Annotated in this window: 49 protein-coding genes, 1 pseudogene and 2 riboswitches (1 of these 52 running past the window's edge); of the genes and pseudogenes, 12 read left to right on the forward strand and 38 right to left on the reverse strand. The window is 42.3% G+C overall.

The genetic code is table 11. The features are described 5' to 3' along the window. From ELQ35_RS04290 to ELQ35_RS04350, 13 genes are all read right to left on the reverse strand, one after another. Window positions 1-218: the start of an ECF transporter S component gene (locus ELQ35_RS04290; RefSeq protein WP_126863597.1), read on the reverse strand. 277 nt of this gene lie to the left of the window's left edge; only the first 218 of its 495 coding nucleotides appear in the window; its start codon is at window positions 216-218; its stop codon lies beyond the left edge, outside the window. 2 nt (window positions 219-220) lie between these two features. Beyond that, window positions 221-802 (reverse strand): cob(I)yrinic acid a,c-diamide adenosyltransferase, encoded by a 582-nt coding sequence (locus ELQ35_RS04295; protein ID WP_126863598.1) that lies wholly within the window; start codon window positions 800-802, stop codon window positions 221-223. Window positions 803-814: 12 nt separating this feature from the next. Continuing rightward, complete coding sequence (locus tag ELQ35_RS04300) at window positions 815-1,255, reverse strand: bifunctional adenosylcobinamide kinase/adenosylcobinamide-phosphate guanylyltransferase (RefSeq protein WP_126863599.1); 441 nt, start codon at window positions 1,253-1,255, stop codon at window positions 815-817. Next, the gene (locus ELQ35_RS04305; RefSeq protein ID WP_126863600.1) at window positions 1,207-1,824 is read right to left on the reverse strand and encodes a histidine phosphatase family protein; all 618 of its coding nucleotides are present in this window, start codon (window positions 1,822-1,824) and stop codon (window positions 1,207-1,209) included. The genes ELQ35_RS04300 and ELQ35_RS04305 overlap by 49 nt, the downstream gene beginning before the upstream one ends. Next, window positions 1,782-2,573, reverse strand: a complete 792-nt coding sequence (cobS, locus tag ELQ35_RS04310; protein WP_246025964.1) for an adenosylcobinamide-GDP ribazoletransferase — start codon at window positions 2,571-2,573, stop codon at window positions 1,782-1,784. The genes ELQ35_RS04305 and cobS overlap by 43 nt, the downstream gene beginning before the upstream one ends. After that, window positions 2,570-4,084, reverse strand: coding sequence for a cobyric acid synthase (locus ELQ35_RS04315; protein ID WP_126863601.1), 1,515 nt, complete (start codon window positions 4,082-4,084; stop codon window positions 2,570-2,572). The genes cobS and ELQ35_RS04315 overlap by 4 nt, the downstream gene beginning before the upstream one ends. Beyond that, window positions 4,081-4,665 (reverse strand): bifunctional adenosylcobinamide kinase/adenosylcobinamide-phosphate guanylyltransferase, encoded by a 585-nt coding sequence (locus ELQ35_RS04320; protein ID WP_126863602.1) that lies wholly within the window; start codon window positions 4,663-4,665, stop codon window positions 4,081-4,083. Before ELQ35_RS04320 ends, ELQ35_RS04315 begins: the two co-directional genes overlap by 4 nt. Next, window positions 4,647-5,723: a threonine-phosphate decarboxylase CobD gene (cobD, locus tag ELQ35_RS04325; RefSeq protein WP_126863603.1), complete on the reverse strand. Its 1,077-nt coding sequence runs from the start codon at window positions 5,721-5,723 to the stop codon at window positions 4,647-4,649. The genes ELQ35_RS04320 and cobD overlap by 19 nt, the downstream gene beginning before the upstream one ends. Further along, entirely contained in the window at window positions 5,698-6,663 is a 966-nt protein-coding gene (cbiB, locus tag ELQ35_RS04330) for an adenosylcobinamide-phosphate synthase CbiB (RefSeq protein WP_126863649.1), read from the reverse strand. Before cbiB ends, cobD begins: the two co-directional genes overlap by 26 nt. Continuing rightward, window positions 6,663-8,072 (reverse strand): adenosylcobinamide amidohydrolase, encoded by a 1,410-nt coding sequence (locus tag ELQ35_RS04335; RefSeq protein ID WP_126863650.1) that lies wholly within the window; start codon window positions 8,070-8,072, stop codon window positions 6,663-6,665. The genes cbiB and ELQ35_RS04335 overlap by 1 nt, the downstream gene beginning before the upstream one ends. A 65-nt stretch (window positions 8,073-8,137) precedes the next feature. Then, the gene (locus ELQ35_RS04340; protein ID WP_126863604.1) at window positions 8,138-9,196 is read right to left on the reverse strand and encodes a FecCD family ABC transporter permease; all 1,059 of its coding nucleotides are present in this window, start codon (window positions 9,194-9,196) and stop codon (window positions 8,138-8,140) included. Next, a complete protein-coding gene (locus ELQ35_RS04345; protein WP_126863605.1) occupies window positions 9,159-10,130 on the reverse strand; it encodes an ABC transporter substrate-binding protein in 972 nt (323 codons plus the stop codon). Before ELQ35_RS04345 ends, ELQ35_RS04340 begins: the two co-directional genes overlap by 38 nt. Window positions 10,131-10,294: 164 nt before the next feature. After that, window positions 10,295-10,474: riboswitch (cobalamin riboswitch) on the reverse strand. A 202-nt stretch (window positions 10,475-10,676) separates the two neighbouring features. Next, on the reverse strand, window positions 10,677-12,869 hold the full coding sequence (locus ELQ35_RS04350) for a DNA topoisomerase III (protein ID WP_126863606.1): 2,193 nt from the start codon (window positions 12,867-12,869) through the stop codon (window positions 10,677-10,679). Between the two features lie 182 nt (window positions 12,870-13,051). Here ELQ35_RS04350 and ELQ35_RS04355 point away from each other — a divergent pair, with 182 nt between their 5' ends. Continuing rightward, the gene (locus ELQ35_RS04355; protein WP_126863607.1) at window positions 13,052-14,602 is read left to right on the forward strand and encodes an ABC-F family ATP-binding cassette domain-containing protein; all 1,551 of its coding nucleotides are present in this window, start codon (window positions 13,052-13,054) and stop codon (window positions 14,600-14,602) included. A gap of 208 nt (window positions 14,603-14,810) precedes the next feature. On the opposite strand, the gene ELQ35_RS04360 is transcribed toward ELQ35_RS04355, so the two are convergent. The 19 genes from ELQ35_RS04360 to ELQ35_RS04450 form a co-directional block, all read right to left on the reverse strand. Further along, entirely contained in the window at window positions 14,811-16,301 is a 1,491-nt protein-coding gene (locus tag ELQ35_RS04360; RefSeq protein WP_126863608.1) for a gamma-glutamyltransferase family protein, read from the reverse strand. Further along, window positions 16,289-16,972 carry an N-formylglutamate amidohydrolase gene (locus tag ELQ35_RS04365; protein WP_126863609.1) on the reverse strand — a complete coding sequence of 228 codons (684 nt, stop codon included), beginning with the start codon at window positions 16,970-16,972 and terminating at the stop codon, window positions 16,289-16,291. The genes ELQ35_RS04360 and ELQ35_RS04365 overlap by 13 nt, the downstream gene beginning before the upstream one ends. Continuing rightward, window positions 16,932-17,975, reverse strand: coding sequence for an ABC transporter ATP-binding protein (locus tag ELQ35_RS04370; protein WP_126863610.1), 1,044 nt, complete (start codon window positions 17,973-17,975; stop codon window positions 16,932-16,934). Before ELQ35_RS04370 ends, ELQ35_RS04365 begins: the two co-directional genes overlap by 41 nt. 1 nt (window position 17,976) lies before the next feature. Further along, complete coding sequence (locus ELQ35_RS04375) at window positions 17,977-18,969, reverse strand: ABC transporter ATP-binding protein (protein ID WP_126863611.1); 993 nt, start codon at window positions 18,967-18,969, stop codon at window positions 17,977-17,979. Between the two features lie 16 nt (window positions 18,970-18,985). Then, entirely contained in the window at window positions 18,986-19,900 is a 915-nt protein-coding gene (locus ELQ35_RS04380) for an ABC transporter permease (protein WP_126863612.1), read from the reverse strand. 12 nt (window positions 19,901-19,912) lie between these two features. Then, window positions 19,913-20,827, reverse strand: a complete 915-nt coding sequence (locus ELQ35_RS04385; protein WP_126863613.1) for an ABC transporter permease — start codon at window positions 20,825-20,827, stop codon at window positions 19,913-19,915. Window positions 20,828-20,880: 53 nt separating this feature from the next. Then, window positions 20,881-22,443: an ABC transporter substrate-binding protein gene (locus ELQ35_RS04390; protein WP_126863614.1), complete on the reverse strand. Its 1,563-nt coding sequence runs from the start codon at window positions 22,441-22,443 to the stop codon at window positions 20,881-20,883. Window positions 22,444-22,445: 2 nt separating this feature from the next. Further along, complete coding sequence (locus tag ELQ35_RS04395) at window positions 22,446-23,624, reverse strand: M20 metallopeptidase family protein (protein ID WP_126863615.1); 1,179 nt, start codon at window positions 23,622-23,624, stop codon at window positions 22,446-22,448. A gap of 242 nt (window positions 23,625-23,866) precedes the next feature. After that, entirely contained in the window at window positions 23,867-26,125 is a 2,259-nt protein-coding gene (locus ELQ35_RS04400; RefSeq protein ID WP_185861654.1) for a helix-turn-helix domain-containing protein, read from the reverse strand. Between the two features lie 268 nt (window positions 26,126-26,393). After that, a riboswitch (SAM riboswitch) is annotated at window positions 26,394-26,496 on the reverse strand. Window positions 26,497-26,549: 53 nt separating this feature from the next. After that, entirely contained in the window at window positions 26,550-27,752 is a 1,203-nt protein-coding gene (locus ELQ35_RS04405) for a class I SAM-dependent methyltransferase (protein WP_246025966.1), read from the reverse strand. A gap of 70 nt (window positions 27,753-27,822) precedes the next feature. Next, a complete protein-coding gene (locus tag ELQ35_RS04410) occupies window positions 27,823-28,455 on the reverse strand; it encodes a response regulator transcription factor (protein WP_126863617.1) in 633 nt (210 codons plus the stop codon). Continuing rightward, a complete protein-coding gene (locus ELQ35_RS04415) occupies window positions 28,448-29,491 on the reverse strand; it encodes a sensor histidine kinase (protein ID WP_126863618.1) in 1,044 nt (347 codons plus the stop codon). The genes ELQ35_RS04410 and ELQ35_RS04415 overlap by 8 nt, the downstream gene beginning before the upstream one ends. After that, window positions 29,488-30,231: a cell wall-active antibiotics response protein LiaF gene (gene liaF, locus ELQ35_RS04420; protein WP_126863619.1), complete on the reverse strand. Its 744-nt coding sequence runs from the start codon at window positions 30,229-30,231 to the stop codon at window positions 29,488-29,490. Before liaF ends, ELQ35_RS04415 begins: the two co-directional genes overlap by 4 nt. A 297-nt stretch (window positions 30,232-30,528) precedes the next feature. Next, complete coding sequence (locus ELQ35_RS04425; protein ID WP_126863620.1) at window positions 30,529-31,176, reverse strand: PspA/IM30 family protein; 648 nt, start codon at window positions 31,174-31,176, stop codon at window positions 30,529-30,531. 17 nt (window positions 31,177-31,193) lie between these two features. After that, a complete protein-coding gene (locus ELQ35_RS04430; protein ID WP_126863621.1) occupies window positions 31,194-31,541 on the reverse strand; it encodes a lmo0954 family membrane protein in 348 nt (115 codons plus the stop codon). Between the two features lie 144 nt (window positions 31,542-31,685). After that, window positions 31,686-31,925 (reverse strand): hypothetical protein, encoded by a 240-nt coding sequence (locus ELQ35_RS04435; protein WP_126863622.1) that lies wholly within the window; start codon window positions 31,923-31,925, stop codon window positions 31,686-31,688. 171 nt (window positions 31,926-32,096) lie between these two features. Then, a complete protein-coding gene (locus tag ELQ35_RS04440) occupies window positions 32,097-33,443 on the reverse strand; it encodes a DEAD/DEAH box helicase (protein WP_126863623.1) in 1,347 nt (448 codons plus the stop codon). A gap of 125 nt (window positions 33,444-33,568) precedes the next feature. Beyond that, window positions 33,569-34,159, reverse strand: a complete 591-nt coding sequence (locus tag ELQ35_RS04445; protein ID WP_126863624.1) for a hypothetical protein — start codon at window positions 34,157-34,159, stop codon at window positions 33,569-33,571. A gap of 8 nt (window positions 34,160-34,167) precedes the next feature. Further along, window positions 34,168-35,361 (reverse strand): ParM/StbA family protein, encoded by a 1,194-nt coding sequence (locus ELQ35_RS04450; protein ID WP_126863625.1) that lies wholly within the window; start codon window positions 35,359-35,361, stop codon window positions 34,168-34,170. 500 nt (window positions 35,362-35,861) lie between these two features. On the opposite strand from ELQ35_RS04450, the gene ELQ35_RS04455 reads away from it, so the two are divergent. The 10 genes from ELQ35_RS04455 to cstA all read left to right on the forward strand — a co-directional run bounded on the left by ELQ35_RS04455 (window position 35,862) and on the right by cstA (window position 48,067). Beyond that, window positions 35,862-37,400, forward strand: a complete 1,539-nt coding sequence (locus ELQ35_RS04455) for an FAD-dependent oxidoreductase (RefSeq protein WP_126863626.1) — start codon at window positions 35,862-35,864, stop codon at window positions 37,398-37,400. Window positions 37,401-37,571: 171 nt separating this feature from the next. Then, window positions 37,572-38,240 carry an SIMPL domain-containing protein gene (locus ELQ35_RS04460; protein WP_246025967.1) on the forward strand — a complete coding sequence of 223 codons (669 nt, stop codon included), beginning with the start codon at window positions 37,572-37,574 and terminating at the stop codon, window positions 38,238-38,240. A 363-nt stretch (window positions 38,241-38,603) separates the two neighbouring features. Then, entirely contained in the window at window positions 38,604-39,383 is a 780-nt protein-coding gene (locus ELQ35_RS04465) for a transporter substrate-binding domain-containing protein (protein ID WP_126863627.1), read from the forward strand. Window positions 39,384-39,417: 34 nt separating this feature from the next. Then, window positions 39,418-40,083, forward strand: coding sequence for an amino acid ABC transporter permease (locus tag ELQ35_RS04470; RefSeq protein WP_126863628.1), 666 nt, complete (start codon window positions 39,418-39,420; stop codon window positions 40,081-40,083). Window positions 40,084-40,095: 12 nt separating this feature from the next. Further along, on the forward strand, window positions 40,096-40,842 hold the full coding sequence (locus ELQ35_RS04475; protein ID WP_126863629.1) for an amino acid ABC transporter ATP-binding protein: 747 nt from the start codon (window positions 40,096-40,098) through the stop codon (window positions 40,840-40,842). Window positions 40,843-41,062: 220 nt separating this feature from the next. After that, window positions 41,063-42,721 carry a glutamine--tRNA ligase/YqeY domain fusion protein gene (locus tag ELQ35_RS04480; protein ID WP_126863630.1) on the forward strand — a complete coding sequence of 553 codons (1,659 nt, stop codon included), beginning with the start codon at window positions 41,063-41,065 and terminating at the stop codon, window positions 42,719-42,721. A 136-nt stretch (window positions 42,722-42,857) separates the two neighbouring features. Further along, window positions 42,858-43,475: a DUF2238 domain-containing protein gene (locus ELQ35_RS04485; RefSeq protein WP_126863631.1), complete on the forward strand. Its 618-nt coding sequence runs from the start codon at window positions 42,858-42,860 to the stop codon at window positions 43,473-43,475. Between the two features lie 141 nt (window positions 43,476-43,616). Further along, window positions 43,617-45,401: a sensor histidine kinase gene (locus ELQ35_RS04490; protein ID WP_126863632.1), complete on the forward strand. Its 1,785-nt coding sequence runs from the start codon at window positions 43,617-43,619 to the stop codon at window positions 45,399-45,401. Beyond that, window positions 45,376-46,122: a LytR/AlgR family response regulator transcription factor gene (locus tag ELQ35_RS04495; protein WP_126863633.1), complete on the forward strand. Its 747-nt coding sequence runs from the start codon at window positions 45,376-45,378 to the stop codon at window positions 46,120-46,122. Before ELQ35_RS04490 ends, ELQ35_RS04495 begins: the two co-directional genes overlap by 26 nt. A 151-nt stretch (window positions 46,123-46,273) precedes the next feature. Then, the gene (cstA, locus tag ELQ35_RS04500) at window positions 46,274-48,067 is read left to right on the forward strand and encodes a carbon starvation protein CstA (RefSeq protein WP_126863634.1); all 1,794 of its coding nucleotides are present in this window, start codon (window positions 46,274-46,276) and stop codon (window positions 48,065-48,067) included. A 162-nt stretch (window positions 48,068-48,229) separates the two neighbouring features. Here cstA and ELQ35_RS04505 read toward each other — a convergent pair whose 3' ends face one another. The 3 genes from ELQ35_RS04505 to ELQ35_RS04515 all read right to left on the reverse strand — a co-directional run bounded on the left by ELQ35_RS04505 (window position 48,230) and on the right by ELQ35_RS04515 (window position 49,825). Beyond that, complete coding sequence (locus ELQ35_RS04505) at window positions 48,230-49,108, reverse strand: NAD-dependent epimerase/dehydratase family protein (protein WP_126863635.1); 879 nt, start codon at window positions 49,106-49,108, stop codon at window positions 48,230-48,232. A gap of 49 nt (window positions 49,109-49,157) precedes the next feature. Next, the gene (locus tag ELQ35_RS04510; RefSeq protein WP_185861655.1) at window positions 49,158-49,295 is read right to left on the reverse strand and encodes a hypothetical protein; all 138 of its coding nucleotides are present in this window, start codon (window positions 49,293-49,295) and stop codon (window positions 49,158-49,160) included. Between the two features lie 98 nt (window positions 49,296-49,393). Further along, window positions 49,394-49,825 (reverse strand): Lrp/AsnC family transcriptional regulator, encoded by a 432-nt coding sequence (locus ELQ35_RS04515; RefSeq protein ID WP_246025970.1) that lies wholly within the window; start codon window positions 49,823-49,825, stop codon window positions 49,394-49,396. Between the two features lie 6 nt (window positions 49,826-49,831). Here ELQ35_RS04515 and ELQ35_RS23650 point away from each other — a divergent pair. Beyond that, a pseudogene (locus ELQ35_RS23650) lies at window positions 49,832-50,095 on the forward strand (isochorismatase family protein); the annotation flags it as partial. Window positions 50,096-50,202: 107 nt separating this feature from the next. Here ELQ35_RS23650 and ELQ35_RS04525 read toward each other — a convergent pair. The 3 genes from ELQ35_RS04525 to ELQ35_RS22805 all read right to left on the reverse strand — a co-directional run. After that, on the reverse strand, window positions 50,203-50,850 hold the full coding sequence (locus tag ELQ35_RS04525; protein ID WP_126863636.1) for a hypothetical protein: 648 nt from the start codon (window positions 50,848-50,850) through the stop codon (window positions 50,203-50,205). 15 nt (window positions 50,851-50,865) lie between these two features. Continuing rightward, window positions 50,866-50,970, reverse strand: coding sequence for a peptide-methionine (S)-S-oxide reductase (locus ELQ35_RS04530; protein WP_126863637.1), 105 nt, complete (start codon window positions 50,968-50,970; stop codon window positions 50,866-50,868). A gap of 126 nt (window positions 50,971-51,096) precedes the next feature. Then, window positions 51,097-51,300: hypothetical protein (locus ELQ35_RS22805; protein WP_221884950.1), on the reverse strand; the 204-nt coding region annotated here is incomplete at its 5' end.

The raw sequence follows: 51,300 nt of genomic DNA on the forward strand, positions 1-51,300 counted from the left end.
TGAAAAGGACCAAGGGGCATTCCTCCCAGGATGGCCGAAACGATATGGCCTGCTCCGGCAATGACCGCACCCGATGCCGGTCCCAACAGCACGGCGGCAAGCAGAGCAGGAAAGCTATCGAGGGCAACGCTGCCTATGAGGGCAGGAATTTTGATAAATGCGCCTGCCGCCGAAAGAGCGATAAAGATGGCTGCCCAGCTCAATTTCCTAACAGACATTTTTATTCTCCTTTTCTTTTTCCGTCCCGAAATACGTTCGCACTTCTCACATATTCTACATCCTTTACTCCAAGGCGGAAATTGATGACACGGGCAAGCCCGAAAAAGTAATCTGACAAGCGGTTTAAATACTGCACAGCAACAGGCGAAACGTTTTCATCCTCTTTCATGAGCGAAACCGTCAACCGCTCTGCACGCCTTGTTACAGTCCGGGCTATATGAATAGAGGCAGCTGGCTTCGTGCCTCCCGGTAAAATAAATCTTTCAAGCTCAGGAGCTTCCGCAATAAATATATCAATCCTGCTTTCCAAATGAGAAACAGCTTCTTCCGTCAGCTTTAACGGCCGCTTTTCGGAAACCGAAGCAAGGTCTCCGCCGCAATCAAACAGTTCATGCTGAATTCGTTCCAGGTCTTCGAAAACATCTTTAAACAGGGATGAATCAAGCTCAAGCATGGCCTGACCCACAAAGCAGTTTATTTCATCGACAGTTCCATAAGCCTCGACGCGAACATCATCCTTATCCACCCTTCCACCAATTATGCTCGTTTTTCCTTTATCCCCAGTACGTGTGTATAATCTCATTTTGAATCCTCCTCATTTAATTTGCTTATTTAAACCGTACCAAATTACGTCTACCCTGTCAGCTTTTGATGATAGATCCTGATAGACCCAGCCTGTTAGATCCCGCCATTTCCTATTTCCTCGCTCCAGCGGTACAATTCCTTTTGTAATATCAGTTCCGATCATCACTAGTTGCCGCATCTGGCCGCTTTTTTCCCAGACTTCCCAATCCTCCAGCCTTTTTCTCCAGGTTTCTCTGCAGGTGTGCGTATCCGTTAAGAGACTTTCCTCTTTTATGTACTGCTCGATCCCTTCAAGCACAACCTTATTGGCAACAAGCATGCGTAAATCAGTTGGAAGGTCATTGCCATGATAAGCAGAGAACCAGCGGTCAAACACAAACCCTTTTCCGTTATTATATTCTTTTACCCATCGTGATTTGCCGTTATATGCACCTCCTGTAACAAAATGCAACGCTTTCCCCTCCTCAAATCATCCGTTTTGAAAGTCAGCTCCCAGCCAGTTCCGTGCGTGACGCTCCATTCCCAAAATGCCCTCTCAACGGGGGCAAATTTCATTAATAAATACCGGATCACTCCTCCATGGGTCACGATAGCGGTACGTTTGACTCCCTGTGACATCACTTCATCCATACATGCCTCCCAGCCGCTTTGGATTCTGTCCGCAAACTTCTCATAGTTTTCGCCACCCGGGGGAGTTCTCGTAAAAGGCTGCTCAAGCCAGTTTTGATAGTCACTGTCATCCTGTAAAGCTTGATATGTTTTTCCTTCCCAGGCTCCAAAGTGAATTTCCCTGAACTCTCTCTTTTTTATAGCAGGTATCTTTGGAAATAATATGGCCGCGGTGTCGATACATCTTGTTAAATCGCTTGAAAAAACGGCTTGCACATCGTCCGCAATTTGCGAAAGCTGTTCTTTTCCCTTTCTGCTCAGAGCGGAGTCAGTCCAGCCTAGATACGCTTTTCTTTCGTTTGCAAACGTTAGGCCGTGACGAAATAATGTAACAACCAGATTGTCATCCACAGAATTAATTCAACTCCTTCAACGGAAGCACCCACCACATCACCTGTTATCCCGCCAAACCAACTTACTATCTTTCTTTTTAAAAACAGCAGGAAAAGGATAAATACCGCCAAAAGCGCCATGTATAAATAAAAAATCGTTAGGTTCGTAGACAGAAATACCAGTCCCGGTAAAAGAAGGTAGACAGGATATAGATTAGTACTGGTTTTTCCGGCAGCTTCCTGGAAAAAGTAAGCCAAACCTTCATTCTTTGCCAGCAGTACTTTGGTTAACATAAGCCCCATCGCTGACTTCCCCAAAAAGGGCATCATAACGATCAGGATATACGACCATGGTTTGATATTTTCAACTATTTCATAGAGAAAGAACATCCGGCAGCTCAGAAGCACAATGACAGAGAGTACCCCGAAAGCACCAGTTCTCGGGTCTTTCATAATTTCTAGCCGTTTTTGGATGTCCCGGTAAGAAAAGTAAGCATCGCTTGCATCAATCCAGCCATCAAGGTGCAGACCTCCCGTGCTGATAATCGTCAATAGCCAAATGATAAAGGCTGCGGCAAGCGGAGAAAATGGCGTCCATTCTAATAGCGCATATAAAACAGCTGCATATATGACTCCCAACAGTATCCCAAGCAATGGAAAGGTTTGGACTGCCTTGTTTAGGTAATCCTTTTCCATCGGAAGCTGTCTTCTAATCGGGAAAACAGTAAAAAATTGCAGATTAATAAGAAACCCGTTCCACATTTTCATGTTTCCTGGCCCCAGCCGTCGATGATCTCTTTGACCTTGTCCCATTTTAAAAATGGGTGTATTTGTTCGACAGCTTCATCAAGTTTCTTGAATTTCTCATTAATCATAAAGGTTGTTTTACCAGGGGGTAGCTGCTTCTTCTGTCGCAGCATGTTTAACCACAGCGCCCTCCACTCATCATTGTGAAACAGATGGTGCAGATAAGTGCCAATCAGCCTGCCTTTCTCCTCATAAAACCCTTCCTCTTCTTCTTTATCGAGAACTAAAAAGGGCGATTGTCCATGTTCGGTATTCCAAACGGAATGGCCTAAATGAATTTCATAGCCTTCAAGCAGAACATTTCCCGGTAAGTTTGTCTCTGAATGCAGGCTTCCCATTGTACGGATGGTCTTTTTTTCAGCTGAAAAAAACGTTTTTGCAGGTATGAGGGAAAGGCCTTCCTCTTTCGTCTGCCGAGAACCAGTATCCATCCCTTCTGCATCTATTAATTCTTCACAGAGCATTTGAAAGCCTCCGCAAATGCCGATGATGGTACCGTCATGATGATAATAGTCTATTACCTTTTGTGCTAAACCCGTTTTCTTCAAATAGCGTAGGTCATGGATGGTGCTTTTCGTGCCGGGGATGATCAGGGCATCCGGCTTTCCAAAGGCTGAAGCTTCCTCCACCCATCTGATTGAAACATCTTCCTCATATAAAAAAGGTTCGATGTCCGTGTAATTTGATATATAAGGTAATTTCAAGACAGCCAATTCAATCGACGACTTTTTAGTGTCCGAAAACCGATCGGCCAGTGACAGGGAATCTTCGCCTTCAACCATATGTCCATTGATGTAGGGAATGACACCTAAAACCGGTATTTCTGTTCTCTCCTCAATCCAGGCTACACCGTCCTCAAACAGCCGGATATCTCCCCTGAATTTATTGACAATAATTCCTTTGACACGTTTTCTCTCAGAAGGCGTGAGCAGCTCCAGCGTACCGACAATGCTGGCGAAGATCCCTCCCCTTTCAATATCAGCAACCAGGATGACTGGTACATCAGCGAGCTCGGCCACCTTCATATTTACAAGCTCTCTGTCTTTTAAGTTAATTTCGACAGGAGAGCCGGCCCCCTCCATGATCACCGCATCATACGCTTCTTCCAGCCTGGCAAGGGACTGTTTAATCACGTCGATTCCCTGCTCATAAAAGTCCTCTCGATAGGACATGCCGGATAACGTGCGGAGTGGTTTACCGAAAAGGACAATTTCAGAGCTCTGATCAGATTTTGGCTTTAAAAGGATTGGGTTCATCCAGACAGACGCCTCGGTATTTGCTGCTTCCGCCTGAATACCCTGTGCCCTGCCAATTTCTGATCCATCCACCGTTACATATGAGTTATTGGACATATTTTGTGATTTGAAGGGGGCCACCTTTATTCCTTCATTCGCCAGCAGCCTGCAAAACACAGTGGTAATAAAACTTTTTCCGGCATCTGATGACGTCCCTTGGATCATGATCCCTTTCATTCTGTTTCCCCCTTCATAAGCACTGCACAACCGGCTTCCATTACATAGGCTTTATCTGAATAAAGAACGATTTCCTGATGAAGGCTTCCAATCATTTTCGAATAGGCATTGTTCACTCCGTTGTCAATAATTGGGTCATGAAGTACCTCATTGCTCACAATAATTAGGCAGGATGCATGCTCCCTGATCTCAGTGATTCCCTCGATTATCTTCCTCTTTACCGACGCAAGGAAGGTTGGGCTTTTCCATTCATCCATATTTTTCGTATAGGGGAACATTTCATTATTTAGTAAAGTAGTCAGACAATCAAGAAGTACGATACTGCTTGAATCTAGTCGGGGTATCGCCCTTTCTATGGCCACCGGGTATTCCAAAGTCATCCAGGCTTTGGGACTACTTTTCCTGTCATTTTGGTGCCGGGCAATCCGCTCATTCATTTCCGCATCACCGGAACGCCCGCAGGCAATGTAAAATAGCGTGCCACTTCTTTTTTTAGCCTGGGTGATAGCCAGCTTTTCCGCAAAGCTGCTTTTCCCGCTTCTTACTCCTCCCGAGACAAAAATCAGTGATGATTGCGCCATTGCCTAAAAACCTCCACCAGTCGTTCATTATCACGTTCGCTTTTCACCGCAAACCTTAGCCATTTTCCGTCTAGCCCGGGAAAATTGAATGTATGCCGCGGAACGATTCCGTTTTGAAGTAAAAATCTTAATAGGGGTAATTGATCAGACTTCTTACTGTCTCTTACCAAGTAAAAATTAACCTGGCTATCTGAAACTATGAAGTTATTATTTTTGTAAAAACCATTTAACTTATACCGCTGCTGTCGGATAAGATTTTTGGTCTTTTCCACATGTACCTTATCTTTTAAGCTAATTTCACCAGCCATAAGGGCCAGGCTGTTCACGCTCCAATGGGGGCGATATCTCTTGATTTGGCTAATGATTTCCGGATTGGCCAGCAGGTAGCCCAGTCTTAGCCCTGGAATCGCATACATTTTTGTTAAAGACCGAAGGATTAATAAATTGGAATAGTCTTTTATGTAAGAAGCATAACTAAAGTCTCGTTCCAGGAAATCATGAAATGCTTCATCAATGATTGTAAAAACGCCGTGCTTTTGGCAAGCCTTTATCAGCTTTAAAACAGACTGTTCCTTGAAAGCTACTCCAGTCGGATTATTTGGCGTGCAAATAAAAACGGCATCCACCTGTTCAAGTAGGGGAACAAGTGGCTCGAGCCGGAGCTCCCAGTCCCCTTCCTCCAGAATATGATAGGTCACGCGGCAGCCTGACGACATGCACGCCTGTTCATATTCGGAAAATGCCGGCTGGATGATCAGGACTTTCCTCCCTGATAAAAACCGGGCAACAAGAGTAATAAGCTCTGCTCCGCCATTGCCGACTAGAATTCTATCCTCTGGCAGTTCCTCGCTTTTGGAAATTAGATTTACTAGCATACCAGCCCGGGGGTCGGGATATTCGTTTACTAAATCAAAGAAATCCGGCCATCTCTCTTTTAATTCAGGAGGCGGGCCGAGCGGATTAATGTTTGCGCTAAAATCAATGATCTTTTCAGGCTGGGTGATTTGCAGTGATTGATAAAGATAATGAGGATTAGATCCATGAGAAGGCAAAAGCAACCGTTATTCCTCCTAACCATAATAGCAGCAGAAAGGTAAACGCTGTCCGCTGCATGAGCGTGATTGATTTTTGAATATGGAAAGATTGGATGTTTACTAGGCGTTCCCCCATTTTTGCCCGGATCGAAATAAGACCCTTATAGGAATTGATGCCCCCAAGCTGGATTCCCAGAATAGCGGCCGTTGCAGCTTCGCACCAGCCGCTGTTCGGGCTTGGATGCTTTGGAGCATCGCGTAATGTTATTTTCCAGCAAACCTTAAAACCATTTACCTTTTCCCTCATGCTTAGCAGCATCACCAATGCCGTCAACCGGCTTGGAATCCAATTCACAAGATCATCTAGCCTTGCGGAGGCCCAGCCGAACTGTCGATACTTTTCATTCCGATAGCCAACCATAGAGTCACAGGTGTTGATTGCCCGGTAGGCAATGGCGAAAGGAGCTCCTCCAACAGCGCCCCAAAAAAGAGGAGCCGTCACCCCGTCACTCGTATTTTCTGCGACTGTTTCAACCGTGCCGCGAACAATCTCGCCTTCGTCAAGCTTGTCTGTGTCGCGCCCGACTATGTAGGAAAGCCTGGCTCTTGCCTCAGTTAAATCATCCTTACTTAACGGATCATAGACTTCCAGCGCCGCTTCTTTCAGGCTTTTTTGGGCAATTGCAGTCGATATCAGGATTGCCTCCCAAATCACTCCTGCGACCGGATGGATTAAATAAGCTCCATATACGGTTGCAGCGGTTGGAAGCACAACGGTTGCCAGTACGGTGCCAGTCATAAGAATACCCAGCAATTTTTTGTTGCTGCCCTTATTCCAGCGCTTATCCAAAAAGCCGATCAATGTGCCCATCCATTTGACCGGATGCGGCCAACTTTTGGGATCGCCAATCAGCAAATCCAATACATAAGCAAGGGTGACAGCAAGTAAATGGTATAAAATTATCATAAGGAATGCCTTTTTTTATATCTTTTAAGACTTGTTGTTGTACACTCATAGATTCCTTTACTTACCAAGTTCCCAAGCAGTGTGATTGTTCCGGCATATTCAATAGTTTCACCTCTTTGGGCGGCAGCAATTAACAGGCTGTCGGTTGACGTTCCTGTCGCAATTGTACCCGTTATCGGATCCCTGATTTCCAAATCGAGTAAGGCTTTCACTTTTGCTTCCGTCGCCGTAACCATAGCTTGGACAAACGCAGCTTCGGATAAGTGGCCGTTAATGAACACCCATGTATTAATCGTGCCTGGTGCCAGTTTACTGCTCATCCTTTGACTGCTAGTCGCATCAACAGCATTCCCGGTGCCAGCGGTCACAACGATGAAAACGGAAATTTCACCTTCCTGGTACAATTGGAAAGATGCATCATTCAAGTTCACCGCAGTCATCATCCCTACCGTTTCCTCACCGGTAAACCCATGTGTGCCCAGATACTCTTTCATTTCCTGAACGGGATCACTGCAATCATAATTTTGATCGACATGTCGGTTAATGAAGGTATGATGCCAGCCAAAACCAGCACCTGTTACCCCGGAAGACAAAGTTCTCAGCGGCTTTGGCGCTATTAGCTGAATATGGTCATCGTTCACAGTCAGATATTGTTCATTTATCTCGATGTTATTGCGGTTCTGAGCGGTTTCTTCAGGCAGTAAAACGATTTGCGGCTTTGGTACCGCCGGGTGGGCCAGTTTCTCAATACTTGTATGATAAACAGCTGTAATCCTTTCTTCCCGGAGAACCTCGATCGGTGTTCCGATTTGGTTAACTTGACCTTTTTCAAGCAGCAGCAAACGGTCGCAATAAAGACCTGCCAGATTTAAATCATGAAAGATGGAGACAACCGTTAACCCCCTTTCTTCCGTCCAGTGCTTTAATTGATCGAGCAGCTCTTTTTGAAAAGAAAGGTCGAGATGGTTGGTCGGTTCATCCAACAGCAATATTTCCGGTTCTTGCGCAAGAGCCTGGGCAAGGAAAACACGCTGTCTTTCCCCACCGGAAAGTTCGTCTAAATAATGGTCCTGGAAAGCAGTAATCCCCGTTTGCGCCATTGCCTTCTTTACCATTTCTTCGTCTTCGGTGTTCCAGCTTTGCAGCCAGCTTCTTTGGTGCGCGTATCTGCCCAGGGAGACGGTCTCTTTGACAGTATAGGAAAAGGTCTGGGCAGAGTGCTGAGGCAGCACGGCAACAATCTTCGCAAGCTCTTTCGCTGTATATGCACTGATTTCTTTCCCTTTGATGCTGATTTTCCCATGACCGTACGGCATTACACCACTCATCATCTTTAACAATGTCGTTTTCCCGCTGCCATTTGGCCCGAGAACGCCGAATAATTCACCCTTATGTACCTCAAACATTATATTGTGCAGCACCGTTTCTCCGCTGTACCCGCCTGACACATTCCCGATGCTGAGGAGTTTAGTCACCTTCGCTCACCTCTTTTCCTTACCAAAATGGCTGCAAAGACCGGAGCGCCAATAAGGGCCGTAATAACACCGATCGGCAACTCAGTCGGCGCAATCACCGTCCGCGACACAAGGTCTGCAAGTATCAAAAAACCGCCGCCGATTAATATCGATAGAGGAAGCAAGTGTTTATGGTCAGGCCCCCAGAGAATTCTGATTAGATGAGGAATAACCAAGCCAACAAAGCCAATCGTCCCTGATACCGCTACCGCTGCTCCTGTCAATATTGATCCGGCACTAAGAACGAGCATTTTTCTTTTTTGTACATTGACCCCTAAGTGCTGCGCCTGCTCCTCGCCAAACGACATCGCATTCAATTCACGGGCACTAAACAGGAGCAGCAAGGACCCAATGATAAAGAAAGGAAGCATAATGTTAATGTAATCCCAGCCTCTCATCGATACGCTTCCCAACAGCCAGCCAATGATCTGCCTTAATTCGTCACCTGTCAAAGCAATCATCAACGAAATAAACGCTCCTAAAAAAGAACTGAAAATAATCCCAGTCAAAATGATCGTTTCTACCTTCATGGAACGGTCGATTTTACGTGCAAACAGCAATACCACAAAAATCGTCACGAATGATGCGGCAATGCTTAAAAGCGGCAACGTAAATAAACCAATGACCGGCAGCGAGATCTGAAAGAACAACGTGACTACTGCCCCTACCGAAGCACCGGATGAAACACCCAGTGTATACGGATCCGCAAGCGGGTTGCGCAATAAGCCTTGAAAAGCAGCGCCAGCTATCGCAAGAGACGCTCCAATTAGTCCTGCAAGAATGACCCGCGGCAAGCGGATATTCATGACAATATTGGTGTACATGGGATCAATTTGGTCTCTGATCGGGAGACGAAAAGCCTCCTGGCCGATAATCTTGATTATGTAGGAAATCGGAACAGAGACTGTTCCGATTGAAATGCCAATTACCATGGCACAAATAAGGAAAACTGCTGCTAGCAAATAAGCAAGCCATTTATTACTTAGTAAATGTGTCAGGATATACTGCCTTCGCAAGTTCCTCTACTCCTTCAGCAAGCCTTGGACCAGAGCGGGTTACTAGGTCTGTATTCAATTCTACCACCTGATTGTTTTTAACAGCGTTCACTTCCTGCCAGCCTTTTCGGGTCTGGATTTGCTTGATTGAATCAGGGCCATATGTGGTGATAATGACGTCCGGGTTTGTTTTAATGATTGCTTCCTGATCGATCTTCACCCAGCCCTCCTGGTCTCCTGCTGCATTTTTTGCATTAATGATCTGAAGCATGCTATCCATGAAGGTGTTCTTGCCAGTTGTATAAATTTCAGGCGCTGGAGAGACTTCAATATAGGCTGTTTTTCTGTCAGTCTCAGAAATTTTGGCTGCTTCCGCCTTTATTTCTTCAAATTTTGCTTTCATTTCTGCTATGACCTTTTCGGCGTTCTCTTTTTCTCCTGTGGCCGTACCAATCATATTGATCGATTGATAGACTTGCTCAAAGTTTTGTGCATCATTTACAACAATCACTTTAATTCCTGCATCACTTAACTGCTGAAACCCCTCTTTTGAATTATGTGCTCCTGAAGCATGAGCCAATACCACATCCGGCTTTAAAGAGATGATTTTTTCTACATTAAAATCCATTCCGCCGATTTTTTCTTTTTGTTTGGCGGCTTCGGGATAATTATCAAAATCCGAAACACCGACAATTTCTTTATCCAATCCTAAACTGAAAGCAATCTCAGTGTTGCTTGGAATCAAGGAAACAATCTTTTCAGGCTTCTTATCAATGGTCACCTCTTGATCCATCGCATCTTTGATCGTTACCGGAAAGGCAGCTTCTTCACTTTGTTCCGTTTTTGGTTTTCCCTCTGAATTCGCTTTTTCCTCTTTTCCCTGATCATTACCACAACCAGCCAAAACACCCATCGCTAATAGAATGAAGACTAAAAATGAATACAACCTTTTCATCCAATACATCCCCCTGTTTTATAATGTGACCCTTGTTAAATCTCTAGCAGAAACCAGTCCGAAAGCGCAAAAAAATCCCCAATAATCATCGGAGATTTTAATATGGCCAGGAAAAAGGGTTACCCAAAATACTGCCATACACCTCCCCATCCTCGCAGGTATTACTGGTGCACGGAATACAGGCAGGTCTCCTGGCTTATGGTCATCGTTTACGGCACCTTCCCATATATTACATACAGTGGTATTTTACCGCATACTCCCATTTACAGTGGCGGGACCGCGTTGGTATTTCACCAACTTCCCTTTTAAGTCTATTGAAAGACACCCAGTTCCGTTTCTATGTATGAAATTTTCTGCTAAGGATGATTATACACTAAAAAAAAACAAGCAGTAACAATTTTCGACTATTTCAAAAAAGGTACGAAGTAGGATATAAAAATCATTTTTCAAAATGTACTTTTCTTTCTTACCAATCACTGTAAAATAAATTATATAATCTAATAAAAGGAGAAGTGCTAATAACTTCTTAATTTATCCTTTGGCCGTTTATTTATCAAATTTGAGCTTGGCCAGTGCATCCGCCAGCGCCGTATTGATTGGTTCGTCTCTATTTTGCTGCTTCAGATAGGTATTGACATCTCGTTTTGAAACATTTTGATGTTTGTTCTTGCTTCTTCTTTCGTTGAAGGAGGACAGCTTTTCACGGTGGCCGCATTTGCAGACAAAAATCTGGCCTTCTCCTTCGCCGCGCAGTTCAAGCTTTTTATGGCATTGCGGACATCTTGCGTTGGTAACCTTCGAAATCCCTTTGCGATAACCACATTCCCTGTCCTGGCAGACAAGCATCTTCCCTCTCTTTCCATTTACCTCAAGAAGGAGCTTGCCGCATTCCGGGCACTTGCTGCCGGTTACGTTATCGTGCCTAAATTTCTTTCCGCTGTTTTTAATGTCTAAAACGATATCCTTCGCATAATCCTTCATTTCCTGGATAAAGGCCTGCTTTTTAAGCTTCCCTTTTGAAATCGCCGTCAGCTTCTGTTCCCACTGTGCCGTAAGGGCAGGAGAGCGCAATTCCTCGGGAGCCAAATCAAGCAGCTGCTTACCTTTTGAAGTCACGAAAATGCCTTTTCCTTTCTTTTCAATAAGGAAGGTATTAAACAGTTTTTCGATAATATCTGCCCGTGTTGCTACTGTACCGATGCCGCCTGTTTCTCCAAGGGTCTTGATCAAATCCTTGCTTTCTCCATTCATAAAACGAGCGGGATTTTCCATAGCTGACAGGAGCGTCCCTTCATTAAACGGTTCCGGCGGCCTGGTTTCCCCATTTGTTCTCGTGACAGAGGAAATATTCAGGATATCACCTTTTTGGACAGCCGGAAGAAGCTGCTCTGACAGTCCGTCCTTTGATTCTTCCTCATCAAACTGGTGGTCATACACTTCTTTCCAGCCTGCTTTTAATACCACTTTCCCTTTGGCAGCAAAGACTTCACCGGCAATACTAGCCTTTATCGTTGTCTGTTCATACTCAAACGGAGGCATAAGCACAGCAAGGAATCGTTTTACGACCAAATCATAAATCTTGCTTTCCTTATCGCTCAATTTACCCGGGAGCGGCGTCTGTTCTGTCGGAATGATTGCATGGTGGTCGGACACCTTGCTGTCATCGACAAATGATTTATTCGCATTTATCGGATTACGTAAAATTTTTGAAGCAAACATAGCATATGGCTTAATGCTCACAGCCTGGAGCCGTTCCTTCAATGTATCAACAAGATCCGTTGACAAATAGCGTGAATCGGTCCGCGGGTACGTTAAAACCTTATGGCCTTCATATAAACGCTGCATAATGGACAGCGTTTCCTTCGCGGAATAGCCGTAGCGTTTGTTGGCGTCTCGTTGTAATTCGGTTAAATCATAAAGCTGAGGGGCAAAGCTTTTTTTTCGTGTTTTGTCTACCTCGATAACCTCAGCCTTCTTACCAGATGCTGCAGCCGCTATTTTGTCTGCCTTATCCTTATCGAATGTGCGGATATCCTTCGTCTTGCTGTCCTGCCAGACCAGCCTGAGCTTTCCGTCAACTGCGGCTGTCACGCCATAATAAGGTTTCGGCTGAAAACTTTTGATTTCCTCATCACGTCTGGCAATCATCGCAAGCGTCGGTGTCTGGACACGGCCAGAGGATAATTGGGCATTATATTTCGTCGTCAGCGCCCGCGTCGCATTCATGCCGACAATCCAGTCAGCCTCCGCTCTCGCTACCGCGGAAGCATACAAATTTTCGTATTCCTTTCCGTCTTTCAGTTTATTAAAGCCATCTTTTATCGCCTTATCGGTAACCGATGAAATCCAAAGCCGTTTAATCGGTTTTTTCACGTGCGCTTTTTCAATGATCCAGCGGGCGACAAGCTCCCCTTCACGGCCGGCATCTGTCGCAATGATAATGTCTTTTACATCATTGCGGTTCAACTGCGTTTTTACAGCATGAAATTGCTTGCCTGTCTGTTTAATCACGACCAGCTTCAATGAAGGTGGAAGCATCGGCAGGTCTTCCAGTTTCCAGGCCTTATATTTCTCGTCGTAGCTTTCAGGATCCGCATGGGTAACAAGATGGCCCAGGGCCCAGGTAACAATATATTTATCGCCTTCAATAAAGCCATTGCCCTTCTTGTGGCAGTTAAGAACTTTAGCTATATCCCTGCCGACCGATGGTTTTTCGGCCAGCACTACAGTTTTGCTCATCGTAACATCCTTTCAAATTGCTGTGTTTCTTACAATACATTATCTCATAGAATGCACGAGAGAGCGACGAATGACCCTTGCTTTTCCATTTAGTTTTAACATGGAAGGATAGCAATCTGCCAAAGATTTTAGTATGATGGAACTTGGATGTTTTTTAAACTTACGTGGAGGTTCAGAGAAAAATGAGCTTACTTTCTATAGATAAATTGAGCCATAGCTTCGGTGACCGTACTCTTTTCAAGGATGTATCCTTTCGCCTGATGGCCGGGGAGCATGTCGGATTGGTCGGGGCAAATGGTGTTGGGAAATCTACCTTAATGAATATTATTACTGGCGAGTTGATCTATGATACCGGCCGAGTCGAGTGGACACCCGGTATATCGTACGGCTACCTGGATCAGCATACTGTTCTCACAAGAGGCAAAACCATTCGCGATGTGCTTCGTGATGCTTTCTTGCCTTTGTTCGAACAGGAAAAAGCCCTTAATGAAGTGACTGAGAAAATGGGAACGGCCACCCCTGAGGAATTGGAAGAATTGCTTGACCAAATGGGACAAATCCAGGATAAGCTGGAGGCAGGCGGCTTTTATAATTTGGATATAAAAGTGGAGGACGCAGCCCGCGGGCTCGGGCTGGATGCAATCGGCCTTGACCGGGATGTTTCCACACTAAGCGGCGGCCAGCGCACGAAGGTTTTGCTTGCAAAATTACTTTTAGAACAGCCAGAAGTCCTGCTTTTGGACGAGCCGACCAACTACCTTGATGTGGAGCATATTCGCTGGCTGAGCAGTTACCTGAAGGAGTATCCGCATGCCTTCCTATTGATTTCGCATGATACGGAATTCATGAATGGTATCGTGGATGTTATTTTCCAACTCGAGTTTACAAAGCTGACACGCTATACGGCAACTTACGAAAAGTTTCTGGAATTAGCTGAGATTAATAAAAACCAGCATATCAATGCATATGAGAAACAGCAGGAATTCATTAAAAAGCAGGAAGATTTCATTGCTAAGAATAAAGCACGTTATTCCACTACTGGACGCGCCAAAAGCCGTCAAAAGCAGCTGGAACGCTTAGAACGGATCGACCGTCCTGAAACAGCGATGAAACCGACCTTCGATTTCAAGGAATCGCGCGGAAGCAGCCGCTATGTATTTGAGGGTAAGGATCTCGAAATCGGATATGACCGTCCGCTTCTTCCCAAGTTGACGATGACAATAGAGAGAGGAGAAAAGATCGCCATAGTTGGCTATAACGGTGTCGGTAAATCCACCTTGCTGAAAACGATCCTTGGAAAAATCCAGCCGTTAAGCGGCTCCGTTGTGCTCGGTGATTTCCTGTATCCGTCCTATTTCGAACAGGAAATGAAAGCAAACAGCATCACTCCTATTGATGACGTTTGGAATGCCTTCCCGCATCTTGATCAGCCCCAGGTTCGCAGGATCCTCGCACGAGTGGGCCTGAAAAATGACCATATTACCCGCCCGTTAAATCAGCTGAGCGGCGGCGAACAGGCAAAAGTGCGGTTATGTAAGCTGATGCTAAATGAAAGCAACTGGCTGCTATTTGATGAGCCGACAAACCATCTTGATGTGGTCGCAAAAGAAGAATTGAAACGGGCGATGAAAGCCTATAAAGGCACAATTGTCCTTGTCAGCCATGAGCCTGACTTCTATGAAGATTGGGTTACAAAGGTATGGGATGTAGAGGAATGGGCTAATGAGGATTAGTCCTAAATTTAATAAACTATATTCAATGATTTAACGGCTTCATTTATCGTGTGCAATGCATTCACAATACAATTCAAATCAAAAAAAGAGCTTGGATAACGTAATAAAGCCGTCCAAGCTCTTTTATATTGGCTGTTTTCGTATAGATTGGTTCTAGCTTCAAGCAATTGCTGATTGAACATCATCCCTATTACAATTTAGGAAATCGTCATTTGATCACTTCCTTGACGAGTGACCCTCCTCCTCTTCGCGGGTCTGCAGCTCCTATTAAACCTTGGTGTTCATCTACCATAAGACCATGAATTCCACCATAGAAAAATGGAACTGGATAAAATATATAATCATAACCCAATTTCGTAAGCCTTTCTTTCGTTATGGAGGAAACTTCTTTCTCGAAATAAAAATGATTCTGATCAACGTAATATCGGAAGCTTGATAGAGCTTTTTTAAAAGAAACCTTATGTTTAAAAAGATTGATGAGAAGCCTTGTTAAAATATGAGGTATTCTTGTTCCTCCTGAAGCTCCTATTGTCATAATCGGCCTTCCATTTGAGGCAAGGATCGTTGGTGCTATGTTACTGGCCGGCCTTTTTCCCGGCTCCATACTGTTAGGAGAGTATTTATCTTTTGTGAAGTTCTGTAATTGATTGTTAAGAAAAAACCCATTGATGTACACCCCGGACCCAAATGGATCACTGATGGTGTGTGTCGCAGAAACCATAGTTCCCCATTGATCAGTGACGCTAAAATGAGTCGTGTTATTAACTTCAATTTCTATCGCGTGACTAAAGGGAGTAAACTTTTTTTTTATGATATTTTTCATTAAGTGTTCAATGTAAGACTCACTTAACAATGAGTCTGGTATTGTTACATGAAATGGATCTCCCATCCATTTTTTTCGTTCCAACTGGCACTCATTAATAATGGCTGCCATTAGTTTTAAAAATTCGAAGCTTTGATCTGCATATTGTTCAACTAAAAATGATTCCGCCATCGTTAAAGCTTGAACCAAAGTCGTTCCTGCAAGTGGTGCAGGCGCTGAAATGAGGTCATATCCAGCAAACTGACCTTGTACTGGGTCTCTTGTTTTCATGGAGTACTGCTCAAAATCATCGTCATGAATACCTTCAATTCGATTGATGATTTGGATGGGGATTTTTCCTTCATAAAAGGATCGCGAACCATAATTCCGTACCTTCTGGAGGACCTCTGCCAATTCTTCTTGGATCAAAAGACAACCCATCCCAATAGGACGCCCATTGGGGTAAAAATGTTCGAGGTTTTCATTAAAAAGATGAGTCTGCATTGTTTTTAATCGCTCATGAAGAATAGCGGTTACAAAAAATCCTTTTTCCGCCAATTCGGTTGAGTAACTTACTAACTTAGACCAATCAATAGTTCCCAACTTTTGATGAATGGCCTCCAATCCTTTAAGTAACCCTGGAATACCTACTTGTTCTTTTGAGAGGATACCGGAATTAGGGGCACACTCACGATAGTCAAAAAAAATGGGGTTCTTATTGTCCTGATGTATTAGCATGACCCCTCCGCCTCCGATGCCCGAAGCGTAAGGTTCTACCACTCCGAGTGAGAGTGAGACAGCGATAGCGGCATCAATCGCATTGCCCCCCTTTTCCATTACTTCAATACCAACTTTTGCAGCTTGAGGATGTGCACAACTTACTCCTATTTTTCCCATTGTTGCTCCAATTGAAGAGAAATGGATTCCGTGATTTTAATAATCGAATTGATTAAAGAAGCGAAAGATTGTGCATCTGTATATGGCTTCCGGTACTTAGAATTGATCTCCAGCTGAACACAAGGTATCCTTAATTCTGAATATACGTAAGCGGTAATTGTACCAGGATGTTCTGCAGCAAATGTATCATTTTCTCTTACATCGTGAATTCCATGAGAGAAAAAGGCTTGTTTAATTAAATTCACTTGATCGGGATCAATAGTTTTGCCGTGCATAGTCCCTAGATCGATGTCAAACAATCGAGATGATGAAGCCCCGTGAAGATCCAATACAAAACCTATCGAATGTTGTTCAATTAACTCTCGTAATTTTCTTTTATAGTTTCCACCTATCACATAGTTGGGATCTTCATCTGAAGTACGTTTCGAGCAAATACAATGACAGTCAGTCTTATCCTGAATAAGAAAACCAATAGCTGCAGTAAAATCATCTGCTTCTTTTAACGTATTCTCTCTTTTCTGAACTACCGAATGAGGCATTGATAATAGAAATGGCCGGGACCCAAGCTTTACAGCTATAGGAGAAATTGAGTCTATACTCCCTTGATAGTCGTTCAATTGAAATGGGAGTTCATAAGCTTTGGCTAGTGACACTTGCTGTTGTAAATCCATGCGCCAAACCCTCCTTTGACGATAGTGGAAAATGACAAGCTATCATATGACCATGGTCATATTCCATTAATTCAGGTGTTACTTTTTTACATATTTCTTCTGCATAAGGACAACGATTATGAAAAGAGCAACCATTAGGGGGGGTAATAGGACTTGGCATTTCCCCATGAATCACGATTCGATTATTCCTTTTCCTATTCCTCGGGCTTGATATGGGTACAGAGGATAAAAGGATTTCCGTATACGGGTGCTTAGTAGATGTTATCAGTTGTTCCTTGGTGCCAATCTCCACAATTTTCCCTAAGTACATAACGGCAATTCGACTCGCTATGTATTTAACAGCAGGAATACCATGGCCAATGAAAATATAAGTTAACTGATATTCTTTTTGCAACCGCCGTAACAGATTAAGAATTTGCGCTTGTATGGAAACATCTAAGGCAGAAACAGCTTCATCGCAAACAATAAGTTTTGGTTTTAGGGCTAAGGCTCTAGCAATGGCAATCCTTTGTCGTTGGCCCCCACTGAATTGATGAGGATATCGATTCATTAAATCAGCATTTAAGCCCACTGTCTCCATTAACTCTTGAATGGTTGCTTTTAACTCCTCTTTTTGTAAACTTTTATGAGTTCTAAGAGGCTCAGCAATAATATCAAACACTCTCATTCTGGGATTTAAAGACGAGTATGGATCTTGGAATATCATTTGTATATCTGCTCTTGTTTTCCGAAACTCTTGAGGGGTTAGGTTGCTTAAATTCTTTCCTTCAAAGAGAATCCTTCCATCAGTAGGTCTTAACAATTGAACAATCATCTGGCCTAATGTTGATTTCCCGCAGCCTGACTCGCCGACGATCCCTAACGTTTCCCCTTTTTTCAGTGTTAAATTTATACCGTTTACGGCTTTCAAATAGGCTCTTTTTTTGGGAAACCAGCCATCGGTCACATCAAAATGTTGTTTCAATCCCTGTACCTCAAGAAGGTATTGTTTTTTATCTGCCAATTTAGGTCACCTCTGATTTTGCGTTTTCAGTAGAAAGCCAGCACCTTACTAAATGTCCGTTATTCTCTTCAAGATCAGGAGAGATCGATTTACATTTTCCCATGACATAGGGGCATCTTGTGTGAAACTTGCACCCCATCGGCTTTTCAAACGGACTGGGAACTGCCCCCTCTATTGCTGTGAGCTCCTCGTCTATTTGATCCATTTTCGGAGAACTATTAAACAATGCTTTTGTGTAAGGATGCTTGGGATTATCAAACAAAGAATAAACATCAGCCTGTTCCACCACTTGTCCGGCATACATAACTATTACTCTGTCGGCTATTTCTGCGACAACGCCTAAGTCATGAGTAATAAATAAAATCGATGTCCTCTGTTGTTCGGTTATTTCCTTTAATAATTGTAAGATCTGAGCTTGTATCGTGACATCTAATGCAGTGGTTGGTTCATCAGCAATAATCAGTTTTGGGTTGCCTGATAAGGCCATTGCAATCATTACCCTTTGTCTCATTCCACCACTTAGGGAATGGGGATAGTTTTGATAGACTTTTTCAGGGTGCGGTATCCCTACTTTTATTAGAAGATCGATTGCTTTGGCCTTCGCCTTTTTCTTTGAAATCCTTTCGTGTACCATGATGTTCTCCTGTATTTGGTAACCTACAGTGAAAACGGGGTTTAAAGCTGCTAACGGTTCCTGGAATATTATAGAGATTTCTTTTCCTCTGATTTGAAGTTTTTCTTTTTGTGAAAGACGTGTTAAGTCAAGGTCATGATATAAGATTCTCCCACCTTCAATTTTTCCGGGAGAGTCAATTAAACCAAGGATAGATAAAGAGGTAACGCTCTTCCCACATCCAGACTCTCCAACAAGTGCTACAATTTCTCCTTTATTTATATGAAAGGATACTCCATCAACGGAGGGTATGACTTTATCACCGCTATAAAAATATGTTTTTAAGTCCTCAATCTGTAACAAAGGATCAACCGCATTCATTAATTTGATTCCCTCCTTATATATCATTTTGAATATTTGAACGCGGATCAAAAATGTCTCTTAACCAGTCCCCCACTAATATAATTCCGAGCACAGTTATCGTAATGGCTAAGCCAGGAAATGTCGCTACCCACCAGTGAGTCGCAAGGTAGTCTCTGCCATCACTTAATATCCCTCCCCATGAAACATCTGGAGGTTTTATACCTAATCCTAAAAAACTAAGAGATGCTTCAAGGATTATCGTTGTAGCTACACTAAGAGTGGAAACCACGGAAAGAGATGATACTACGTTCGGTAATAAATGACGGAATAGGATAAAGAAATCCCGAACACCCATCGTTTTCGCTGCTTTTACAAACTCTCTTTCTTTTAAACTTAAAACCTCGCTTCTTACAATTCGGGCATAATTAACCCAGTTTGTGGCACCTATAACAAGTATTAAGGTAATAAGGCTGGGTCCAAAGATACCCAGAATTACTAAAGTGAAGAGTATATTCGGTATAGATAAAAAGGCGTCAACAATCCTCATGAGGACATTATCGATCCATCCCCCGTAATATCCAGATACAAGACCAATCAAAACTCCGATCAATCCAGCCACTACTACCGAACTGATGCCGACTAACAAAGAAATCTGCGATCCGTATATAATTCGGCTAAGCAAATCTCGCCCCATGTTATCGGTGCCAAGCAAGTGTTCCGCACTTCCCCCTTCTACCCAAGACGGTGGTAAAAGAGTTGCAGTAATATCCACTTTAGCTGGATCGTGCGGAGAGATAAATGGTGCAAGCAATGCTATTAATACGACTAATGTTAGAATAAATAAACCCAATACTCCTGTACGGCTTTTAAATATCTGAGAAAATAAAGTTTTCCTTTTTCTAGTTGTGAAAGATTTAACATTGCTCGTTTCGTTTACAAGGGATGGCATTAAATCCCTCCTTTACTTTAGATTAATGCGGGGATCAAGAAAACGGTACATTACATCTGCTAGTAAATTCATCATGATGACTAACAATGCGACCACAAATACACTTGCTTGAACGATGGCCATATCTCTTGTATTAATGGCTTGGATCAATAACTGACCTAAGCCAGGCCAAGAAAAGACGGTCTCAGTAATGATCGCTCCTCCAATGAGAGATGAAGTTTGAAGGGCCATGATTGTGACCACCGGTATTAATGAGTTTCGCAGAGCATGTTTATAAATCACCAGAAACTCTTTTAGTCCTTTACTTCTTGCTGTTCGGATGTATTCCTGATGGAGGATATCCAGCATGTTGGAACGAATCAATCTTGTTATCTGTGCCGCAATTCCAGTACCAAGGGTAATAGCAGGCAAGATTAAATGAAAAATAGTACCCCTGCCGGATACAGGTAAGGCTCCTAAATAAACCGAAAATAATAGGATAAGCATAATCCCAAGCCAAAAATTAGGCATGGCCTTCCCTAACACAGCCCCTCCACTAATAAACACATCGCCAAGAGAATCTTTTTTCGTTGCCGACCATATTCCAAAAGGAATCGAAATAATCGTTGCTACGAATATAGCAGCAAAAGCCAACTCGATCGTAGCAGGTAATCTTTCAAGTACAATAGGGAGTGCTTCCTGACCATACGTAAAGGATTTACCGAATTGGCCTTGCATCAGGTTTCCAACAAATGTCATATATTGGACATGAAATGGTTCATCCAAATTCAATGCTTCTCTAAGGGCTTGCTTATCTTCTTGAGGCGCATCTTCAGGTAACATCAATAGAACAGGGTCACCAGCCATGTAAACTAGTGAAAAAATAATAAAAGAAATAATGAACAAAACGGGAACGGCTTGGATCAAGCGTTTAATAAAATATTTCATGTCTCATCTCCTCGTATGGAAAAGATTTAGATAAGAGTTTTCATACGTTCATATTATTTTTTTGTAATCTCTTGAGCAAATATCATTTGATCCATACGCGGTTTAAAGTTCACCTTATCACTTACCCCATAGCTGTCACTCTGCAGGTACAACATGATATGTGGTCTCTCTTCTGCAACGATCTCTTGTACTTTTCTATATTGCTCCAGTCTATCCTTAGGGTTCATATTGGAATTAGCTTGCGCTAAAAGGGTATCCACTTCGGGATTGGAATAACTAAGCTCTTTTTGTGCCCTTTCTGTTGTATAAACATCCAAAGCAGTCGCGGCATCAAAAAGAGAATTTCCGTTGGCTGCAAAAAACAACTCCTTATTGGCCCCTGCATTCCTCATCTCTGTGAATTTACTCCATTCCATAAAATCAAGGTTCACTTTTATTCCTACTTCTGAAAGCATAGCTGCAATGGCCTCAACTACTTCTTTTCCTTTGAAATAGCGGTCATTAGGAGCATGCAGTGTTAGTTCCAGTCCATTTTTATATCCTGCTTCTTCCATAAGTTTCTTAGCACGTTTTACATCATACAAAGAAGTGTTAAACAATTCTGGATGATCTCCGAAATTACCGGGGGTAACTCTAGTGCGAGTTGGTACTCCTGCCCCTTTTAAAACATGTTCGGTTATTGCTTTTTTATCAATGGCTAGATCTATCGCTTCTCTTACTTTTGGATCTGAGGTAGGAAACTCTTTGTCTACATTTACCCCAAGCAATCCTACTACGTTAGACGCACTGGTGGTGACATCTGTACCATCATGGTTTTTGATTCGTGCGTTTTCGTTAGGCGGTACATTTAAAATGATATCAACTCCACCAGACAACAATTCATTAACGCGAGTCGAATCTTCGGCTATCTTCCTGAATTCGAGTTGATCCCAGTCTTTGACTTCACCCTCGTAATATTTGTCAAAAGGCTCTAATACCAGACGGTCATCTCGTTTCCACTCCACAAATTTAAAAGGACCAGAACCGATCGGATGTTTTAAAAAAGCATCCCACCCTTTTTCATCAATATATTTTTTCGGAAGAATTCCAGAGCCGATTCTTGAAAGGCGATTCAAGAGGGCTGGCTGAGGTCCATCAGTTATGATTTGAAAATGTAAATCGTCTAATACTTTAACTTCCTTAATTTGCTTATACTGCGAATTTTCTTTTAACGTTTGATCTTTAGAGACTCTATCTAAGGTGAACTTAACATCTGAAGACGACAGTGGATCTCCATTATGGAAAGTAACACCTTCTTTGAGTGAAAACTCCCATGTTGTATCATTTACCAGTTTGTAAGTATCGACTAGATCCGGTTTGAATTCTAAGTCTTCTGTTCTTTTGAATAAATAATTAAACATATTAACGTGAATCGCTTCTGTCGTGATTGTATTGTGGTTATGAATATCAAAGGAAGCCATATCAACGGGCATACCAATCGTAAGTGTGCGGTCTTCTTTATTGCTTTGGGCAGACCCCTTATTATTTTGTGGACTCGTAGTTGAATTTGAACACCCTGCCAACATCACGCAACAAATGGTCATGCAAATGAAAATGGATTTAATTAACCGGCTCATTGTTACCTCCCCAATTTTTGTGAATTTTTTGTATTTCTGTTTTCAAACAAGTATTCTAATACAAATTCTGCCAGTAAAGCTGCACCTAACGGTAAGGCGTCTTCATCAATATCAAATAAAGGATGGTGATGTTGATAAATAAACCCTTTTTCTTCGTTACGAGTTCCTAACCTGAAATAAAGACCTGAAATATGTTCTGTAAAATAAGAGAAATCCTCGCCTCCCATTGAAGGTTTATCAATGTTAAAACAATCAGGGGCAAGTATACTGGCTGCTGTTTTTTGTAAAAGAGGGATCAAAGACGGATCATTAACAACCGAAGGATAACCGGTCATATATTCCAATTCATAAGTCGCACCAAAACTATCGCAAAATCCTTTCACAATCTTTTCTAACTTTTGAGGAATAAGAACTCTCGTTTGTAAGTCTAAGGTTCGAATGGTACCTTCCATTTTTACTGATGGAGCAATTACGTTTCTTGCAAAACCGCCCTCAATTTTTCCAATGGTAATGACGGCAGGATTTAAAGGATCAATTTGCCGGCTTATAATTTTTTGGAGGCATGAAATGATATCGGCGGCAATTGTAACAGAGTCCACTGATTTGTGAGGATGTGCAGCGTGCCCACCTGTTCCATGAACGACAAGATTGAATCGGTCAGAGTTCGCTGTACAAGCATTTGGACAAACACTAATCTGACCTGTCGGTAAGGAAGGCTGTACGTGTAGAGCCACCACTGCATTGACTTTCGGGTTCTCTAACACACCTTCTTGTATCATCGCCCTTGCTCCTGCCAAACCCTCTTCAGCAGGCTGAAACACTAGTTTTACATTTCCCTGCTTTAATCCAGTTTCACATAGGAGTCTGGCCGTACCGAGCAGAATTGCAGTATGTGCATCATGACCGCACAAATGAGCCGCATTTTTATATATAGAAGAATAGGAAACGGTTTTTTCGTCATGTATGGGAAGAGCATCCATATCAGCTCTCAGCATAATGGTTGGACCTTCCTCTTCTCCTCTAATCATGGCAGCTATGCCCGTACTAGCCAGATTCTGAATTTCATCAATTCCTAACCTTTTCAGTTCTTCTGTAACAATGGAGGACGTTCTAACTTCGTTAAAACCCAATTCTGGATGACGATGGAAGTCCCTTCGCCACTTAATCAAATCGTTTTGCATCCTTATTGCCTTCTCTTTAAGTGAAAAAATCTTACTCCCCTCCTAAATGTTTTGATAATTTATTGTCAGTTTATTGGTATATGAAATTTGTTACAATAGACATTTTTTATTAATGAATTCAGGTGAAATAAACTACAAACAGAAGCCTTATTTCAACGGGCTTTTGACTAAAAGCATGCGACAATTTTTAATCTGGTTATTTTTCATACAACAAAAAATGACGGTCACCTTAAAACCGTCATTTAAACTGTTTTATATTGTAATCGAAAATTATTTGGTGTAATTCCAGTCGTATCTTTGAATACCCTTCCAAATGTACGTTCGGAATATCCAATAGCTTTTGCTATTTCTGAAATCGTGAGATTCGACTGTATCAAAAGTTCTTTTGATCTTTCAATCTTCATTTTTGTTATATACTGTATAAAACTTTCCCCTGAGACCTTTTTAAATAATTTGCTAAGATACGGACTGCTTAAATTAACCTCTTCAGCAACAGAGGTTAAAGTAAGATCCAATTCAATATGATCTTGAATATATCTTTTTACGTATTCAACGGTTTTAATTCCTTTATCCTCACTTAAATTTGAAACTTGTTCAAATAAGTAAGGAAATAATTCGTTATTAAACCATTTCTTTATTTGTTGTTGAGTGGCTAAGTAAAATATTTCTTTTACAGGCTTTTGGATTAGAAGTTCGGTTGGTGTGTCACCGAGTTCATCCATTGTTCGATAAAGGGATGTATATAGCATGTAATATGCATGATGTAATTGAGTGATTGAGGTGCATTTCTTCGCAATTTCTTCCACAAATTCATCAAAAAGGACTGAGCAAGTCGCTCGATTATTATTTTTAAGTTCTTTAAGAATTCTGTTTTCAATTACATATGGATACGAAAACAGTTTTGTTGATTCTAGTTGCTCAAAATCAATAATCTCCTGTCTTGGGTTAATGATACGATAGTTTAAGGAAACGATTGCCTCTTGATAAGATTTTGCTAAGTCATCCCATGATTCATGCATTCGTCCAATGCCAAAGTATGAAACCATTTTAAGATAGGTTTGAAGAGAATGCTTAATATTTACGGACAATTGATTAGCTATTGACTGTAATTCCATTTCTACCAGGTTTTTATGAAGCTGCAAAATAATAATCGTTCTGGTATTGTCCATCGTTTGAACAAGAAACCCTTTTAAATTTTGGCTTACTAGAATTTCATTGATGATATTATCGATCGCAAAAAATAATAAATCATTATCATTTTCTTTAAAAGCATCATTACATTCAAGATCTTGCATTTCCAAAACAAGCACCTGGATCTTACTTTGATAATCCAGATTAAATGCTTGAAGGGCAGCTGTATTTATTCCGCGATTTGAGTGATTAATATCCCTGCTTATTAGCTTTAATAAAAAGAAATTACGTAACCGGTACAGATTATTTTTTTTCCACATGTCCAATGCAGTAACTTGTTGTACTAGCCGATTTCGATCCTGATTGATCAATTTCCATTCATCTTTTTGATACCCGTCCAATGATAGATTTGTCTGTTTAATATACTGAGATATAGGTTTAGCTAACCTTCTTGTAAAAAAATAGGTGTAAATAAAACTCAATATAATTAAAGCTCCTGCAACTACTAAATATAATGAGGCAGCTTGATGATGGGTAAATAGGATCGAATTTGGAATCCGATAAACAGTAATAAGATCACTGGATAACGATTTTCCATAAAAAAATGTTTCTTTCCTGTTATCATCTTCAAAATAACCGTTTGAGACGGAAGATCTTGTAATTTTCTTATAGTTATGATCATCAAACAGGTAATTCCCTAATTTAGATTTATCGGAATGAGAAATGATTTTTCCATCGGTATTTATAATAAAGATTTCACCAGATTCAGCGTATTCCTCTAATTCAAACGTACTTGACAACGCTCTTTCATAAATATGGACAGCCAGGTAAGCTTGTGGAAAATTAGTGATCACCGGAACGGGTTGATAGTAGGTTAAAACGTCAATGGTATTCTGTTGTTTACTATAGCCCCAGTCTGGCTTTCTTATGGCTTGAACATTCCGGTAAAGATCTAGTGTGTCACTCGACAACGATTTCTTGACTCCGTTTTCACTAGATATTAATAATTTTTGACTCGGTACATACAAATCTACACTATAAGCATCTTTCAAGGATTTTTGAAGTTCCTTTAATTTATTGTGTATTTCATTTAATTGAGCTTGATCGTCTCTCAATTTCTTATTATAAATCCCCTCATTTAACGAATCGTCAGAAACCACGTTTCTTGTTGACTTGCTTACATACTCCAACTCCGCATCGATTCTCTCTTTTACTTGTCTTATAGTAAGAAGGTTTGATTGAATAACCTGCTTATTCCCTTGGAAGATAAAATAAGATGACGAGAAACATAAATACAAGAGGATAGGAATTGTAACGCCAAGCAATGCATAAATAAAGATTGATCTGCTATAGTTTTGCTTATGCCACATCATCACAATCTCCTCTCTCAATATGACTTAGTAACCAATAGTGAGAATATTTAGGCATTTATTGTTAAATTATATCATGTAAATTCATGATTTATTGTTAAATCACCATTTTCCTTTTGACATAGGAAGGGGTCCACCCGTAATCAGGTTTCCTTCATCCTTCCTCGTAGACGTTCTTAACCAGAAGCCAAACTCCCATCTAGTCCCTTGAAACAAATATAAATAAAAAAACTTCCCCGATAAGAAGAAGTTTTACAGACGCTTTCTAACCTTATCTTCCAGAATATGTTCTGCTGGATTTAGCACCTTCTAATATTATCAGCGGCTGCCGGGTATCATCAGGCCAGTCCCTCCACCTCTCTCGATAAGACGAAAAAATATTTCATTAAAATTAATCCTACTACAATACTTGGTTCTTGACCGGCTAAAAAGTTGTAATTATCTGCTTTTCCGCCACAAGCGTATAGGTTTTCGGAAGTCCAATATCATGCATTTTATGGTTCGGCTCCTCCTCTAAAGCCTTTATCACGAGGCCCGACTGCCCGACAATGGTTATGACTTCCCCGATTGTCCATTTTCTTTGGACAGCCTTGGAAAGCTTTTGCTGTTCTTCCTCTGGCAGATGTTTTGAGAAAGCCACGGTCTGCGTTTCGATCGACGGGTCAAAATAATTGCCTGTCACCTTGTGCTTCTTGCCGGAGGACGTGATCAATTTTGTTGAAATAGGGTGGAACTCATGCAGAATGAATCTTCCGCCCGGTTTTAATAGCCCCTTAACCAAATGAAAAAGCGGCTGAAGGTCAATTAAATAGTGCAGTACGCCGAGCTCCATTAGAACGATGTCAAAATCCGCGTTCAAATGTTCTTTTGGCAGGGATAATACATCAGAAACGGCATACTCAATGGAAACATCGGCCTCAGCTGCCAGCTCCATGGCAAAAGCGGCATTTTCTTTTGAAAAATCCACGACCTTAACCTGTGCACCCAATAGGGCAAGGGCTGTTGCTTTTACCCCGTTGGATCCCATCAGATGGGCAACCTTTTTGCCAGAAACATTATCTAAATATTTATAAAATGGGTACAGTCTCCACTTTGGATTTTGTTTAATCTTGGCCGCAATTTCTTCCGGTTTGCCATACCTATTAACCAGAGCTAGATAGTTGTTCTGGTTCCAGGCTTGTTCATTTTGGCCGGTAAATTCATTTTGCTTCCTTGCCAAATAAGCATGGATTTCTCCGCTGTGTTCAGACATTCCGCTATCATACAGATATTTGTACAAAGATTGGCACCAGAGCTCTGCTTCTTCCACATATACCGAAATTCGATAGGGATCCGTTTTGACCGTTGTATTGAATAAGCAGTCTACCGTGATACGTATATCATCCATGTCAAAATAAAAATCGGCCCACTCGGGATTTCTCTTGATTTCAGAAGGTGAATAAGCAGAAAAAAGGTTGTATGTATGATTGAATAAATCCCATTGTACCGAAACCGCTATGTTAGAAAGATCATTTACCTCCACACCCTGTACAAAAAGCGCAGAAGTACCCGTAAATTGATAAGAGATCCCTCCCTGTTCTAAGGAAGTTCCGACGGCCAGGAGGGTATTAAAATAATTTGTTTTCATGAAATCCTCCAAAATACTGCATTTCTATGTAATGTCTCTACCTATTTTAACAAAGAAGAGAGGTACTATTCTAGTTCACCAGTGAATGCTTAAACGCATAAATCACTGCCTGTGTCCGATCCTGTACTTCCAGCTTGCTTAAAATATTGCTTACATGGACCTTAGCCGTCTTGAGGGCGATAAACAGCTCATCCGCTATTTCCTGATTAGTTTTTCCCTCAGTCATTAGAAGGAGGATTTCCATTTCCCGGTTTGTCAATTGCTCATGGGGAAATTGAATATTGCGGGAGCGCATCTTTGCCATCACTTTGCCGGTTACTTCAGGTTCTAGGACGGACTGCCCATGATATGTCGAACGTACAGCGTCTGCGATTTCACTTGCCTTTGACGTTTTCAACATATAGCTGGTCGCTCCGGCTTCGAGGGCAGGATAGACCTTTTCATCATCAAGAAAACTGGTCACAATGATGATTTTGGCTTCCGGCCATTCTTCAATAATCGCGCGGGTCGCTTCAATCCCGTCCACTTCCTTCATGACCAGATCCATTAAAATGATATCCGGGCGCAAACTTAAGGCAAGTTCTACTGCCTCCCCTCCATCATCCGCTTCCCCGATCACCTCAATATCAGGCAGTGAAGAAAGATAAGAGGAAACACCAATTCGAACCATTTCATGGTCATCAACAAACAATACTTTAATCATCACTTAGACCTCCTGCCGGCAATGGGACTTTCACTTCGAGCCTTGTCCCTTTATTGGGGACACTGACAATCTTCATTGTCCCGCCTATTTCAACAGCTCTTTCATGCATATTTTGCAAGCCGTACGAGCCTGTTTTTGCTTCATTCACATTAAAGCCGAGACCATCATCCACTATGCGCAAAATAATTAAGCCATCCCTGCCAATCAAGAGAACCTCCAGCGCGTTTGCTTTTGCATGCCGCAGTGTATTAGATACGGATTCTTGAAGAATGCGGAACAGATGATCTTCTACCCCTCGCTCTAACGGAATCGGTTCGACCTTCCATGAAATATCCATGGGAACCTTCTGTGATAATTCCTCCAACAATTCTTGAATTCCTTCCTGAAGGGACTTATCATGCAACGGAACCGGGCGCAGATGCAAAAGCAAAGCCCGCATTTCAAGCTGTGATTGATGGATCATTCCCTCAACCATTTTTAATTGTTTTGTTTCTGCGTTCTCTGTAGCCGGCCTCGATTCGGTTATCGCTGACATGAGCATCGATGCGGCAAATAGCTGTTGGCTGACCGAATCATGGAGTTCGCGGGCGAGGCGATTGCGCTCCTGCGAGACTATTTCCCGGACAATTTTTTCTCGATCGGCGACTTTCTCACTTGCCATCCTTTGTGACATTTTCGCCTGTTCGGACACATGCTTGTGAACATTTTCAATCCTCGCTGAAATCGTCGACAATTCCTGGACAGAATAGGTGCTTTGCCCAGATGGAGCGTTGCCCTGTTCAAGCTGATATAAAGCATCTTCTACTCCCTGAAGCCTCCTCCTCCACGACAGGCCTGAGCTTATTCCCAAAATAAGCCCGATAAATAAGCTAAAGCCGGGCAAAAAAAGAATAAAGGGCAAACCCATGACTTCTTTTTTCCACAACAGGCTCCAATCTTGCAAGGGAAACATAAAGAAAACAATCCCCGCCAGAAATACGGAGAATAAGAATGCAACAATAATTCCAGTTACAATTTGGCGGGCCATGATACTCATATACGCTTCACCTCTATATCTCCCGTTAGAACAGAGGTGATGATTTTCATTTTCTGGGCGGCATGTTGGTAATCTTCAGTCTGGTAGGAAAGGATCTGATTGAATACCCTCGTCTCCTGATGTTGAAAAATGGCTGCCTTTCCGGCCACCACTGAATGATGGATGCTTATTTCTATATCATAAGGGACAAAAATCTGGATATTCCCTATCAAATTTCTAATCGAAATGACCGCTTCCCCTTTTGGAAGAATCGTGTTGCTTAGATCAATAATTGTATCGCCGATGCCCCCCTGAATGTTTATATCATTCCACTCATACATGTGCTCAGGTGTTTTTTGACGGCCAAACCATTTATTTTGAAGTAAAAAACCCGTTTTGAGTATAGGCTCTTTTTCCGAGCTCCCATGCAGGCTTCCTGGCTCAACTAATAATGGTATTATGACTTCGGGATTTTTTTTTGATTGGTAAAAAACAAGAATGAGATGTACAAGAATGGCTAAAAGAAAAAACTTAAAGATCATCATGTTCACAACAGTTATAACTGTCCCAATCAGTCCGATCCAAAACATGATTTTCCCCCGTTTCCGGGGATATAATTTCCGTCCAAAATACGTTAATCCAATTGTAATCGCTAGGGAGAATAATAAACCCCCATTAAAAAATGAGATTTCCAGAAAAAGCAGGATGATTCCAATCAATAAAATCCAGCCAATATAGTCGGTTTTCATATGTTTGAACATGGGGTACCTCCCTTCATTAACTGGACCTATAAGAAAAGCGTAAGCGCCTTTAATAATGAACGTCGACTAAGAACCGCCACGTCCTGTGGCGAACGTCGACGTCAGCGCATCCATGCGCAAGTCCGACAAGCATAAGACAGATCCCGAAAGAAGGCGCTTTTTGCCTTCTGTAGGGAGCTGGCTTATGACCTCGAGGGGCTAGGCGCTGGAGCTAGACACCTGTACACATTGAGAAAGTTGTAGTTATCTTTAAAAAAGGCGCAGAAATCTACGCCTTTTAAGAATACCATGACTCCGTTACGAAACTGAATGGGTTTCGTTATTTTTCACTTCTTTTTCAAGCTGGGCGATTCGTGCATCAATCGTATTGCGGTGATAGGAAGAGGTAACCAGGTGCTCCAGCTGGTCGAGATAAGATTCCATTTCTTCGAATCTTGCCATTGGTTGGTTTGAATAGGTTGTTGATTCTAACACCTGGTTCATGCGGTGATGTGCTCGCGCCATGTTTTCACGGCCCATTAATTCCAAACGTTTAAGGTTCATATCCTTTAGCTTATGTTTCATTTCTTCATATTTGCGCTCGAGCTCATCAAGCTGCTTTACTGCCTTTTGGAGTGCCTCCTTTACCTTTAGGGAACGTTCCTCGTATTGAACGCTTTCCTGAACCGCAAATTCCTGCAATTCTGATTCATCTGCTTGTGCTGCAATTTCCGCCTGATGCCGCCGCTTTTCGGCAAGATCTCTGGCATGCCTATATTCCCTCGTAAACTCTTCTTTTAAGAGGAACTGGCGTTCAACCAGTTTACGCACCTTCTCCGTTTCCTGCTCACACTGTCGCAGATATTGATTCAACAATGCAATCGGATTTTTTTGCTCTTTCTGGTCCAGCATTTCGTGAAAATCAGCTGTAATGGTATTTTTAAGTCTTGTAAATAAGTTGCTCATGATTATTCGCTCCTCTTTTATGATCTTTCTAAATCTGCCCATTGCCTTTCAAAACTAACAAAGGGATCTGCTTCTTCTTTCATGACCGTTTTTTTGGACTCAGTCCACTTTTTGTAAACAAGGTACAAAACATACGCCGCTGCTACTCCAACAATGGACGGTATATTTGAAACCGATGCAGCAAGTGCTGCCAGGCCGATGAGACCCCAGACAATTTTCCTCGATGTAGATTCTGTTTTCATAAATTGCTTGAATACAAAGTAAAGAATCACAAGACTGATGGCCAAGCCGATCATCGGACCGACATTCACTAGTAGTACACATGCCGCGATTCCCCCTGCTAGTAGTAAGCCGAATTTCTTCATTTTGACGTTCCTCCTTTCATATTTCCAGCTTATCTATTTTTCGCTTTTTCCATCATGTACCAGAGCTATATTTTTAGGTAAGACTTGAGGCTTAGAGGGTTTGGACAAAGAAAAAAACCCGAATCGCTCCGAGTTCTGCTTTTATTATTCAGTTTTGAACGCCAACCGCAAACTAGCTCTAGCTGCATCCACCAATGCCGCATCCTGCTTATCAATACCGTAAACAAGCAAGACTATGGACGAGTATATCGATTTAAACAATGCAATTGACTTTGTCTCATCATCGACGTTCCCATAATGTTCAAAGAAAATTCCCCGACCTTTTACCGGCAAAAAGCTATAGATTAACGATAGATCAATAGCCGGGTGGCCGATATGGAACACTACAGATCGTTCAGCTTAAAAACAGTATTATCAAAGCCTTCTCCCAGTTCTATAAGGCTCTCTATTTTCAGCTATGGACACTGGGTCAAGATTAACTCTCCCGCATGATCCTTTGTTACAAGGTATTCAGCATCCCATGGCTTGTTCATTGCAGCGACCTCACTGCGGTATTTATTTTCTTCTTCCGCGTGAATCCTTTGTGTGCCTCTTACGGTTTTCAGAACGATGACTGTCAGACAGCTTCCCTTTTCTTCTACCTTCACCTTTTATCTTTGACGGTGAGCCACCGCGTTCCTTTCGGCTGTTTTGATTGTTATCTTTCGTCTGTTTGAAGGTCTTTTCCTTTTCTGTAGCATTACTTTGCCCTTTTTGCATTCGGCTTACCCGGGAATCAGACGGAATTTTCACCCCTTCAACTTGCTTGCGTTCTATCGTTGCCTGTATCCCCTTTTCAATCGAAGCCAATTGCTGACGGTCTTTTGCGGCAATAAATGTAATCGCAATTCCCTCTTCTCCAGCCCTTCCTGTTCTTCCAATCCGGTGAATATAGCTTTCAGCGTCTTCAGGAACATCATAATTAAATACATGTGTCACACCTTCGACATCAAGCCCTCTTGCTGCCACATCAGTCGCCACAAGAAGATGGATCGCAGCTTCACGAAATCGTTTCATGACTCGCTCCCGCTTGGATTGCGATAAATCGCCGTGAAGTTCTTCCGAATTGTAGCCAGCGTTTTTCAAGGCATCATTCAGTTTGTTTACCCGCCGCTTCGTTCTACAGAAAATAATCGCCATAAAGGGCTGCTCTTCGTTTATCACTTTAAACAAGGCTGCCTGTTTCCCTCTGTCAGTCGTCTCAATGACAAGCTGCCTGATCTTTTCGACTGTAATCCTGTCACTTTTTACAGAAATCGTGACCGGCTTATGCATAAAGCGACGGGCAATCGAATGTACCTGGTCAGGCATTGTCGCTGAAAAAAGCAATATTTGTCTGTCTGAGGGAACCAAGTCGATGATTTCTTCTACTTCCGGCAAAAAGCCTATATGGAGCATTTGATCAGCTTCGTCAAGGACCAGTGTGGAAACGTTGCCCAAGTTGATCGTTTCTCGCCTAACATGATCACGCAGCCTTCCTGGAGTTGCGACAATTATAGATGGAGGGTCCTTAAGCTTTTTCATCTGCCGCTCTATATCCTGCCCACCATATACGGCAGCAGCGTACATTCCTTCAAAAGCACTCAGGAGTTTGGTTAATTCCATTGTAATTTGAATGGCCAGTTCCCTGGTTGGCGATACAATTAACGCCTGAACTTGATTTAACTCAGGTTTTACTTTTTGGAGAATAGGAAGCAAAAAGGCAAGTGTTTTACCAGTTCCCGTTTTGGCCCTTGTGATTACGTCTCTTCCTGCAGCTATTTCAGGTATGGATTTTTCCTGTATTGGTGTCGGGGAAGTGATTCCACTATTTGTGAGAATCTTTTCAAGTTCTGTACCTATTCGAAGTCGGGCAAAATTCATGTATCCGTCCTACTTTCCTTCTTCTCGTTTTGTTCGCTTAGTATACCATAAACACCTTCTGTAGCTTTATGTTTTCGATGAGTAAAAGAAAGATGCCTGCATTCATGCAGGCATCTTCTCTAAAACTATTTATTCATTTGTGCCAGGAAGTCTCCCAGTAGGTCATCGAGGCTTTCTTCACCGCTTGTTTCCTGTTCACTTTTCTCTTTTGAGTCTTCAATTACTGTATCGTTCCAATCAAATTCGTCTAAATCATTGTCATTCTCCAGAAGGTAAGATGCTTTCTCATTCAAAGCTACAGCTTCTCTGTTAGTTCGTTCATTTAAATCCTCTGTATCTTCCTGAAGATATAAAGCTTTGTCAATTTCAATCTCATTGCTGTTCAAAGAAGCGAGCAGGGCCGTTGCCCTTAACGGATCAGAGAGCAACTGATAGATGATACTGCCCAACAGTGCTTCCGAATGAGCATGCTTCAGCCAATCCCGTTGTGTTTTGCTTAATTTTTGCGGCAGAGGAATCGTGATCATTTCCCTGTCCTGAAAAGAACTGTTTCCTGCTCCTTCTATAACAAACTCGGCAATTTTGCTTGAAAAGTTTCTTTTTTCCGTTTCTTTAAGCTGTTGGATCTGTCTTAAAATATGATCAGGAGTATCAGAGGGGAGGCGGAAAGTAATCGCCTGTCCCCTTTGGATTCCTGCCGGAGTTGTTTTTTTCATTCAATCACCTATTTAGCTGTGCCGGCTTTAGATTCTTCCCTTTTATGATCAGATTTAGTTGGCGCTAATTTCTGATTTCTTTTCGTGAAATCAGAAATTAGCTTGTAATAGGCGTTGGCCATCATCCAGATGCTTTCCTTCTCATCTTCAAAGAAGTCAATATTGTAACCATCTAAATTGTTGTTTATTGTTTTTAAATAATCTTTCAATACAATTGCACCGCCGCCGACAAAATAGCAAATTTCAGACTGGGAGTTTTTCTGCCAAACATTCCGTAAATGGCGGTATTGTTTTTTGGCCAGTTCCCCTAAAATCCGGTCTGTAATATCGTGAACGCTTGTCCGGCTTCCGCGGACCATAATATGGTTTCTGTCACTTTTCTTAGTAATGATTTCAACGACATCCCGTCTGCTGTCCAATTCGACACCGTGCTTCTTCCGGATTTCTTCCCTGATTAATTCCAGTGCTTCTGCAACCCCGAGATTAAAGCCCTGTGCCTTGTCGTTATCGACTTTACGATTTTTGATGACTGCGATATCAGTAGACAAACCGCCAATATCTTGAATCAGGATCCGCTTATCGATTAAATCCCGATTGATGATATTTAAATCATTGTCCATTACCAGGTTGATATATGCGGCAAAGCCTTCTGGATATACTTTCACTTCATCAAATTTTATATTAACCTTTAAGCCTTGATATTTAGGCGTAATCAAAAATTCAACTTGATGAACAGAGCCGAGGAGGCGGGAACGATAGCCGACATCCTTGCCTTCTTTTACTTCACGAAGGGGAAGGCCTGTGCCTAATGTATAAGAGGCATCCACTACGTTATTTGTTTTTTTGAAAGAACTCTCTTCTTTTACTGCATCAAGAGCCAATGCTGCAAACAGCATGACCAACGTTTGATCCTCTTCAGATTTACTGCTTCCTGGATCTAACTCCGATGGATTATCACTTGTTGTTGCCAGATTGCCGACACGGTAAATAGCATTATTATCTTGAAGTGCAGGAGAGTGGACTCTAATGTGAATCCCATCAAGCGGGTCCTGTTCATTCAAGTCTTCTATCCCGATTACAGGACGGTCCTCCGTATCCCTTGCGATTACGTTAGGTATGTAAAGTTCAGAATCCAACTTCCCAAACAAAGCCTTGATGGCATCATTTCCAACATCGACTGCCGCGATTCTTGAATTACTCATAAAATCAATCCCTTCAATTAATAGTATATAGATAAATGTGATTACCACATTTATTTAAGAATAAGAAAGATTCATAGAATGGTCAATACATCTTTCGTTGGATTTTCTATTTATAAAAATTGTGTACATTTTTGTGTACAACACACACAATATTGTACACATCCTTTCATATCAACATGTGTACACATTTGTACACATGTTTACACTTTTCGTGTACATTGTATACATTTTTGTTTACATGTATACATTTTTGTAAACATTTATTGATTTCGATAAAAATGGTCAATGTCTCACAACAGCTTTTTCTTTATAGTTCAAAAAAGATACAACCAAGGAATGGTATTTTAATTATCTCTACCTGCCTTATCCACTGTGGATAAGATACTTTAGCAAAATGACTGTGGATATAAAAGGGAGTATAACCTAAAGATGTGGGGAATGGTATGTAATGGACCGACTTATTATAACAGCATATAAAACGAATTAAAGGAGGTACTGATATGGCTGATCAAAACGAAAAAAAACAATTGCCGCAATATCCTGAACCATATTGGAGGGACTTTGTAACTTTCCCGCCTTTTTCAAAGCTAGACCATGATATCGAAACAGATGTAGCCATCGTAGGCGGAGGTATAACCGGAATTACCGCTGCCTATCTGCTGTCAAAGGAAGGAATAAACGTTGTATTAATTGATGCAGGTGAAATATTAAATGGTACAACAGGACACACCACAGCCAAGATAACGGCGCAACACGGCTTAATTTATGACCAGCTGATCAAAGATATCGGAGAAGAAAAAGCAAAGCTTTACTTTGAGGCCAATAATGAAGCAAAGGATTTCGTCATACAGACGGTATCCGAATTGCAAATCGATTGTGACCTAACCTATGAGGACGCTTACGTGTATGCTGAAACGAAGGAATATGTAAGCAAAATCCAAGATGAACTCAAAGCCTATCAAAAGCTTGGCATTCCCGGAGAATACGCAGAAACGATTCCTTTTCCGATTCCCTGTAAGGCAGCTGTAATCATGAAAGAGCAGGCCCAGTTTCATCCTTTAAAATATTTAACAGCCCTCCTCCCCCATATTACAAAAGCAGGTGTTAAATTATTTGAACATACAACTGCTATGAAAATAGAGGATGGTGATTCACCAAAGATTCTGACAAGAGATGGACATACAATCAGCTGCAATTATGTTATTTCAGCATCCCACTTCCCTTTTAATGATGAAATGGGCTTATATTTTGCAAGAATGCATGCGGATAGATCTTATGTGCTTGGGATAAAAGCCGAAAAAGAGTACCCAGGCGGAATGTATATCAGCGCTGACAGTCCGACACGCTCGCTGCGTTATACAGACATGGATGGAGAAAAGCTAATTTTAGTAGGCGGCGAAAGCCACAAAACCGGACAAGGCATCTCCATGTTTGAACATTATGAAGCCTTAAAAGCATTCAGTGACCAAGTATTTGATGTTAAGGAGATCCCTTACCGCTGGTCGGCCCAGGACATAATAACCATGGACAAGGTTCCTTATATCGGTCCGATGACAGAAAACCATCCGAGCATTTTCGTTGCCACTGGCTATGCAAAGTGGGGCATGACAAACGGAACAGCAGCGGCTCTTTTGTTGAAGGATCTTATCCTGAAAAAAGAAAACCGGTTTCTAGATCTTTATACCCCATCACGCTTTCACGCAAAGCCGGGTGTAAAAAATGTAATGAAAGATAACGCTGATGTAGCTAAGCATCTCATTCAGGGCAAATTCGCAATGGTTTACCAAACACCAGACGATTTAGGCAATGATGAAGCGGCCATTGTAAAGATAAATGGTGACAAGGCAGGCTGCTACCGCGATAAGGACGGACAGCTTCATATCATAGATTCTACCTGTACCCACATGGGCTGTGAGGTCGAATGGAACAGTGGTGAAAGAACATGGGATTGTCCATGTCACGCCTCCCGTTATACGATCGACGGAGAGATAATAGAAGGACCGGCTGTTGAACCATTAAAGAAGGTTGACCTTGAATAGAGAATATAATCAAACCCCTTTTTGAAGGGGTTTTTACTTTTCCACTTTCTATACGCTAACTTGAAAATAGAGGTCAAAAATACCATTGGAATTTTCCAAGGTTTATGTAATTTTCACGGCTTGCTTCCCATACATTGTTCATTGAGATACTATGGAAAGCTGGTGAAAATAATGGCCAATCATCCTCCCTATCCTGCAACACCTAATATGCTCCTTCGCGATCAACGGCATACCCTGATTGTTTCAGGTCAGAAAACGGTCCAGGCAGCTCCTGATCAAGCGGTTATTACCTTAGGAGTGATAACAGAAAACGTAGATTCTGCAGCCGCCCAGCAGGAAAACGCAGCGGCTATTTCAAAGGTAATAAAGTCTATCGCTGCCTTCGGTGTCCCCGAAGACCAAATGAAAACGGTTGAATATCGGATAGATCCCCAGTACGATTATAATGACGGGAAGCAAGTTTTCAGGGGCTACAAAGTAACACACTTGATTCAATTTATCTCAACAAATATAAAGCAAGTTGGAGAGATCATAGACACGGCCGTTAAAAATGGTGCAAATACGGTAACCAGCGTCAGGTTTACCCTTTCAAACGAGGAGGCCTTTTACCGTCAGGCTTTATCTCTAGCATTTGAAAATGCCCATCAGAAAGCCCTTTCTATGGCAAAAACGATGAATGTGACTCTTGGCAGCATACCCGAGCAGGTTCAGGAAGTCAGTGCTGGACAGCCTGTTGTCCCATTCGAGATGTCTGCTTATTCGAAAGTCGCTTCAACCCCAATCCAGCCAGGGGAGTTAAATATTTCAGCTGTAGTTAAAGTTGAATATGTCTATTTTTAATGAAACCGGGACCGCGCTTGTTGAGGTCCCGGTTTCATATGCCGGAAAAGCCCTCCGCGAAGCAAATTTGGACATGAGGAAAGCCGAGTTTACCTGCTTATGGAAATTCTACTTCCATATTTATTTTATTACATATAAAGCTTCGGAAGTGGTGGGTGTGAAGAATGGTGGTTCAAGTCAGAATGTCTTGTACTTAAGGTACATGCTTCATTAAAACTCATCAGAACGGCCTATGTATATGGACGAGGTTGCAAATTTGCTTTCGGATTGTCGCTATAACAAAAAGATTACAATCTTGTAAAAAAGGGTAAGGGACTATCAGACAGATAGCAATTTGAATCATGAAGGGGGAAAACGTCAAGCATGAAGATGAAAACCAAGCTAGTCTTATCGTCCCTTTTTCTGCTCGTCTTTCTGGGGGGCTGTGCCGAAAAAGATAGATTGGAAGATGGTTCTAAGTTAATCGATAAGGATACCTTTGTATTTGCTGCTTCCGGCGAATTCAAGCCGTTCAGCTATGTAGAAAATGACATGACTCTAACTGGTTTTGATGTCGAGGTTGGACGTGCTGTTGCCAAAGAATTAGGATTGGAGCCTGTTGCAAAACGGATAAAATTCAAAGGAATCGTAGAAGGAGTAAAAACAGGCCGGGCTGATGCCGCTGTTGCCTCCCATACTATTAATCCGCAGCGGAGCAAGCATGTTGCCTTTTCCACCCCTTATTACTACTCAGGACCGCAAATCTTCGTAAGGCCGGACAGCAAGATTAAAACCGTGGATGACTTGAAAGGAAAAGAAGTTGCTGTTGCAAAAGGCTCCACCTATGCCTCAACTGCGGAAAAATACACCGGTAACATTAAGATGTACGATAGCGATATTACCGCATTAAAAGCACTGAGCGGCGGCCGCCATGATGCTGTCATCACAGACTTTGTTACGGGAAAAACGGCCGCAAAGGAAGGTTTCAAAATTGAAGGACGCCAGCTGATTGAACGAAGTGAGCAGGCGATTGTCCTGCCGCAGGATAATCCCCAATTGTTAAAACGGGTAAATGAAGCTCTGGAAAATCTGCGTCAGGATGGAACACTAAGCAAAATCAGCAAGGAATACTTCGGTCAAGATATCACAACCAAACCTGAATAAGGAAAGTAAATAAGACAGAAAGGGAGTTGTCCATTTGCCAAGTTTTTCGCACTTTTTCGAAACATTAACCGGTTCAACAAATGTTTTTATTGACGCCATGCTCCTTACCTTGGAGCTAACAGCTGTATCTATTTTAGTCGGAATTGTCATCGGTCTTTTCTTTGCACTTTTAAAAATATCTAATGTGAAAGTACTCGGATATATATCAGATATCTATGTTTATCTTGTACGCGGTACGCCGCTGATTGTGCAAATATTCATTTTGTATTTCGGAATAAGCGGAATCTTTTTGCTTCCGGACTTCTGGGCTGCTGCACTTGCCCTCGCCTTTCACAATGGTGCTTACATAGCTGAAATCTTTCGGGGGACGATCCAATCGATTGATCAAGGGCAAATGGAAGCTGCCCGTTCACTCGGCATGCCCAAATCACTGGCCCTGCGCCGGATCATCCTTCCGCAAGCTTTCAGGCGTGCGCTTCCTCCATTAGGAAACCAATTTATCATCGGGTTAAAAGATTCCTCACTTGCCGCCTTCATTTCGATGAATGAGCTGTTTAACGTGGCAACTACTCTTGGATCGAACAACTTCGATGAAATGACTTATTTACTGATCGTTGCGGTCTACTACTTAATCTTAGTAGCCATCCTGACACTATTAGTAAATCTGTTTGAAAAGAAATTAGCCGTAAGTGATCGATAGGAGGAATCGAACATGGAAGAACAAAAAACGATAGTACGAATTAAGAAGTTAAATAAATCTTTTGGTGACCTGCATGTTTTAAAGGACATAGATATGAAAGTATTGGAAAGCGATGTTGTATGCTTGATTGGGTCCAGTGGTTCAGGGAAAAGCACCCTGCTCCGCTGCCTGAATTTTTTGGAGAAGAAGGACAATGGCCAGATCATCATTGAAGGCGAGGAAATCAACCCTGGAACTCAGGATATCAATAAGGTTCGCGAAAAAATAGGAATGGTGTTTCAGCATTTTCAACTGTTCCCGCACATGACGGTGCTAGAAAATATTATCGAAGCCCCTACCCATGTAAGAAAGATCCCGAAAAACCAGGCGGTTGAGGAGGCAAAAGAGCTTCTTGTCAAGGTTGGGCTTGAAGATAAAACGGATGTTTACCCGAGCAAGCTATCAGGAGGACAGCAGCAGCGTGTCGCGATTGCCCGCGCCTTGGCGATGAAGCCGGATATTCTGTTGTTCGATGAACCTACTTCAGCACTCGATCCAGAACTTGTCGGCGAGGTATTAACGACCATGAAAGAGCTTGCCGAGGATGGCATGACTATGGTCGTCGTTACCCATGAAATGGGCTTTGCTCGCGAGGTTGGTGACTGGATTGTCTTTATGCATGATGGAAGAATTGTTGAAAGTGCTCCTCCCGAGGTCTTTTTCAGCAATCCGAGAGAGGAACGTACAAAGGAATTCTTGAAAACTACTTCTTTAAAATAACAGCGAGGGATTGAAAAAGAACTTATGTTTCATCCCACGGTTTTTCACACGGAATATTCATAAGCTTGAACGATGGAAAAAAGCCTGACACGCTTATTTTATGTGTCAGGCTTTGTCCGTTTTGGCGGCTTAGCATAGGGCATGGAAAATTGTCTGCATTTGTGGTATATATACAGGTAACATTAAAAGAACTAGAAACCATGAAAGAGGTTGAAAATAGTTGGAACATAACTCTCCAAATATCATTCGAAATATCATCAAAGAAGATCTTGAGACCGGCAAGCTGGATCATATTGTTACACGCTTTCCTCCTGAACCGAACGGATACTTACATATAGGCCATGCTAAAGCGATCATCCTGAACTTTGGTGTAGCAGATGAGTTTAACGGAAAGACTAACCTGCGCTTTGATGACACAAACCCTCAAAAAGAAGATATTGAATACGTGAATTCCATCAAGGAAGATGTGAAATGGCTTGGCTATGATTGGGATGGCCTTTTCTTCGCTTCCGATTACTTTGACGAAATGTATAACCGGGCTGTACTGTTGATTAAAAAAGGATTGGCGTACGTGGACGACCTTTCTGTGGATGAAATCCGTGAATACCGCGGGACATTGACCGAGCCGGGAAAGGACAGCCCATACAGGAACCGCTCAGTTGACGAAAACCTTGATTTATTTGAACGGATGCGTAAGGGTGCATTCGGCAACGGAGAAAAAGTACTTCGGGCAAAGATTGATATGTCTTCCCCTAACATCAACCTGCGTGACCCGATCATTTATCGTATCGCACATGTCACCCATCATAATACCGGTGATAAGTGGTGCATCTATCCGATGTATGCTTTCGCCCACCCGCTTGAGGATGCAATTGAGGGTGTCACTCATTCCATTTGTACGCTTGAATTCGAAGATCAGCGTCCGCTTTATGACTGGGTAGTGGCAAATTGTGAAATGGAAGGCACACCGCATCAATATGAGTTTGGGCGGTTAAACCTCACCAATACAGTCATGAGCAAACGGAAGCTGAAGCAATTGGTCGATGAAGGCTTTGTCGATGGATGGGATGACCCGCGCATGCCGACGATTTCCGGTTTAAGAAGAAGAGGCTACACACCGGAATCCATCCGTGACTTCTGCCATGAAATCGGTGTCTCGAAAGCATATGGAGCTGTCGATTCCCAAATGCTGGACCATTTTATTCGTGAGGATTTGAAATTAAAAGCACCGCGCACAATGGGAGTCCTCAAGCCGCTTAAGGTAGTTATCACTAACTATCCGGAAGGCCAGGTTGAAATGCTTGAAGCTGAAATCAATCCCGAGAATCTCGAAATGGGTACCAGACAAATTCCATTTTCCAGAGAGATTTATATCGAACAGGATGATTTTATCGAAAACCCGCCGAAAAAGTACTTCCGTCTTTTCCCGGGAAATGAAGTCCGCTTGAAGCATGCCTATTTCATTAAATGTGAAGATATAATCAAAGATGAAAATGGCGAGGTTATTGAGCTTCACTGTACGTATGATCCGGAAACGAAAAGCGGCACAGGCTTCACAGGCCGAAAGGTGAAAGGAACCCTGCACTGGGTGGATGCCAGAAGTGCCCATCCAGCAGAATTCCGTTTATACGAACCGCTTATCCTGGACGAAGAAGTCGATGAGGAAGAAGAAACAGAGAAAACCTTCCTGGAGCGGGTAAATCCGAATTCTTTGGAAATTCTTCAAGGTTTTGTAGAGCCGAATATGAAGGATGTAAAGCCTCACGATAAATTCCAGTTCTTCAGACACGGCTATTTCAATGCAGACCCTAAGCATACAAAGAATGACCATCTTGTATTCAATCAAATTGTTGAGCTAAAAAGCTCTTTTAAAATATAGGAAGGTGAAAGCCTGGGATCCATGAAAATGGATGTCAGGCTTTTTTACCCTTGTTCTTTATAATCAACTTTGCCAGGTATGATGAGCGGTGTTTTAACTAAACCTAAGAGAAAAACTTTGAACAGGTGTGATAATCATGAACAAGGATAAGGTTCCGGTGATTCATATATTTTTATTGGCAGTGGTTGCGGCTGTTTTAATATGGTCGGTTATCAAGCCCAACTCCTATGCCACCTGGGCCCTGGAGTCCGTCCCGGCTTTAGCGGGGTTGATTCTAGTAGCGGCTACTTATAAAAGGCTTCGGCTAACCACTCTGTCTTATGTAATCATCGCGCTTCTTGCCATCAGTATATTTATAGGAGGCCATTATACATATGAAAAAATGCCGGTTTTTAATTGGATAAAAGACGATTATGATTTGAAGAGAAATCATTACGACCGGCTTGGCCATTTTCTAAAGGGGTTGTTTGTGATTGTGATAAGAGAAATATTATTGAGGAAAACAGCCCTGACAAAAGGCGGCTGGCTCGCTGTAATTTCGATGAGCATGATGCTGGCAATTGCTGCGCTGTACGAAATTATTGAGTGGCTGGTTTCCAAAATATCACACGGCGGAAAGGCTGCCAGGGATTTCTTGGGAACACAGGGAGACATTTGGGATACGCAGTGGGATATGTCCCTTACTCTTGTCGGGACCATCCTTGCGTTGATCTTTATTTCCAGACTGCATAACCGGCTTCTGAAAAAAAGATAGCGAACAATATTTTTTATAAAAGTAAAAGCGCTGCGCTGTACAACCCATTGCTTGTTGTTGATGCGCTTGATTATGCTGGAGTCGACAATCCATTCTTCTAGTTGTAAGATGAATAAATAATAACTGTGAAGGGTGAGACTGATGTTTCATTTACTGCCGTTAATGCTGGAGAGAGCAGGAATAATTTTGATCGTCGCTTTTCTTCTCTCCCATATTAAATCGTTCCGGCGTATCATTCATACTGATAACCAACGGATATCTGAAAAAGCACTTTTAATTGTCATATTCGGTTCGTTTGGAGTAATCAGCAATTATACTGGAATTGAGATTCATCATAATACAATTGCTGAAAACGCCTGGCTTATTAACGTTGAGCCAGATAGCGCGATTGCAAATACACGGATTATGGGCATTGCGATCGGTTCCCTTCTGGGCGGGCCTATTGTAGGTCTTGGGATTGGGATCATTGCCGGTCTGCACCGCTTTATGCTTGGAGGGTTTACAGCGGCTGCCTGCGCCATTTCCGCTGTCGTGGCCGGAGTTGCCGCAGGTTATATTGGAAAACGGAGGAAGCAGAAGTCCTCTATCACTCCCTGGTTTGCCGTTTCTATAGGTGTCGTGATGGAAATTATCCAGATGGTGATTATTCTTCTCGTTACCAAGCCGTATGGCCTCGCCTGGGATCTTGTCAAGCTGATTGGGGTTCCGATGATCGTCATAAACGGTTTTGGCACTTTTTTATTTATGCTCATCATCCGCTCCATTCTTCGCGAAGAAGAGCGCACGAAAGCCTTGCAGACAAATACAGCTTTTCATATTGCCGACCAGACACTCCCCTATTTCCGCCAGGGTTTGAATCCTGAATCCTGTAAGGAAGTAGCGCAAATCATGCTCAGGCTCACCCATGCAGACGCCATTGCAATAACGAATGACCGTCAGGTGTTAGCGCATGTCGGAGCAGCCTCTGATCACCACGTACCTATGCAGAGATTTTCGACGGGATTAACAAAAAAAGTTCTCGAACAAGGGCGGGTGATTACAGCCAAAAGTAAAGAAGAAATTCTTTGTTACAATCAATCGTGCCCGCTTCTTGCAGCTGTCGTCCTGCCTTTGCAGGTGCACCAGAATACGGTAGGCACCTTAAAACTATACTTTACAAATCCGGGGCACTTGAACGAAGTGGAAAAAGAGCTGGCAGAAGGCCTGGCGAATCTCTTTTCGACGCAGCTTGAGCTGGCCGAAGCAGAGAATCAAAGTAAATTATTGAAAAATGCCGAGATTAAGGCTTTACAGGCTCAGGTTCATCCTCACTTTTTATTCAATGCAATCAATACAATTTCTGCTTTATGCCGGACAGATGCCGAAAAGGCAAGAAAACTTTTACTGGAGCTGAGCCATTTTTTCCGGAGTAATCTGCAGGGCGCCCGACAAACTCTGATTCCTCTCGAAAAAGAACTGGAGCATGTAAAAGCCTATCTGTCATTGGAGCAGGCCCGCTTTCCAAATAAATATCAAGCGACATTCTCTATCGAACCCGGTCTTGAAAATAGCATGCTGCCGCCGTTTATATTACAGCCATTGGTTGAAAATGCCGTCCGTCACGGGTTTTCCGGCGTTAAAAGCAAATGCGAGATCAGTATCACGGCTTTTTCCGATGAAAAAAAGACGAACATTACCGTTAAGGATAATGGCAAGGGAATCTCTCCGGAAAAGCTTGATTCGCTTGGAAAACAAGAGGTTCTCTCCAAGCAGGGGAGTGGTACAGCCCTTGTAAATATTCGCGAGCGATTAGAAGGAATCTATAATACGGAGGCCCATTTTGCCATTAAAAGTATGGAAGGTTCCGGAACAGAAGTTACAGTCATCATACCTTTAGACAGAAAAGGAGCTTATGAGGAACATGTTGAAGGCATTTTTAGTAGATGATGAGCCATTGGCAAGGGATGAATTAAAATATCTGTTGCTGCGGACAAAAGCAGTGGAAGTCGTCGGCGAGGCAAGCTCCGTGGAAGAAGCGGCAGAACAGATAGGATCCCTGGTACCAGACCTTGTTTTTCTTGATATCGAGCTTGCTGAAGACAGCGGCCTGATGCTTGCCGAGCAGCTTCGGTCCGTGGATCCGGCGCCGGCGATTATTTTTGCCACAGCCTATGATGAATACGCCCTTCAGGCCTTTGAACTGAATGCGGTTGATTACATCCTAAAACCATTTGATGAAACCCGCCTTCAAAAAACGTTAGAGAAGATTACAAGGTTGCGAACCATCGGGGCAAACGAAACGGTGTCTCCCCATGAATCTCCGAAGCTCGCGGCTGACCAAATCGGAAAACTGGCAATAATGGCCGAAGAACGTATCATTCTTGTCGATATCAGCTCGATTATCTTTATCGGTTCGACGGAGGGAAAAACGCTTATTAAAACAACAGCAGCAGAGTATAAAATAACCGAGTCGCTCGTCACGCTCGAGAAGAAATTGAATAACAGCTCTTTTGTCCGGGTCCATCGCAGCTACCTTGTAAATGTGAATGAAATTTCTGAAATAGAACCGTGGTTTAATTCCACTTACAATTTGATTATGAAGGATGGCTCCAAGGTGCCTGTCAGCCGTACTTATGTAAAGGACCTCAAGCAGCTGCTGGGGTTTTAGCTCCCTGTAATCTAAGCTGGTATGTTGCATTTCAGCCTTCCATATTTGCAGTTCATGACTTTTTTTCTGTATATTACCCTGAAAACGCTATTAACTCCTTTTCATCAGGTATTATTCAAGGTAGAAAAAAAGCTTATGGGAGGGCATCGAAATGAATGCGATTACAATGGTAATTGGCTCAATATGTATTTTAATGATTGCATACCGTTTATATGGTACATTCATGGCCGTTAAGGTCTTAAAATTAGATGATTCAAAGAAAACGCCAGCACATGAGTTGGAAGACGGCAAGGACTACGTGCCAACCAACCGCTGGGTAACCTTCGGACATCACTTCGCTGCCATTGCTGCAGCTGGCCCGCTTGTAGGGCCTATTTTGGCCGCACAGTTCGGTTATCTTCCCGGACTGCTATGGCTCTTAATCGGGGCTGTTGTCGGGGGAGCAGTTCACGATGCTGTGGTATTATTTGCTTCGATGCGCCAAAAAGGGGAATCGTTAGCGGAAGTTGCCAAAAAGGAATTAGGTCCTGTTGCTGGTTTTTGTACTGGACTGGCCATGCTATTTATCATCACGATTACAATGGCCGGCCTATCCATGGTCGTACTGCATGCTTTAGAAAATAACCCATGGGGTACATTCGCAGTCGGCATTACAATCCCAATTGCGATGGGTGTCGGGTTGTATCATAAGAAAACAGGAAACTTGAAAGTAGCTACCATCGTCGGGTTCATACTCATTATGGCTGCCGTTTTCTTCGGTCCATATATCCAAGATACAGCCTTCGGTGACTGGCTGACACTTGATGTGAAAACATTATCACTTGTTTTGCCTATTTATGCGTTTTTTGCAGCTGCATTGCCGGTGTGGCTATTGCTTGCACCGCGTGATTATTTAAGCAGTTTTATGAAGATCGGTGTATTCATTGCTCTTATTGCCGGTGTTTTCGTGGTAAACCCACAGTTGCAGATGCCTGCTTTTACAGAGTTCATCCATGGCGGAGGACCGGTTATGAATGGACCGGTTTGGCCGTTCATCTCGATTACAATTGCCTGTGGAGCGATTTCCGGTTTCCATGCATTTGTCGGTTCAGGTACCACGCCAAAAATGATCAACCGCTGGAGCGATATTAAACCGATCGGCTTTGGCGCCATGCTTGTTGAATGTGTTGTCGCGATCATGGCTCTTGTTGCCGCAACAGCTTTACACCCTGGCGATTATTTTGCAATCAACTCAACGCCAGAAGTTTTCAAAACATTAGGTATGGAAACAGTAAACCTTGCCCAACTTAGCCAAGACATCGGCTTAGATCTGGAAGGACGCACTGGCGGAGCCGTTACTCTTGCAGTAGGAATGACGTATATCTTCACAGAAATTCCTTGGTTCAGCCAGGCGGCATCCTTCTTCTTCCAATTTGTTATTATGTTTGAAGCGCTGTTCATTTTAACAGCCATTGATTCCGGAACACGTGTCGCCCGTTACTTGATTCAAGACTTTGGCGGCGCCTTCTATAAACCGCTAAAACGTGTGGACTGGGTCCCTGGAAATATCTTTGCAAGTGCATTAGCCTGCTTCCTCTGGGGTTACCTGCTCTTCTCAGGAGACATCGGGTCTGTTTGGGCATTATTCGGAGTTTCCAACCAGTTGATGGCCTCTATCGGGTTAATTATCGGCGCTACCGTGATTCTGAGAGTTGCCGACAAACGCCGCTATATGCTCACTTGCCTGATTCCGCTCGCATACCTTTACGTAACCGTAAACTATGCCGGCTACTGGATGGTAAAAAATGTGTATCTAAATACAGCTGCTACTGGATACAGCGTCCTCAATGCCGTACTATCTATCATCATGCTGGCTTTAGGTCTGGTGATTATCGTTACAGCCGTTAAAAACTGGTTTGAAACATGGAATACACCGGCCGTAAAATTGAATAGAAAAACAGCTTAATTATAAAAAGGAACCTGGCTTAGAAAACGCCAGGTTCCTTTTTGCTTTGTCTATCTTTTCGCTTAAATCACCATAGTTTTCGCTTAAATATCTATTTTTTTGCTTAAATCCAAAGGTTTTTCGCTTAATTATTTCCATTGATTTTCCCAGTTCACTGATTAACTATGCATATTGAGCAGCCAAATTCTTTATCAACTCAGCAAGCCACGAATCAAGTTTTCGCAGATGGAAGCCGGCTGCTTCTGCCTTGGCAGGATTCATGTACCACGAGCCTGGAACACCAAATGGGGAGTGATTTTCATCGTTTACATCCAGAGTCATCAGTGCCGTTTTCTTAGTTGCCTTCTCAATGAGTCCCATTAAGTCCTCAAGCTTAAGATAACCTTCTGAGCAAATATTGATCGGTCCCATTCCTGGCTGATCCTTTAGGAGAAAGAGCGCATCTGCTGCTTCATCCGAAGAAACAAAGCCCATCTTTGCCTCCACATTCGGGAAACCGATTTCTTTTTCTTTTGCGACTCTCTCAACATGAAAGTGCAAGCGTTTCGTATAATCGTCCACCCCAAGCACGATGGGGAACCGCACTGCCGAAACATCCCAGCCACTCTTTTGGAAGAAATACGCCTCAGCCGCTTTTTTCCCTTCCCCATAATTAAGCGCTTCTCCTTTAGGAGGCAGTACATAATCCCATGGCGAAAAGTCATCCTCAACATGGGCTGTTTCAGAAGTTTCGTATACAGACATAGTCGAGGTGAAAATATACTTGCTAACATTTCCTTCTAATCTTTTAATAGCAATTTCTGCATCGTCATGGTTATAACAAATATTATCGTACACAGCATCCCATTGCACCGAGCTTAGTTCATCCCACCTCGAATCATCAACGCTGCGGTCCAGATGAACTCGCTTCACCTGGTCGCCAAAGGAATCATTCGTTTTCCCTCTCGTAGCAATCGTTACTTCACATCCACTATGTATCAGCTGTTCGACTAACTTTTTGCCGAAAAATCGGGTCCCTCCAAAGACGAGAACTTTTCCCAAGAGGCTCGTCCTCCTTTGCTAACGTATTTAGAAACTATTCTTGCATACATTATTCGCTAAGTGGCAAGAAGATTCCTTTAAAAATGAGGTTATTGGCAACCATGGCAATCTGATCAATTGTTAGCTCCGCTTCAAGATGGGATTCAATATAATCGATACTTGCAATCATTTTCTGAAGCCCTTCCATAAAACCCATTCTCCTTTCTATCTCTACTTTAGCATTTGGGTAGTTTTCCGTCCTGTCATTTCTTGCTTTTTGGTGACAGTAAAGGATAAATAGAACGCCTACTCGATGACTCCCAGCGTCTCGATACGTGACAGGATAATATGTGTAACAGTCGATGCATATGGAATGGTATCGTTAATAAATTCCTCCACTTTTTCAATACTCTCCGTATGAATTTTTAAAATATAACAGGCCTGTCCGGCAATCCGATAGCAAAAATCAACACAGGATAGTCCTGCGATGTACTTCTTAAACCGTTCATACTCCCCGTTTTTTATGGTCGCTTCAATGATACATTCGATTGGATAGCCAAGCTTCTTTAGATCCATTTCAACACTATATCCCTTGATAATTCCAAAGGACTCCATCTGCCTTACCCGTTCCGTTACGGCCGGGGACGACATATGAACTTTCTTTCCCAGCTCCCTCATGGATAATCGGCTATCTTTGGCTAACTCCTGTAAAATTAGCTTGTCGATCTCTGAACTGATCTTGAATCATATCTGCGTGTGAACGGAATTAAACGACTGATTACTGCCGGCTTAACGACAGACCATTGTGTTTCGACAACGGTGCGTATGGGGAGTAATTTAGGGTTTGAGATGATCGTCGCTGCAGATGCCACGGCAACATTTGATCGCAATGATGTTACAGACGGTTCCCTACTGACCGCGGATTTGATCCATAGAGTAAATGTAAGTAGCCTTCATCATGAATTTGCCGAAGTAAAATCTACGATGAATCTCTTACTCTCATTTTGAATGCTGGGGGTGGTATAAGGAAATCTCCAGAAGCGACTAAGCACAGCTTGTATGGTTTTTTGGAATTCAACGAAATAATAAAATTAAAAAAGGGAGCCCCTGCTCTCTTATTCTTTTATTGTACCAACTTCTTTTTTATACTTTTTAGTCGCTTCATTAATAATTTTTTTCACGAATTTATCTTCCCCATTAAATTCCAAGTCACCTTTCTTGGCTTCTAAAGGAGCTTTACCGTAAATTGCACTTAAAGGAATAAAGGTTCCCGGACCAGAGCCACTTTCATCCATAAATAATATATAATGCTTACCTTTTTTCATAAGTTCATACCCATCATTCGTGTATGTAACTTTCTTTTTACCGTCACCGATTACGTCGGTAGCGGCATTTTCTAATACAGGAATAACTTGATTCTTTTCCACTTCTTTGCCAGAAGTATTTTTAAGTATCTTTTTTACTTGAAAATCGGAGATAGTATAGCCACCCAGTACCCCTTCATAGCCATCTTCTTGTTCTACTCCGTCTAATAGGATTGTTGGCACTTCTTTATCAAGCTTCTTACCAATAACAATTAAAGTCGATTTATCTTCCATTTCAGCGATGTTTTCAAATCCCATCCGCTTTCCCTTGCCATAGTAATTTTGTTTAATAACAGGCTCTTGTTCCTGAGAAGAGTTATTGTAGTTATACGCTAAAACACTACCAAGAGAAACTATTGAAACTAAAGCAGCAATTACGGTAATCCGTTTGAATTTCATTTAAATTCCCCCATCTTAATATTTAACCTCGATGGTTCCTTCCTTTTTATCAAACGGGGAAACTATGCACCAAAAGCAGCCGCCAGCAAAGACGACTTTCTCATATTTTCTTTTTGCCATCACTCTTCACTCCCTTCTCACTTACCACTAAATAATTTATGAACAGGATTATTGCTTTTTCTTTAGGGAATATATCCAAGTAGGTTGGGGATATCCATTATAATCTTTAATCATTTTTCTTATCACTTACTCTGTCATCATTTCTGAAAAAAACCATCGAACAAAATTTCCTTTGTGGGGCATACTAGGCAGGCGATATATGACTCCTTGGTAATGATTATTTATTTCCATCCTTATATCCAAATCGTATATACTTTTAATATAATTATTACTAACATTCATTATTTTAACGAGGAGATAAGTCTGAAAAAAACTACGTTTGACCACTAT

It is taken from the genome of Peribacillus cavernae (assembly GCF_003989135.1).
GTDB lineage: Bacteria > Bacillota > Bacilli > Bacillales > DSM-1321 > Peribacillus > Peribacillus cavernae.

Coding starts and splice junctions, on each gene's coding strand:
- ELQ35_RS04295 (WP_126863598.1), bottom strand. CDS start 802: ATGAGATTATACACACGTACTGGGGATAAAGGAAAAACGAGCATAATT.
- cobS (WP_246025964.1), bottom strand. CDS start 2,573: ATGAAAATGTGGAACGGGTTTCTTATTAATCTGCAATTTTTTACTGTT.
- ELQ35_RS04315 (WP_126863601.1), bottom strand. CDS start 4,084: ATGAAAGGGATCATGATCCAAGGGACGTCATCAGATGCCGGAAAAAGT.
- ELQ35_RS04320 (WP_126863602.1), bottom strand. CDS start 4,665: ATGGCGCAATCATCACTGATTTTTGTCTCGGGAGGAGTAAGAAGCGGG.
- ELQ35_RS04335 (WP_126863650.1), bottom strand. CDS start 8,072: ATGTTTGAGGTACATAAGGGTGAATTATTCGGCGTTCTCGGGCCAAAT.
- ELQ35_RS04345 (WP_126863605.1), bottom strand. CDS start 10,130: ATGAAAAGGTTGTATTCATTTTTAGTCTTCATTCTATTAGCGATGGGT.
- ELQ35_RS04350 (WP_126863606.1), bottom strand. CDS start 12,869: ATGAGCAAAACTGTAGTGCTGGCCGAAAAACCATCGGTCGGCAGGGAT.
- ELQ35_RS04355 (WP_126863607.1), top strand. CDS start 13,052: ATGAGCTTACTTTCTATAGATAAATTGAGCCATAGCTTCGGTGACCGT.
- ELQ35_RS04360 (WP_126863608.1), bottom strand. CDS start 16,301: ATGGGAAAAATAGGAGTAAGTTGTGCACATCCTCAAGCTGCAAAAGTT.
- ELQ35_RS04365 (WP_126863609.1), bottom strand. CDS start 16,972: ATGGATTTACAACAGCAAGTGTCACTAGCCAAAGCTTATGAACTCCCA.
- ELQ35_RS04375 (WP_126863611.1), bottom strand. CDS start 18,969: ATGAATGCGGTTGATCCTTTGTTACAGATTGAGGACTTAAAAACATAT.
- ELQ35_RS04380 (WP_126863612.1), bottom strand. CDS start 19,900: ATGCCATCCCTTGTAAACGAAACGAGCAATGTTAAATCTTTCACAACT.
- ELQ35_RS04385 (WP_126863613.1), bottom strand. CDS start 20,827: ATGAAATATTTTATTAAACGCTTGATCCAAGCCGTTCCCGTTTTGTTC.
- ELQ35_RS04390 (WP_126863614.1), bottom strand. CDS start 22,443: ATGAGCCGGTTAATTAAATCCATTTTCATTTGCATGACCATTTGTTGC.
- ELQ35_RS04395 (WP_126863615.1), bottom strand. CDS start 23,624: ATGCAAAACGATTTGATTAAGTGGCGAAGGGACTTCCATCGTCATCCA.
- ELQ35_RS04400 (WP_185861654.1), bottom strand. CDS start 26,125: ATGTGGCATAAGCAAAACTATAGCAGATCAATCTTTATTTATGCATTG.
- ELQ35_RS04405 (WP_246025966.1), bottom strand. CDS start 27,752: ATGAAAACAAATTATTTTAATACCCTCCTGGCCGTCGGAACTTCCTTA.
- ELQ35_RS04410 (WP_126863617.1), bottom strand. CDS start 28,455: ATGATTAAAGTATTGTTTGTTGATGACCATGAAATGGTTCGAATTGGT.
- ELQ35_RS04415 (WP_126863618.1), bottom strand. CDS start 29,491: ATGAGTATCATGGCCCGCCAAATTGTAACTGGAATTATTGTTGCATTC.
- liaF (WP_126863619.1), bottom strand. CDS start 30,231: ATGTTCAAACATATGAAAACCGACTATATTGGCTGGATTTTATTGATT.
- ELQ35_RS04425 (WP_126863620.1), bottom strand. CDS start 31,176: ATGAGCAACTTATTTACAAGACTTAAAAATACCATTACAGCTGATTTT.
- ELQ35_RS04430 (WP_126863621.1), bottom strand. CDS start 31,541: ATGAAGAAATTCGGCTTACTACTAGCAGGGGGAATCGCGGCATGTGTA.
- ELQ35_RS04440 (WP_126863623.1), bottom strand. CDS start 33,443: ATGAATTTTGCCCGACTTCGAATAGGTACAGAACTTGAAAAGATTCTC.
- ELQ35_RS04445 (WP_126863624.1), bottom strand. CDS start 34,159: ATGAAAAAAACAACTCCGGCAGGAATCCAAAGGGGACAGGCGATTACT.
- ELQ35_RS04450 (WP_126863625.1), bottom strand. CDS start 35,361: ATGAGTAATTCAAGAATCGCGGCAGTCGATGTTGGAAATGATGCCATC.
- ELQ35_RS04455 (WP_126863626.1), top strand. CDS start 35,862: ATGGCTGATCAAAACGAAAAAAAACAATTGCCGCAATATCCTGAACCA.
- ELQ35_RS04460 (WP_246025967.1), top strand. CDS start 37,572: ATGGCCAATCATCCTCCCTATCCTGCAACACCTAATATGCTCCTTCGC.
- ELQ35_RS04465 (WP_126863627.1), top strand. CDS start 38,604: ATGAAGATGAAAACCAAGCTAGTCTTATCGTCCCTTTTTCTGCTCGTC.
- ELQ35_RS04475 (WP_126863629.1), top strand. CDS start 40,096: ATGGAAGAACAAAAAACGATAGTACGAATTAAGAAGTTAAATAAATCT.
- ELQ35_RS04485 (WP_126863631.1), top strand. CDS start 42,858: ATGAACAAGGATAAGGTTCCGGTGATTCATATATTTTTATTGGCAGTG.
- ELQ35_RS04490 (WP_126863632.1), top strand. CDS start 43,617: ATGTTTCATTTACTGCCGTTAATGCTGGAGAGAGCAGGAATAATTTTG.
- ELQ35_RS04495 (WP_126863633.1), top strand. CDS start 45,376: ATGTTGAAGGCATTTTTAGTAGATGATGAGCCATTGGCAAGGGATGAA.
- cstA (WP_126863634.1), top strand. CDS start 46,274: ATGAATGCGATTACAATGGTAATTGGCTCAATATGTATTTTAATGATT.
- ELQ35_RS04510 (WP_185861655.1), bottom strand. CDS start 49,295: ATGGAAGGGCTTCAGAAAATGATTGCAAGTATCGATTATATTGAATCC.
- ELQ35_RS04525 (WP_126863636.1), bottom strand. CDS start 50,850: ATGAAATTCAAACGGATTACCGTAATTGCTGCTTTAGTTTCAATAGTT.
- ELQ35_RS04530 (WP_126863637.1), bottom strand. CDS start 50,970: ATGGCAAAAAGAAAATATGAGAAAGTCGTCTTTGCTGGCGGCTGCTTT.